The 42,900-nt window shown below is 61.0% G+C and carries 36 protein-coding genes and 5 pseudogenes; 15 read left to right on the top strand and 26 right to left on the bottom strand.

Annotation, left to right across the window (positions count from 1 at the left end; genetic code table 11):
* Positions 1 to 1,330: 1,330 nt before the first annotated feature.
* From FHW96_RS26840 to FHW96_RS23460, 7 genes and pseudogenes are all read right to left on the bottom strand, one after another.
* Positions 1,331 to 1,632 (bottom strand): annotated as a pseudogene (locus FHW96_RS26840) (IS5/IS1182 family transposase); the annotation flags it as partial.
* A gap of 260 nt (positions 1,633 to 1,892) precedes the next feature.
* Entirely contained in the window at positions 1,893 to 2,333 is a 441-nt protein-coding gene (locus FHW96_RS23485) for a nuclear transport factor 2 family protein (protein WP_172342997.1), read from the bottom strand.
* Positions 2,334 to 2,395: 62 nt separating this feature from the next.
* Positions 2,396 to 3,767: pseudogene (locus FHW96_RS23480) on the bottom strand (NAD-dependent succinate-semialdehyde dehydrogenase).
* A gap of 48 nt (positions 3,768 to 3,815) precedes the next feature.
* Positions 3,816 to 4,589, bottom strand: a complete 774-nt coding sequence (locus FHW96_RS23475; protein ID WP_172342996.1) for an SDR family oxidoreductase — start codon at positions 4,587 to 4,589, stop codon at positions 3,816 to 3,818.
* 129 nt (positions 4,590 to 4,718) lie between these two features.
* On the bottom strand, positions 4,719 to 5,015 hold the full coding sequence (locus FHW96_RS23470) for a YciI family protein (RefSeq protein WP_172342995.1): 297 nt from the start codon (positions 5,013 to 5,015) through the stop codon (positions 4,719 to 4,721).
* A 22-nt stretch (positions 5,016 to 5,037) separates the two neighbouring features.
* The gene (locus tag FHW96_RS23465) at positions 5,038 to 5,844 is read right to left on the bottom strand and encodes an SDR family NAD(P)-dependent oxidoreductase (RefSeq protein ID WP_172342994.1); all 807 of its coding nucleotides are present in this window, start codon (positions 5,842 to 5,844) and stop codon (positions 5,038 to 5,040) included.
* Between the two features lie 178 nt (positions 5,845 to 6,022).
* Positions 6,023 to 6,982 carry an enoyl-CoA hydratase/isomerase family protein gene (locus FHW96_RS23460; RefSeq protein ID WP_216651032.1) on the bottom strand — a complete coding sequence of 320 codons (960 nt, stop codon included), beginning with the start codon at positions 6,980 to 6,982 and terminating at the stop codon, positions 6,023 to 6,025.
* Between the two features lie 161 nt (positions 6,983 to 7,143).
* Here FHW96_RS23460 and FHW96_RS23455 point away from each other — a divergent pair, with 161 nt between their 5' ends.
* Positions 7,144 to 8,199, top strand: coding sequence for an AraC family transcriptional regulator (locus tag FHW96_RS23455; RefSeq protein WP_216651031.1), 1,056 nt, complete (start codon positions 7,144 to 7,146; stop codon positions 8,197 to 8,199).
* Between the two features lie 38 nt (positions 8,200 to 8,237).
* Here the strand turns inward: FHW96_RS23455 and FHW96_RS23450 are convergent, their stop codons facing one another.
* The 5 genes from FHW96_RS23450 to FHW96_RS26835 form a co-directional block, all read right to left on the bottom strand.
* The gene (locus FHW96_RS23450; protein ID WP_172342993.1) at positions 8,238 to 9,239 is read right to left on the bottom strand and encodes an NADP-dependent oxidoreductase; all 1,002 of its coding nucleotides are present in this window, start codon (positions 9,237 to 9,239) and stop codon (positions 8,238 to 8,240) included.
* Between the two features lie 29 nt (positions 9,240 to 9,268).
* A complete protein-coding gene (locus FHW96_RS23445; RefSeq protein ID WP_172342992.1) occupies positions 9,269 to 10,132 on the bottom strand; it encodes an alpha/beta fold hydrolase in 864 nt (287 codons plus the stop codon).
* A 48-nt stretch (positions 10,133 to 10,180) separates the two neighbouring features.
* Positions 10,181 to 11,005: an oxidoreductase gene (locus tag FHW96_RS23440; RefSeq protein ID WP_172342991.1), complete on the bottom strand. Its 825-nt coding sequence runs from the start codon at positions 11,003 to 11,005 to the stop codon at positions 10,181 to 10,183.
* A gap of 96 nt (positions 11,006 to 11,101) precedes the next feature.
* Positions 11,102 to 12,196 carry an alkene reductase gene (locus FHW96_RS23435; RefSeq protein WP_172342990.1) on the bottom strand — a complete coding sequence of 365 codons (1,095 nt, stop codon included), beginning with the start codon at positions 12,194 to 12,196 and terminating at the stop codon, positions 11,102 to 11,104.
* Between the two features lie 55 nt (positions 12,197 to 12,251).
* A complete protein-coding gene (locus FHW96_RS26835; protein WP_371815795.1) occupies positions 12,252 to 12,518 on the bottom strand; it encodes an SDR family NAD(P)-dependent oxidoreductase in 267 nt (88 codons plus the stop codon).
* Positions 12,519 to 12,579: 61 nt separating this feature from the next.
* Here FHW96_RS26835 and FHW96_RS23425 point away from each other — a divergent pair, with 61 nt between their 5' ends.
* The 3 genes from FHW96_RS23425 (at position 12,580) to eat (ending at position 15,958) form a co-directional block, all read left to right on the top strand.
* On the top strand, positions 12,580 to 13,128 hold the full coding sequence (locus FHW96_RS23425) for a TetR/AcrR family transcriptional regulator (protein WP_172342989.1): 549 nt from the start codon (positions 12,580 to 12,582) through the stop codon (positions 13,126 to 13,128).
* A gap of 318 nt (positions 13,129 to 13,446) precedes the next feature.
* Complete coding sequence (locus tag FHW96_RS23420; RefSeq protein ID WP_172342988.1) at positions 13,447 to 14,367, top strand: TonB-dependent receptor; 921 nt, start codon at positions 13,447 to 13,449, stop codon at positions 14,365 to 14,367.
* A gap of 214 nt (positions 14,368 to 14,581) precedes the next feature.
* A complete protein-coding gene (gene eat / locus FHW96_RS23415) occupies positions 14,582 to 15,958 on the top strand; it encodes an ethanolamine permease (RefSeq protein WP_172342987.1) in 1,377 nt (458 codons plus the stop codon).
* A gap of 38 nt (positions 15,959 to 15,996) precedes the next feature.
* Here eat and FHW96_RS23410 read toward each other — a convergent pair whose 3' ends face one another.
* From FHW96_RS23410 to FHW96_RS23400, 3 genes are read right to left on the bottom strand one after another with little or no spacing between them, the layout of a single operon-like run.
* Positions 15,997 to 16,797 (bottom strand): ABC transporter ATP-binding protein, encoded by an 801-nt coding sequence (locus FHW96_RS23410; protein ID WP_172342986.1) that lies wholly within the window; start codon positions 16,795 to 16,797, stop codon positions 15,997 to 15,999.
* Between the two features lie 11 nt (positions 16,798 to 16,808).
* Positions 16,809 to 17,747: a nitrate ABC transporter permease gene (ntrB, locus tag FHW96_RS23405; protein WP_172342985.1), complete on the bottom strand. Its 939-nt coding sequence runs from the start codon at positions 17,745 to 17,747 to the stop codon at positions 16,809 to 16,811.
* 12 nt (positions 17,748 to 17,759) lie between these two features.
* Complete coding sequence (locus FHW96_RS23400; RefSeq protein ID WP_172342984.1) at positions 17,760 to 19,043, bottom strand: CmpA/NrtA family ABC transporter substrate-binding protein; 1,284 nt, start codon at positions 19,041 to 19,043, stop codon at positions 17,760 to 17,762.
* 13 nt (positions 19,044 to 19,056) lie between these two features.
* Here FHW96_RS23400 and FHW96_RS23395 point away from each other — a divergent pair, with 13 nt between their 5' ends.
* Positions 19,057 to 19,353 (top strand): hypothetical protein, encoded by a 297-nt coding sequence (locus FHW96_RS23395; RefSeq protein ID WP_172342983.1) that lies wholly within the window; start codon positions 19,057 to 19,059, stop codon positions 19,351 to 19,353.
* Positions 19,354 to 19,460: 107 nt separating this feature from the next.
* On the opposite strand, the gene FHW96_RS23390 is transcribed toward FHW96_RS23395, so the two are convergent.
* A complete protein-coding gene (locus tag FHW96_RS23390) occupies positions 19,461 to 19,949 on the bottom strand; it encodes a MarR family winged helix-turn-helix transcriptional regulator (RefSeq protein ID WP_172342982.1) in 489 nt (162 codons plus the stop codon).
* A gap of 95 nt (positions 19,950 to 20,044) precedes the next feature.
* On the opposite strand from FHW96_RS23390, the gene FHW96_RS23385 reads away from it, so the two are divergent.
* Positions 20,045 to 21,214, top strand: a complete 1,170-nt coding sequence (locus FHW96_RS23385) for an MFS transporter (protein WP_172342981.1) — start codon at positions 20,045 to 20,047, stop codon at positions 21,212 to 21,214.
* Positions 21,215 to 21,244: 30 nt separating this feature from the next.
* Here FHW96_RS23385 and eutC read toward each other — a convergent pair whose 3' ends face one another.
* The 4 genes and pseudogenes from eutC to FHW96_RS23365 form a co-directional block, all read right to left on the bottom strand.
* Entirely contained in the window at positions 21,245 to 21,997 is a 753-nt protein-coding gene (eutC, locus tag FHW96_RS23380; RefSeq protein WP_172342980.1) for an ethanolamine ammonia-lyase subunit EutC, read from the bottom strand.
* Entirely contained in the window at positions 21,990 to 23,390 is a 1,401-nt protein-coding gene (locus FHW96_RS23375) for an ethanolamine ammonia-lyase subunit EutB (protein WP_253951195.1), read from the bottom strand. The genes eutC and FHW96_RS23375 overlap by 8 nt, the downstream gene beginning before the upstream one ends.
* A 228-nt stretch (positions 23,391 to 23,618) precedes the next feature.
* Complete coding sequence (locus tag FHW96_RS26325; protein ID WP_253951194.1) at positions 23,619 to 23,759, bottom strand: hypothetical protein; 141 nt, start codon at positions 23,757 to 23,759, stop codon at positions 23,619 to 23,621.
* 449 nt (positions 23,760 to 24,208) lie between these two features.
* Positions 24,209 to 25,109 (bottom strand): annotated as a pseudogene (locus tag FHW96_RS23365) (IS3 family transposase); the annotation flags it as partial.
* Between the two features lie 81 nt (positions 25,110 to 25,190).
* Between FHW96_RS23365 and FHW96_RS26320 the strand changes: the two are divergent.
* From FHW96_RS26320 to FHW96_RS23350, 3 genes and pseudogenes are all read left to right on the top strand, one after another.
* A pseudogene (locus tag FHW96_RS26320) lies at positions 25,191 to 25,640 on the top strand (transposase); the annotation flags it as partial.
* Positions 25,631 to 25,903, top strand: coding sequence for a UrcA family protein (locus FHW96_RS23355; protein WP_253951193.1), 273 nt, complete (start codon positions 25,631 to 25,633; stop codon positions 25,901 to 25,903). The pseudogene FHW96_RS26320 and the gene FHW96_RS23355, both read left to right, overlap by 10 nt.
* An 89-nt stretch (positions 25,904 to 25,992) precedes the next feature.
* Positions 25,993 to 28,125 carry a discoidin domain-containing protein gene (locus FHW96_RS23350; protein ID WP_172342976.1) on the top strand — a complete coding sequence of 711 codons (2,133 nt, stop codon included), beginning with the start codon at positions 25,993 to 25,995 and terminating at the stop codon, positions 28,123 to 28,125.
* A gap of 121 nt (positions 28,126 to 28,246) precedes the next feature.
* Here the strand turns inward: FHW96_RS23350 and FHW96_RS23345 are convergent, their stop codons facing one another.
* Positions 28,247 to 28,720, bottom strand: coding sequence for an Lrp/AsnC family transcriptional regulator (locus FHW96_RS23345; protein WP_172342975.1), 474 nt, complete (start codon positions 28,718 to 28,720; stop codon positions 28,247 to 28,249).
* Positions 28,721 to 29,079: 359 nt separating this feature from the next.
* On the opposite strand from FHW96_RS23345, the gene FHW96_RS23340 reads away from it, so the two are divergent.
* The 4 genes from FHW96_RS23340 to FHW96_RS23325 all read left to right on the top strand — a co-directional run bounded on the left by FHW96_RS23340 (position 29,080) and on the right by FHW96_RS23325 (position 33,441).
* The gene (locus tag FHW96_RS23340; RefSeq protein ID WP_172342974.1) at positions 29,080 to 29,742 is read left to right on the top strand and encodes a haloacid dehalogenase type II; all 663 of its coding nucleotides are present in this window, start codon (positions 29,080 to 29,082) and stop codon (positions 29,740 to 29,742) included.
* 66 nt (positions 29,743 to 29,808) lie between these two features.
* The gene (locus FHW96_RS23335; protein WP_172342973.1) at positions 29,809 to 30,855 is read left to right on the top strand and encodes a phosphotransferase; all 1,047 of its coding nucleotides are present in this window, start codon (positions 29,809 to 29,811) and stop codon (positions 30,853 to 30,855) included.
* Complete coding sequence (locus tag FHW96_RS23330; RefSeq protein ID WP_172342972.1) at positions 30,855 to 32,177, top strand: aspartate aminotransferase family protein; 1,323 nt, start codon at positions 30,855 to 30,857, stop codon at positions 32,175 to 32,177. The genes FHW96_RS23335 and FHW96_RS23330 overlap by 1 nt, the downstream gene beginning before the upstream one ends.
* 58 nt (positions 32,178 to 32,235) lie before the next feature.
* The gene (locus tag FHW96_RS23325) at positions 32,236 to 33,441 is read left to right on the top strand and encodes a DUF1624 domain-containing protein (RefSeq protein ID WP_253951192.1); all 1,206 of its coding nucleotides are present in this window, start codon (positions 32,236 to 32,238) and stop codon (positions 33,439 to 33,441) included.
* Between the two features lie 32 nt (positions 33,442 to 33,473).
* Here FHW96_RS23325 and FHW96_RS23320 read toward each other — a convergent pair whose 3' ends face one another.
* Together FHW96_RS23320 and FHW96_RS23315 are read right to left on the bottom strand one after the other, a co-directional pair.
* Entirely contained in the window at positions 33,474 to 35,117 is a 1,644-nt protein-coding gene (locus FHW96_RS23320) for a tannase/feruloyl esterase family alpha/beta hydrolase (protein WP_172342971.1), read from the bottom strand.
* 169 nt (positions 35,118 to 35,286) lie between these two features.
* A complete protein-coding gene (locus FHW96_RS23315; RefSeq protein ID WP_253951191.1) occupies positions 35,287 to 36,795 on the bottom strand; it encodes a patatin-like phospholipase family protein in 1,509 nt (502 codons plus the stop codon).
* A gap of 427 nt (positions 36,796 to 37,222) precedes the next feature.
* Here FHW96_RS23315 and FHW96_RS23310 point away from each other — a divergent pair, with 427 nt between their 5' ends.
* Positions 37,223 to 38,698 carry an MFS transporter gene (locus FHW96_RS23310; RefSeq protein WP_253951190.1) on the top strand — a complete coding sequence of 492 codons (1,476 nt, stop codon included), beginning with the start codon at positions 37,223 to 37,225 and terminating at the stop codon, positions 38,696 to 38,698.
* Between the two features lie 360 nt (positions 38,699 to 39,058).
* On the opposite strand, the gene FHW96_RS26830 is transcribed toward FHW96_RS23310, so the two are convergent.
* From FHW96_RS26830 to FHW96_RS23295, 3 genes are all read right to left on the bottom strand, one after another.
* Entirely contained in the window at positions 39,059 to 39,412 is a 354-nt protein-coding gene (locus tag FHW96_RS26830) for an SDR family oxidoreductase (RefSeq protein ID WP_216651029.1), read from the bottom strand.
* Between the two features lie 300 nt (positions 39,413 to 39,712).
* A complete protein-coding gene (locus FHW96_RS23300) occupies positions 39,713 to 40,384 on the bottom strand; it encodes an alpha/beta hydrolase (protein ID WP_253951189.1) in 672 nt (223 codons plus the stop codon).
* A 193-nt stretch (positions 40,385 to 40,577) separates the two neighbouring features.
* Positions 40,578 to 41,666, bottom strand: coding sequence for a cell wall metabolism sensor histidine kinase WalK (locus FHW96_RS23295; RefSeq protein WP_172342969.1), 1,089 nt, complete (start codon positions 41,664 to 41,666; stop codon positions 40,578 to 40,580).
* A gap of 129 nt (positions 41,667 to 41,795) precedes the next feature.
* On the opposite strand from FHW96_RS23295, the pseudogene FHW96_RS23290 reads away from it, so the two are divergent.
* A pseudogene (locus FHW96_RS23290) lies at positions 41,796 to 42,796 on the top strand (IS3 family transposase); the annotation flags it as partial.
* Between the last annotated feature and the right edge of the window lie 104 nt (positions 42,797 to 42,900).

Here is a 42,900-nt window from a genome sequence, read left to right as displayed (position 1 = left end):
GGGCTTCATCTGCATTCCTTCGTCATTACGACGAAGCCCCAATCCTCCTTAAATCACAACATCAAATCTGTGCCATGGGTGCTGACGGGGGACAGTCAAGTGGCCGGATATGGCCTGCCCAGACGAAGGATGGCACCATCGGGCTGTCGACCGTCAAAGCGCAGGGAAGGCGCCCGGCCATAGCCGCTGCGAGGACGGATTGCGGATAGGAGCCTTGCGGTACCGTTTGAACATCGGCTTTGACGCCGCTTCGAGAGTTGTTGAAGCGTGCGATCATCTGTTGGTTGGCTGCGGTTTCCTCCGGGCCTGTCTGATGGCGCCAAAGGTGCAGCAAGATTTGCTGGTTCGCCGGCTTCGCGTTGCAAGAGGCAGCAAGCAGTAACAGGCAGCTTGCCATGGCTCGAGCCAGCCGCATCAGGCAGGCCTTTTGACAGCGGCTTGGCTTACCATGCTAAACGAGCCCTCTAGAGCGAGGGTGAGATCGTTCAGCCGGGTCAGCATGATAAATTATCGCCGATCCGCAACTCAGGGACAAAGCGTATGCTTGGCGGTTCCATATGCTAATTCTTTGACATCCTTTGTGACGCATGAAAAACGCCTCTTCCGGCATGACGGGTCGGTCGGTCGGTCACGTCGACTTCGGTTGAGAAATAGCCTTCGTCGAAAGGCATCGAAATGGGATCATATATCGATCGGGGATAATGGCGCATAGCAGTTATGGCCTGTGGCGCAGAGGTTCGGCTAGGCTGGTAATCGTGGCTGCTCACGATTGGCTATCCTTCTACAGTATCCAAGCGCAGCCCAATGAGATCTGATAGCCTGAATGTAAGGATGTGCTGAGCTGCTTTTTTGCATGTTTGTGTTCCAAAAAAGTCACATCTGCTTCGAGACCGTACTGGTCAAAGGTTTTGTTAGATGGACGGTTGACCATCACCGGGTCCCTGGATTCGTGGCTGGGGCGTCGCTGCCGATCTGCAACCACGCTATCTGTCTAATGCCAAGCTGTCGTGCGCGTCAATTAAAAGTGCCGACGTCGACAATGTCTTTGCTTGTCCGTCATTGAAACATTTGGCGCAAAGTTGGAGGTGCGGTAACGGAGCGCGCGCCTTGTCTGGGCGAGGGTTTTTAGCAGGCTGCAAAAAAATGGCGTGGCAGAGCTCGTCATTGGTCCCGCATTTGCCGTTTCCAGCCTATGCCGCCAGTCATTCTCTCTGGTGGCCTTGCTAAGGCGGGTCGTGTTTGGCTGACTCGGGCGCTGTGAGGCGCAAGCCTAGGCCCCAGAGCTAGGCCCCGTCAGTCAGCGTGGAGGACCATATCCGACGCGCTGCTGCCCGTGATGGCGCGTCGTGCGCATGGCGATGGCCGAACGCTGGTTGGTGGTGTTCTGGGCGACGTGAGGGGTGACATCCATCTCGCGCAGCTCCGCGACGAAGGCGGCGGTGTCATAGTTCTTGTTCGCCCCCAGCGTGATCCGGTGGTGCCCCTCTATGAGTTCCAGCATGGTCGGCGCCGCGCTGCGCAGTTGCCGATGGCATGGGTGAATTCTGTATCCACCACTGGGCCATTGCGGTTTTCGATGAGGACAAGTTTCGCTGCCTGGCCGCGCGCCTTCTTGAACAGCCGCGCGTCAGGGATGTGTGGGTGGCATCTCACTTCCTCCCACTTCGGATTATCCAGCCTTAAAAACCGACTGATCGTGTCGATACTCTTGAATATCAGAGGTGAGGACCGCTTTGCTGCTGTAATATCCAAATGTGGCTTTGCCGGCCGGGGCGACAGAAACGCAAACCGCTTGATTCGATCAGCAGATAGAGGCCGTCCCGGTCGCTCAGATGGTAAGCTCGTCTTTGGGCATCGCATGCGACACCGGGGCTGGGTCGGCCGACATATGCTTACGCCGTCCCGGCATCCGAGGCTTCCGCTATCCGGCGCGCGGCTTCTGCGCCCAGCTTGGCTACGACATCCACCGGACGCAGCATCACGATCAGGTCCACCATCTTCCCCGCCGAATCGAAACGCACCAGATCGATGCCGAACAGCGTGTCCGCGCCAACGCGGGCGGTGAACTCCAGGGCGGTGCCCTCCGGGCCATCGAACCGACGGAGGTACTGGAAATCCTCGAAGATGCTGAACACCAACCGGAGTACGCCCACCAGCGCTTCCTTGCCGCGATAAGGGGCGAACTGGGCCGGATTGTGATAGGTCACATCGTCCACGACCAGCGCAGGCAGCGCATCCCAGTCGCGCTGGGTTACGATACGGTGCCACTCTTGGACAGCTTGTTCGGTGGTTGCATCAGTTGCCGCAGCAGGAGGCGAAATCTTGTTGGTCATGTCGGAAATCCTCGTTTTTGGATCAAGGTTGAGGGCGGGTAGACGAGCTCCGGCCCTCCGTTTCAGCCGTTGGCCACTACGACCAGCTTGCGGTTCACGAACTCCATGATCCCGGCCGTGCCGAGTTCTCGCCCGAAGCCGGAGCGCTTGATGCCGCCGAAGGGCAATTCGGGGCGCGAAGTTGTCGGTGTGTTGATGAACACCATCCCGGTCTCGATCCGCGAGGCGCGCGCGCGGGCGCGGGCGATGTTCTGCGCATAGATTGTGCCGCCGAGGCCGAATGGAATTGTTCGCCAGCGCCACGACCTCGTCGTCGTCCTCCACCACGAACAACTGGGCGACCGGACCGAAGAATTCTTGATAGAAGGCAGGATTGCTCGGCGAGACATCCGTCAGCACGGTCGGCTCGTAGAAAAAGCCCGGACGATCGGGGCGTTTCCCGCCGGTCAGCACCTTGGCGCCGTGGCGCACTGCTTCCTCGACCTGCGCGGCAAGACCTTCCAGACCTTCCCGGGAGGCAAGCGGCCCGAGCAGCGTTTGCGGATCCAGCGGATCGCCCATCGGCGCACCGGCCATTGCGCCAACAAACGCTTCCGTAAAGGCCTCGGCAATCCCGCGCTGGACGATGAAGCGCTTGGCCCCGGTGCAAATCTGCCCGGCATTGCCGAGGCGTCCGAAGATCCCGCCCTGTACCGCCGCTGCCAGATCGGCATCGTCGAGCACGACGAACACGTCGCTGCCGCCGAGTTCCATCGTCGCCTTCTTCAGCATTTCACCGGCACGTGCCGCGACCTTGCTGCCGGCGCCTTCCGAACCGGTGAGAGCAACGCCCTGGACACGGTCGTCGCCGATGAGTTCGGCGACCTTCGCCGCGGAGATGTAGAGGTTGGTCACGGCGCCTTCCGGCGCACCCGCCTGACGGACCAGATCCTCAAACAGCGCAGCGCACTGGGGCACGATGCTGGCGTGCTTGTAAAGCACCGGATTGCCCACCGCGATCGCCGGGGCGACGACGCGCACCAGCTGGTAGATGGGAAAATTCCACGGCTCGACCGCGACCAGCACGCCGACCGGATGAAACTCCACCCAGCCTTCGCCGACGTCGCTGGCGACGGGTTCGGGCGCGAGGATCGTCTCGGCATGGTCGGCATAATAGCGCGCAATGCCGGCACACAGATCGGCTTCCATCTGCCCCTGGGCAAGCGGCTTGCCCATTTCCTCGGCCATGGTCCGTGCGAGCAGGTCGCGATTGGCCGAGAGGACATCGGCGAGACGCCCCAGCACTGCGAGGCGTCGCCCGCGCTCTTCTCGGCTCCACGGAGACTGGAACAGGGCGTGCGCCGTTGCCAGGGCTGTTTCGACGTCGGCGTCCGAATGTTCGGCGAAGGTCCGTATTGTCTGCTCGGTGAACGGATTGAGGGTACGATACGCCATGTGCTTACCTTTCGACTGGGGAACGCGAGGGGGGGAAGCCGCGCCGGTTCAGCGACGGTAGCGCTCGGCGGGCTCGGCGTTGCTGAAGCCTTGCGCCAGGTTCATCCGGGCATGCTCGAACGCCGTCCAGCTTTCGGCATCGGGCACCGGCGGGATGGTGACGAGCTCGCGGCGATCGAAGCCGATCAGCGCGGCGTCGACGAGATCCTCGACATCCATCACGTCGGGCACCTTGCTGATATCGCCGCCCATCCGGTCGTAGATCTCGGTGCGCGTGGCGGCCGGCAGCACCGCCTGGACATAGATGCCCTTGTCGCCGACCTCGGCGTTGAGGCTCTGGGACATCGTCATCACATAGGATTTGGTCGCGGCGTAGATGCCGTGCGAATATTCGGGGAGGAGCGCCAGCGCCGAGGCGATGTTGACGATCGATCCGCTGCCGCGCGCCAGCATGCCGCCGAGCACCGCGGCGGTGAGGAGCGTCGGTGCCAGCGCGTTGAGCCGTAGCAGCGATTCGAGCGCAGCCGGATCGGCATGCGCCATACCGCCGGCCAGGCCGGCGCCGGCATTGTTGACGAGGATGTCGATCGGCGGATCGGCGCGCAGGCGGTCGGCCACGCGCTCCAGCTGCGCCGCATCGGTGAGGTCGGCGACAAGGACTTCGACTGGCACGTCATGCGCCGTTCGCAGTTCGTCGGCGAGTGCATTGAGGCGGTCGGCCGCGCGTGCAACGAGGACCAGGCCATGGCCGCGCGCAGCAAGGCGGCGGGCATAGATGGTACCGATGCCGCTGGAAGCGCCGGTGATAAGAGCAATTGTCATGATAGAGTACCTTGTTGTAGGCAGGATAGGGATCGGCCGGGTGCAGGCCCGCTATCCCGGAAGAGGCGCACCGCTTCCGGGAAGGTTAAGATGAAGTACGGGAGGATCCTTTCGGAGCCGGTCGAACCGTCAGCCGCGCGAGCGCATTTGCATCATCGGGAAATGTTCGTAGTGACCGACTCCGGCCTTTACGATCGGATCCTCGGCGGTTAGCGCCGCGATGTCGGCATCGTCTTCGATTTCCCAAATCGCGACGCCATAGGGGCCTGCGGGATCGGCGACGGGGCCGTGGGCGACGATATGGCCGGTCTTGCGCAGCGCGGTCTGCCAGTCGCCATGCTGCTGGAACAGCGCCTGTTCCGCCTCGGTGATGGTGGGGAGGAAGTCCGCGCGCGGCGGGATCCACTTGGTCAGATAAGCTTTCATTGGGACACTCCTTAAAGAGGGGTCAGGCCGCGGTGGCGACGCTCTTGAGGATCGAGCTTTCAAACATCTTCGGCGCGTAGCTCTGAAGGAAGAGGAACATACCGGTCATCTTACCAACAGGATTGCTGAACTTCGGATCCTTCGTGTCGATCAGCTTGCCGATCGCCTTGATCACGGCATCCGGCTGCTCAGCGGCATCAATGCCCTTCTGGGTCGCGACGTTCGCCTTGCGACGATATTCGTCGTAATCGGCGATGTCGCCGGCGACGGCCTTCACCGCGTTGGCGCCGAGGTTGGTCTTGAACCACACCGGCTCGACCATGCTGACTTTGATGTTAAAGTTGTGCAGTTCGAAGCGCAGCGACTTGAAATAGCCTTCCACGGCGTGCTTTGACGCGGTGTAGAAGGAGAGGTTGGGCGGCCCGATCAACGCCACGATCGAACTGACCGTGATGATCTGGCCCGAGCGCTGGCGGCGCAGATAGGGCAGCACGGCGTTGGTGGCCTTTACGGTGCCCCAGAAATTGGTCTCGAACTGCTGACGGGCGGCTTCGATCGGGGTTTCCTCAGCCAAGCCGGTCAGCATATACCCGGCATTGTTCACCAGCACGTCCAGCTTGTTTACGGTGGCGAACAGCTCCTTCGCGAACGCGTCGATGGAAGCGTCGTCACCGATGTCCAGACGCAACAGCTTGAACGGAAAACGGCCAGCATAACGCTCCGGCTCGCGGCTGGTGCCGATCACAGTGTGGCCTTGGTGGTGCAGCGTGTTTGCGAGCATCAGGCCAAAGCCCGAGGACGCGCCGGTAATCAGGATGGTCTTCTTCATTGCATTGGCTCCTGGCGCTAAACGCGCCGATCGATGGGATGTCCCCTATTTGCACGCGTCCCCCGGCCTTCGCACTAGCCGATCACGTCAACGTGAATGCTGAAGGCGCCAATCTTTCCTGTGGCGTTTGCTGCGGTCCGGGGCGGCTTGCGTTCGCGCGGAAACCGCCCGGTTTCCGTTACTTCCGGCCGCTCTCCTGAATTTGTCGATTCCCCTCGCCGACATAATATCCCATGCGGGTTTCGACGTTCATCGGGCCGGCATCCTGAATGACCTTGCCGAACACACCCATGCGCTGTTGGAGTCCGGGCCAGGTCACCGACTTCGTGAACTGGTGATAGGCTTCCAGCCGCTCTGCCTCGGTAGGAAGCGCGATGGCGTTGATGTGCTTCTTTGTCTCGATCAGGGCCGTCTTGTCGAACGTCGCCAACCGCATTGCCTGCTTTGCCACGAACTCGTCCAGTTCGGCATCGGGAAGCGTGCGGGTGACCCAACCGAAGCGTTCCGCGGTGCTCGCGTCATAATCGTCCGCGCTGAGGAACGCCTCCAGAGCGCGATCACGCCCCGCAAGCCGCACGAGATGATCGGGGCCGCCGCCGCCGGGGAACAGGCCGATCCCTACTTCGGGCTGGTTGAATATCGCTTTTTCCTTGCTGGCGTAGCGCAGATCGAATGCGAGCATGAGTTCGTCACCGCCGCCCTGGGCTCGGCCCCGGATCGATGCGACGGTCAGAAACGGTGCCTTTTCGATGTTGGAGATCAACTCCACCCAAAGCGGCTTGCCCGTCGCGCTCACCTGCCTGATGAAGCCGGGAAACTGGCCCATGTCGAAATGGTTGTAGAAGAAGCCGTCGACCGCGCTGGTGAACAGCACCACTTTCACGCGGTCGTCTTTCGAGAGATCCAGCACTGCCTGGTTCAGCGCCACCAAAGTTTCAGGAACGATGAAGTTCAACGGCGGGTTGGCATAGGATATCTCGCGAACCTCCGGCGAGATGGTCTTCACCGTGATGATGGTCTTTGCGGCCGGCGTAGCAGCAGAAGTCGCCTGTAGGGCCGGGGCGGACGCCTGCGCCGGCGTGCCGCCGTATAACAGCACAGTGGAAAGCAGCAGGGCTGCACGGATAGGCATTCTCATAGCAATCTCCTGAAGGTTGAGCCTTCGGATATGCAACTCGTGCCGCAAGGAAACATTGGCGGATCACGTCAATCTTCATGCTGAACGCGCCATTGCGACATCAATGAAATTTGGCGCGATTCGTTATTGAAGTGGCGTCTTGTGCCAAATAAACCCATTGCATGGCTGCTTCTCAGAAATCCGTCGTCCGCAGGTCCAATTCGATGCTCGACTATGCGATCTGGCCGGGCTGGCGTCTGTTGATGCACGATGCCGGACTGGAAACGGCCCCGGTATTGCGACGCGCCGACCTGCCGGGAGACCTGTTCGCTCGCGATCATCTAAAGATCAGCCCACAGGCATTCTTCGACTTGTGGATGGCGATCGAGGCGGAAGCCCGATCTCTGGACGCGGATTTGCCTGCACCGTTGCGGATCGCCCAGGTGATGACCAGCGACTGGTTCGATCCCGAGTTGTTCGTTACACTGTGCAGTGCCAATCTGGGCGCGGCTCTCGAGCGACTGGGCAAATACGTACGCCTCATCGCGCCGATGAGGATCCAATTGGATCGCGTGGGTGCACGCACAGTCGTGACAATCAATTTCCTCGATCAGACCATGGTTCCCCCCGCCGTGTTCCTCGCCTTCAAGCTGGTCTTTTTCGTGCAGCTTGGTCGGCTTGCAACGCGCACGCCGATGATACCGCTCAACGTCAATTTTCCTGAATCGGCCGATATCCCTGATGCTGACGCTGCTCTCTATAAACAGTTCTTCGGCGTGCCTGTGGGCCGCGGGGCACAGGCACAACCTGTGTTCTCGACAGAAGATATGGATCGACCTTTCCTCACCGAGAACCACAAGATCTGGGCGTTCTTCGAGCCGTCGCTGCGCCAGCGCCTATCCGACCTCGACCGCACGGCAAACATGGTGGAACGGTTCCGCAGTGCATTAATCGAGGCGCTACCGGCCGGAGGCGTGGCGATGCATTCGGTCGCAAAGCGGCTCGGCGTTGGCACGCGCACCCTGCAACGCAGGTTGCAAGAGGAGGGGACCTCATTCCAACTCACCCTGGATGCCGTGCGCGCGGCGCTGGCGGACCACTATCTGCGCAGGACAGCGATGACGAGCGCGGAAATCGCGTTGCTGCTTGGCTTCGAAGACGCTAATTCGTTCCTGCGCGCATTCCGGATTTGGACGGGAACGACACCACAGGCATTGCGCCGCGAAGCCATAGCATGAGTCACAGGGAGGCGTTTATCCGCTGACGCTGGGCTCCGTTACAAAACCTTGACAACAACTTTTCCTTTGGCCCGCACGGTTTCGACATAGGCAAGGGCTTCCTCCGTCTGCGCGAAGGGGAAGACCTTGTCGACGACAGTGCGTATCACACCGTCATCGATCAACTTGGTGATTTGCGCCAGTTGCGACCCTTCCGCGCGCATGAACAGGAACGCATAATCGACGTCACGGCGCTTTGCCGCTTTCACGATGCTCCGGCTCAACATCCGCATCACGAAACGCAGAAACGGGTTCAGCCCAAGGGACTTGGCAAAGGGAACGTCCGGCGGACCGGAGATGGAGATCAGCTTGCCGCCCTGTCCCAGTATTTTCAATGATTTGGCCAGTGTCGCCGCATCCTGGCTGTTGAGCACCAGGTCGTAGCCGGACAGCAATTGTTCAAAATCCTGCGTCTTGTAATCGATCACCACATCCGCGCCGAGGCTCTTGACCAGTTCGGAATTGACCGCGCTGGTGGTGGTGGCGACGGTCGCGCCGAGATGCTTGGCAAGCTGGATGGCAAAGGTGCCGACACCGCCCGAACCGGCCTGGATAAACACCTTCTGGCCGGGCTTAACATTGCCTACCTCGACCAGAGCCTGCCAGGCGGTCAGGCCCACAAGCGGGATCGACGCAGCCTCTTCCATCGACAGGCTTGCTGGCTTCAGCGCAAGGTCCGCGGCGTCCACCGCGATCATTTCGGCAAAGGTGCCGGCTCTGCCGTCGCGCGGGCGCGCATAGACCTCGTCGCCTGCCTTGAACTGCCGCACATTGGAACCCGTGCGGATCACCGTTCCGGCCAGATCATGCCCCAGAATGAAGGGCGGGCGATAGGGTAGGAAGAGCTTGAATTCGCCATTGCGGATCTTGGAATCGAGAAGGTTGATCGCGGCGGCATGGATGCGAACAAGAACATCGTCGGCGCCGATATCGGGATCAGGCATGCCGCACAGACGCACCGGGCCATTCTTCTTGTACTTGTCGACGACAAAGGCTTTCACGTGCGGTCTCCGGCGTTTGAATGTGTCAGTCAATCGGCGAGAAAAGCCAAGGCTTTCGAGACGAACTTGCCATGGTATTGGAAGATGCCGCCATGGCCGGCATCAGGGTAGATCACCAGTTCGGCATTGGGAATGCGCTGGGCCAGGTCGAGGCTGTTCGCGGTGGGCACCATGATGTCGTTGTCTCCGTTGGCGACGAGGACCGGAATAGTGATGCGCGAGAGATCTTGCGGGACCTGCCGTCCCCAGGCCTTGATCGCGGCAAGTTGGCGCAAGAAAGCGCGCGGGCTCGGACCTTTGTCTCTATCTGCCTTGCGTTCTTGCAATCGGGCGAGGAAGTCCTTGGCCGCGCGGCGGCCATGGGCGGTGCCCGTGAAGAACAAATAGGTCTTTGGATCGCGCGCGCTCAGCACACCCTTAATGATCAGCGGCCAGGAGATAGCGCCGACACGGTCAATGCCCGCGCCACCGGCAGGGCCGGTGCCGGTGAGGATCAGCTTGCGTACCAGAGTGGGCGCGTTCAGCACGACATCCTGGGCCACGAAGCCCCCCAGCGAAAAGCCAAGCAGATCGACCTTGGCAAAGCCAAGCGCGGCGATGACGGCCTGAACGTCGCGCGCCATTTCACCGACCGTCACCGGGGCCGACCCGCCTGAAAGACCAATCCCGCGATAGTCGAGCGCGATCACGTGGCGCGAGGCGGCAAGTCCATCGACAATCCGGGGGTCGAAATTGTCCAGCACGGCCCCCCAGTGATTGAGCAGCACCAGCGGCGTCTCCCCGCGCGGGCCTAGTTCGCGGTAGGCGAACCGGATCTTGCCCACCGTCACGAAGCGGGTGGGCGCGTCGCGATAGGAGCTTGACGATATGTTGGCGTTGGGTGCGTTGGTCATGATGGGCCTGCTTTGCCCGCGCGCGGGCCGGTGGAAAGAACGGGTCTCTCAGGCGATATTGAACTGCTTGCGCAGGGTGCGATCGAAAAGTGCGCGCGGCAAAAAGCGCCGGGCAAAGGCTGTCTGTCTTGCCTCCTTGCCCGAAGGATAGCGCAATTGCGGCTTGCGCGCCTGTGCCGCGGCGACAATGGTTCCCGCTACTGCCTCCGCTGTGTCGCCGCTCGCCATGGCCGCGTTGAACGCGGCCTGATAGCGGGCAAAGGTCTCGGCGTAGTCCGCGACGGGCCGGTCGCCGCGCGGCGAATTGTCTTCGATGGACGTCTTCGTTGCCCATGGTTCGATCACGGCGACGCGAACGCCGAAAGGTCGCACTTCATGGTCGAGCGATTCCGAGTAGCCTTCGATCGCGTGCTTGCTGGCCGTGTAATGAGCGCCGAAGGGGCCGGGAATCAGCCCCACGACCGAGCCGATATTCAGAATCCGCCCACTGCCTTGGCGGCGCATGATCGGAAGGACCGCGTTTGTCACTCGGACAACGCCCAGATAATTGGTGTCGAACAAGGCGCGCACCTGCTCGATCGAACTCTCCTCTGCCGCGCCGGAAATTGCATAACCTGCGTTGTTGACCAGAAGGTCGATGCGGCCCAGTTCGGTCTGTGCCAACTCGACGGCGGCGGCAACCGAAGCGTCCGATGTCACGTCGCACGCGATCATTCGAATGCCATTACGAATCTCGCCCGGCGCCGCCTTGCGACTGGTGCCGATCACCCGGTAGCCTGCATGGCTGAGCGCCAATGCCGCCGCTTTGCCGATGCCGCTGGAGGCGCCGGTCACGAATGCTGTTTTCGATGCTTTGGATGCGGAGGTCGCCATGGGCATGTTCTCGATCTGGCGTGCGGCATCGGCCGCACGGTGGTTGACGGTGGGGGGGCGGATCGGGGACCGTGCCGCAGCACGGCCCCCGCTGGCTCAGGTGCCGGGCGCTTGGGTGAGGCGGGGATAATCCGTGTAACCTGCGGCGCCACCGCCATAGAGCGTCGTGGGATCGATCTCGGCTAGCGGCGCGCTGCTGCGCAGCCGTTCCACGAAATCCGGGTTGGCGATGAACGGACGTCCAAAAGCGATCAGGTCGGCCTTGCCCTCAGACAGGTGTGCGGTCGCAAGGCCCAGATCATAGCCATTGTTGGCAATGTAAGTCTTGGAGAAGCGGCGGCGCAGCGACCCGTAATCAAAGGGAGCGATGTCGCGCGGCCCACCCGTTGCGCCTTCGACGACATGGATATAGGCGATGCCGAGCGCTTCAAGCTGATCGACGATATAATCATACTGCGCTTGGGGATCGCTGCAGGCGATGCCATTGGCGGGCGACACCGGTGAAATCCGGATGCCAGTGCGATCAGGCCCGATTTCCTGTGCCACCGCAGCCGTGACTTCCAGCATCAGCCGTGCGCGGTTTTCCACCGAGCCACCATAGGCATCGGTGCGGATATTGGCGCCGTCCTTGGCGAACTGTTCGAGCAGATAGCCATTGGCGCCGTGAACCTCGACCCCGTCGAAACCCGCCGCGATCGCGTTGGAAGCGGCCTGACGGAAGTCGTCGACGATGCCAGCCAGTTCATCGATCTCCAGCGCGCGTGGCTGGGAAACATCGACAAAGGCATTGTTTACGAAGGTTTTGGTATCGGCACGGATGGCTGAAGGTGCGACGGGCTGGCCGCCATCGGGCTGGAGGTCGACATGGCTGACCCGGCCGACATGCCAGAGCTGGAGGACCATGCGGCCACCCTTTGCGTGCACCGCAGCGGTCACCTTGCGCCAGCCTTCGATCTGATCGCGGGTGTAGATGCCGGGCGTGTCCTGATAGCCTTGCGCTTGCTGCGATACCTGGGTTGCCTCGGCGATGACCAGTCCGGCCGAAGCGCGCTGGGCGTAATATTCGGCGGTCAGGTCACCGGGCACCAGACCAGGACCGGCACGGTTGCGGGTGAGCGGCGCCATCACGATCCGGTTCGAAAGCTGGATGGCGCCGAGAGTGTAGGGTTCGAAAAGCATATTGCTGGTCATGAAGCACCTGTGATGTGGTCGTTTTTGCGACAAAGGCTTGGGAATGACGTGGTGCTCAGGCGTGCGTGCGATAGCGCTTGGCGGGCAGGGCGTTGACGATGTTGCCGATCATGACCCCGGTTTCCTGGCGCAGGCGTGAGGCAAGGGCCTCCATCCGCGCCGCGTCGCGCGCCACCAGCACGAGGTCATGCCCGCGGCGGGCAAACCGTTCGGCATAGGTGGCGCCAATGCCGGTGGAGGCGCCAGTGATAAGAGCTGCAGGAATTTGCGTCATCGGATTGCTCTTTCTGTCGGGGGGTCTTATATTCATGATCATCGTCATGATTGCTTAAATATGATGATGATCATCTAAATGTCAACGGTGCGCGCGGAGAAATTTGAACATGAAGGTCAGCCGAGAGCAGATGGCGGAAAACCGACGCCGGATTCTGGATGTCGCCAGCGCCTTGTTTAAGGAAAAGGGTTTTGAGGCGGTCAGCGTCGCAGAGGTGATGAAGGCGGCAGGCCTAACCCATGGTGGCTTTTACGGGCATTTCCGATCGAAGGACGATCTGGTTGCGCAGGCGCTTGGGCACGCGCTCGCAGCGGACAGTTTCGAGGACGGCGCGTTCAGCGACTTTGTCCGGGCCTATCTGGCCCCCCGACACCGGGATAATCCGGGCGGCGGTTGCCCGACGGCCGGCCTCGCTGCTGCCATTCGCCACCAGACGCCTGCTGCGAAAGCCGCTATGACAGAAGGGTTGCGCACGCAAATCGAGCGCATCGAACAGGCGCTTCCGGCTTTGCCCGTTGCCGACAAGCGCAGCGCTGCAATCGGAAGCTGGGCAGCGATGGTCGGGGCGGTCATTCTGGCGCGGGCGGTCGATGACCCACAACTGTCGGACGAAGTGCTTGCGCAAACGCGCGCATGGATCGACGCTGCGGTCGGTTAAATAGGGGCCTGCCGCCGATATCAGAACCGGCTCGACGCTGGTCCGCTGGCTTTTGAGTCCTTGGGCCGCGGCTGGGGCAACTTCGGCGCCTCTGAATTCATTCCTCGCCTATCGGGAGCAATGCGAGGTTGAGGAGGGGCTGCGTCGGCGGATTTGAGGTCGCTATGGGTACAAGGAAATGGCTATCGTTCGTGAATGGTCGTCGTCATGCGTGGGCGTCTTATTTGATGAATATGAGACAAACTTCCAAGATCGAATATAAAATATTGAATAATATGCATTATTTTTAATTTTCTGGCTTTCAAATTCCACTATAATGTGGTTTCCCTGTCCAAGGCTGTGTTCGGACAGGCTTCCTATGCCGTCACGCCCAAGATTAAGGCCACCGTCGGGGGACGCTATTCGTGGGATTCGGTGACTCGCACCGGATCGAACGATCTGCGCTGCGATATCGCCGTGATACCCTCGTTTCTCTATGGCGCATTGGGCTGTGCCGGTACGCCGCCGGTGCAGAATACGCCCGCCAATGGTCGGCAAACGGCCTCCAAGTTCACCTATCGTCTGGGGCTGGACTGGGACGTCACGCCGCAGAACATGCTCTATGCCAAATTCGATACCGGCTATAAGCCGGGCGGCTTCAGCACCGATCCCACCAATCCGAACAACCAGTTTGGCCCGGAAACGGTACAGTCGTTTGAATTCGGATCGAAAAACCGGTTCTTCGATGGGCGGCTGACCTTCAATGCCGATGTGTTCTATCAGGTGCTCGACGGATTTCAGGCCACATTGCCGCGCAGTCTGGGGGCCGGAACGATCAATGCGGGCAAGACCAACACTTATGGCGCCGAAATCTTCGCCCGCGCGGCGCTGACCTCCTCCACCCGTATCGACATCAGCAACAACCGCCTGCCCAATGCGCCCGATGTGGTTCTTGCCGGGGGTATCGATCAGGACATTCCTTTGGGCCATGGCAAGGTGACGCTGCGGCTCGATGGGCGCTATTCGTCGCAGGTCTATTTCGATTTCGTCAACCGGGCCGACACGCGCGCACCCGCGGTTGCGGTCGGCAATTTCACCATCGGTTATGAACAGGGGCCATGGCGGGTTCAGGCCTTTGCCAAGAATTTCACTGATGCTCTGGTTTATGCGCGCATCAACCGCACCAGCCTGATCACCGCCCAGACATGGCAGTTTCAGGCGCCCCGCACTCTGGGCGTACATTGCACCTATCGCTTTTGAATCCATTGCGGGTGCGATGGCTTTTCGCCCCCGCCTTTATCGGAAAGGCTTGCGGCCTTTGCATGGACCATGGTCAGGCGCGCCCTCGCGCCGTCAGATTGCCTCTGGAATGGGCAATGGGGGGATTCTGCCCATTGCGGACCTCATTCAATACGTGCGTGATGCAACCTTGCACGGAGGCGGTCGTCAATTCCGCTGAGCATGGGGTCTGATCATGAATCAACAAGGGGATGTGACGCTTGCGAAGAGTTTGGGCGGCTTTCAATTGTGGGGCATTGCCGTTGGACTGGTGATCTCGGGTGAATATTTCGGCTGGAGCTATGGCTGGGCAACAGCTGGAACGCTTGGGTTTCTGGTTACGACGATCTTCATCGCGGCCATGTATGCGGCCTTCATTTTCAGCTTCACCGAACTGACCACGGCCATTCCGCATTCGGGCGGTCCCTTTGCCTATAGCCGTGAGGCGTTCGGTCCCTTGGCCGGGACGGTTGCAGGCATGGCCACGCTGATCGAATTCGTCTTTGCGCCGCCCGCCATTGCGCTGGCGATCGGCGCCTATCTCAATGTACAATTCCCCGCGCTTCCCCCCAAACTGGCCGCGCTGGGGGCCTATATTCTCTTCATGGCGCTCAATATTGTCGGCGTGCGGATCGCGGCAACCTTTGAGCTGATCATTACCTTGCTGGCCGTGGGGGAATTGCTGGTGTTCATGGGCGTGGTCGCGCCGGCCTTCGAATGGCGCAATTTTGCCGCCGCAGGATGGGGCGGGCATGGCAGCTTTGCCATCACTTCGCTGTTTGGCATTGTGGCCGCGGCGCCGTTTGCTATCTGGTTTTTTCTGGCGATCGAAGGCGTGGCCATGGCGGCGGAAGAAGCGCGCGATCCGCATCGGACCATTCCGATTGCCTATATCACCGGCATCGTCACGCTCACGCTGCTGGCCTTTGGCGTCATGCTCTTTGCTGGCGGATCGGGCGATTGGCGCAGCCTGTCCAATCTGAATGATCCTTTGCCGCAGGCGATGATCCGGGTTGTCGGGCAATCGAGTTCGTGGCTGCATATGCTGGTGTGGCTGGGTCTGTTCGGGCTCATCGCCTCGTTTCACGGCATCATCATGGGCTATTCGCGCCAAATCTTCGCCTTGGGGCGGGCAGGCTATCTGCCCCGCTATTTCGCGCGGCTTCATCCGCGTTTCCGCACGCCGCATATTGCGGTTCTGGCGGGCGGATTTGTGGGCATTGCCGCCATCTTCAGCGACAATCTGATCACTATCGCCGGGGCATCGCTCACCGCCAGCATCGTGACTGTGGCAGCATTCGGGGCGCTGACGATCTATATCATGAGCCTGGCCAGCCTGTTTCGCCTGCGCCGTAGCCATCCCGCCATGGAGCGCCCCTATCGCGCGCCTTTATACCCGTTTCTGCCCGCCATCGCCTTGATATTGGCGTTGATTGCGACGACCTCGATGATCATCTTCAACCCGGTCATCTTCGCGATCTTTGTGGCAATCATGGGCGTGGGGGTTTCCGGCTCGGTCTGGTTCCGCCACCGCCATGCCCGGATTTCCGTGGGATCTTCGCAGGCAGCCTGATGGCGCGCAAGACGCCATCAGGCTGCGAGGAGGCGGTTTCATGCCGCCTGCGCGGGGTTGCGATAGCGTTCGTGCAGGAAATGGATGATTTCGCTGCGCGCATGGGCGTAATTGGGCAGGTCGATGACCGATAGGCGATCACGCGGGCGGGGCAGGTCAACGGCAAGATCCTGGCCGATGCGGGCGGCCGGGCCGTTGGTCATCATCACCACGCGGTCGGACAAGAGCACCGCCTCGTCCACATCATGGGTGATCATCAGCACGGTGTTGTTGAGCCGCGCCTGAAGTTCCATCACCACATCCTGCAAGGCGGCACGGGTCAGCGCGTCGAGCGCGCCAAACGGCTCGTCCATCAGCAACACGCGCGGTTGCATGGCAATGGCGCGGGCAATGCCGACGCGCTGCTTCATGCCGCCGCTGATCTCGCCGGGGCGCTTTTTGGCCGCATGGCCCATCTGCACCAGTTCCAGATTATGCTGGACCCAATCCTTCTGCTCGGCCTTGCTTTTGCCGTTGGCGGTCTTGGACACGGCCAAGGCGACATTCTCCTCCACCGTCAGCCAAGGCAGCAGCGAGTGGTCCTGAAACACCACCGCGCGATCCGGGCCGGGGCGGTCGATGACATCGCCATCAAGGAAGATCACCCCCCGCGTCGGCCTGTTCAGCCCGGCCACGGCATTGAGCAGAGTGGATTTGCCGCAACCCGAATGACCGATCAGCGCGACGAACTGGCCCTTTTCGATGTTCAGGTCGATGCGGTCGAGCGCGCAGAACAGGCCGTTCTTGGTGGGGAATTCGACGGTCACGCCTTCGAGAGCGAGATAAGAACGTTGCTTCATGATAGTGATCCTTATCCGTTGCGGGCGATCAGGCGGCCAATGGCGCCAACGATGCGATCAAGCGCGAAACCGACCATGCCGATCCAGACCAGCGCGACGATCGTGTCCGAAAGGAGCGAGCTGTTATAGCTGTCCCAGATGAAGAAGCCGATGCCGGTGCCGCCCTGAACCATCTCGGCCGCCACAATGGCCAGCCAGCTCATGCCCACGCCGATGCGCAGCCCGGTGAACATATGCGGCACGCAGGCGGGCAGGACGATGCGCACGAAATATTCCATCGGGTTGAGCGCCAGCACCTTGGCCACATTGCGATATTGCTGGGGGATGTTCTGAACGCCCACAGCGGTGTTCATGATGATCGGCCAGATCGCCGTGATGAAGATCAGGAAGATCGCGGAAGGTTGGGCCTGCTGGAAAATCGCAAGACTGATGGGCAGCCATGCCAGCGGCGGCACGGTGCGCAGCACCTGAAACAGCGGATCGAGCGCGCGGAAGGCATATTTGTTGGTGCCCACCAGCATGCCAAGAGCAACCCCGACAATCGCCGCCAGCGTATAGCCTTTCAGCACGCGGCCCAGAGATTTCATAATATGGGCGCCGATGCCCACATCGCCGCCATCCTGAATTTCGGGCATGATGCCGTGGAATTCGACGCCCTTGAGCGGATGCATGATCACTTCATGCGATTCCTCCCAGACCTTGGACGGGCTGGGCAGCGCGGAATCCGGGCCGCAGGCCAGCGTCCAGAAAGCCAGCAGGAACGCCAGCATGAAGGCCGTGGGCAGCACCGCCGAAGCAAATTTTTGCGCAGCGACCGCGGCAGGATGGGTGGGCTTGGGCATGGGTGGGAAAAACCTGCGGGCAATGGCCGTTTCGGGATAAGGCAGGATTACCGCTTCGCCCGTTGTCGAAACGGGTGGGGGGCTGGTTATGTCGGGCTTGCTGGCCATGGACTGTCTCCCTTAAACGCGCTTGATGGCGAGGCTCTTGAGATAGGCTTCCGGGTGGCCGGGATCGAAAGTCTTGCCGTCGAAGAACTTTTCCACGCCCCGGCTGTCCGAAGGCGGCACGGGAACCCCGCCCACCTTGGCGGCCGCCGCGCGCCAGATGTCGGCCCTGTTGACCTTTGCGATGGCCGCGCCCTTGTTCAGGTTCATCGGCAATTTGCCCCAGCGCTGCTCCTCGGTCAGGAACCACATGTCATGGCTCTTGAAGGGGAAGGAGGCGTTGTTGGCGAAGAACTTCATCTTGTATGGCGCGTTGCCCTGCGTGCGGCCATCGCCGAAATCGAAATTGCCCTGAAGGCGGCTTGCAATATCGCCCACCGGAACCTTGAGGTAGTCGCGGCCCGAGATCATCATGGCCAGACGGCTGATATTGGCGGGATTATCGGCCCATTTCTGGGCTTCGATGATCGCGGCGGTGATGGCGATGGCGGCGTTGGGATGGGCTGCCACCCAGTCGCTGCGCATCGAAAAGCTCTTTTCCGGGTGGTTCATCCACATTTGGCCGGTCGAAACGGCGGTATAGCCCAGCTTCTGATCCACCAATTGCGCGTTCCACGGTTCGCCCACGCAAAAGGCGTCCATCGTGTCGGCCTTCATGTTGGCCACCATCTGGGGCGGCGGCACGGTGATGAGGTCGATGTCCTTATCCGGGTCGATCCCGCCCGCGGCCAGCCAGTAACGGATCCATAGGTCATGCGTGCCGCCGGGGAAAGTCATGGCCATGGTGATCTTCTTGCCGCCCGCCTTCTTCTGGGCGATCACGCCCTTCATCTTGGCTGCGTTAAGGTCGGCCTTGGCGGCCATATAGGCCTTGTCCACGCTGATTGCCTGACCATTGACGTTCAGGCGGGCAAGGATGCTCATCGGCGTGGCCTTGGCCTGAACCCCCAGCGTCAGGAAATAGGCCATCGGGGTGAGCAGATGCGCGCCGTCAATGCCGCCGCCCCCGCCGCCCAGCACCAGATTGTCACGCGTCGCGCCCCAGCTTGCCTGCTTGGCCAGCGTCACATCGGGCATGCCATATTTGGCGAACAGGCCCAGTTCCTTGGCCACGATCAGCGGCGCTGCGTCGGTCAGCGCGATAAAGCCCAGCTTGGCGCCTTTGACTTCAGGCGGGCCTGCTGCGGCCATGGCCTTAGCGGCAAAAAGCGTTTCGCCGGCAGCGGCCGCGGCAAGACCGGCCCCGGTCTTGAGCAGGCGGCGGCGGCTGATAGTGGTGAAGTCGTCGTCTTTTGCCATTGTCCCGTTCCCCTTGTTTGCACGATCCAGTGTTTATTCAGCCAGTTTTGACGAGGCAGGGCATTGCGGGCGCAATTTATCGTCGCGGAAATCGCTGCTTGCGCAGGATCTCAGCGTCGAAAGAGCTAAAAACGCAAAAAACCGCCTCGATCTGATTTCCACTTTGGAAATAGATCGGGCGGCGCCATTGCCACAAAACTGCTGCTATTCCGTTTTTGGAAAGACCCGTCCTTGGGCCATTCCCGAAATGCGAGTGAAAATTAATTCTGTATTGGGCGATTCCGCAAGCATCTATTGCGGTGCAGCATAAGAATTACGCCATTTGGCGTACATATGCGCGGATGGTGGGGCGCGGTTGATGTCTGTCATTTGCAGGTTTTGTATTTACTTCAATTGCTTCCGCCGTGCCCCCCGCAATCATCCCTGCTGCCCCGTCAGCAGCTTTTCCAGCAAGCGCGAGAGCTGCTCCCTTTCCCCGTCATCCAAGACGGCCAGCGCCGCCTGCTGGTTGGCGACATGGGCGCCCACCGCCCGATCTATCAGCGCCAGCCCCTCGGCGGTCAGCGCGACCAGGGTGCCGCGCTTGTCGGCCGGATTGGGTCGGCGGGTCACAAGTCCTGCCTTTTCCAGCCGGTCGATCCGGTTGGTCATGCTGCCCGATGAAATCATGGCGGCCTCATAGAGGTCGGTCGGGGTCAGGGCATGGGGCGCGCCGCTGCGGCGCAGGGTGGCCAGCACGTCGAACTCGCCCGGTTGCAGGCCAAAACCGGCAAAGACCGGATTGAGCCGGTCGCGAGCGATGACCAGCGCGGCCTCTCCCAGCCGGCCCAGCAGCACCATGGCGTTCGTATCGAGATCGGGCCTTTCGCGGGCCCATTGGTCGGCGGCTTTGCTGGCACGGTCCATGGCGATCACCTATCTTGACGTCGAGATAAATATCTCTACATCGAGATATATCGAACCCATGCGCGCCCGGCAAGGCCCGCGCAAAGGAGCCCTTCATGACCCGTTCCCGCCCCGGCTGGATATTTCCGGCCGCGATCCTGCTTGTCGGGATCAATCTGCGTCCCTCCATGGCGGTTATCGGCCCGCTGCTCGACAGGCTGCAACAGGACACCGGCCTGTCGGACGCCGGGGCCGGCCTGCTCACGACACTGCCTGTCGCCTTGATTGGGGCGATCCTGCTGGGCGCGGGGCGGATGCGTGTTCTATTGGGCGAGAGGGGTGGGATCGCTTTGGGGTTGGCCCTCATTCTGATCAGTGATGCGGGGCGCGGCCTGTGGCCCGGCGCGCATGTCCTGCTGGCCACCGCCCTGTCCGGCGGCATCGGCATCGCCTTGGTTCAGGCGCTGATGCCTGCGGTCATCCGTCATCGTGGCGGGCGGCGCACAGCGGGTCTGATGGGGCTTTATTCGACAGCGATCATGGGCGGGGCGCTCATGTCCGGCATGGTCGGACCGTGGCTGGCGCAGGCATGGGGATGGCCGGTGGCGCTGGGCCTATGGGCGGGGCCTGCTCTGGCCGGATTGCTGGCATGGCGCGGCGTGGCGGAACCGAGGGCGGCGGCAATCTCGCGCGCGCCATCGAGGCTGCACCTTTCCCGTTCGCTGCGTGCCTGGCTGCTGCTGGCGTTCTTTGGATTGGGGACGGGCGCCTACACGCTGGTGCTGGCGTGGTTGCCGTCGTTTTACACGCGATTGGGCTGGTCCGCGCAAGGGGCGGGCGGGCTGTTGGGGGCGGTAACCTTTGCCGAAGTGATGGCGGGGCTGGCGGTGTCCTTTTGGATCGACTGCGCGCATGATCGGCGCCCGGCGCTTTTCTGTGCGATTGCCGCGCTCTTGCTGGGGATGCTGTGTCTGGCTCTGGCGCCGCTGGGGCTGGCATGGCCGGCGGCGGTGCTGGCCGGATTGGGCATCGGCGCGCTGTTCCCGCTCTCGCTGATCGTGGCGATGGACCATGGCGAAGGGTCGGACGAGGCTGCCGCCATCGCCGCTTTCGTGCAGGGCGGGGGATATGTTCTGGCCGCCTTGCTGCCGCTGCTGGCTGGGTTTTTGCGCCAGAATCTGGCCGATCTTGCCCCGGTCTGGTGGCTGATGGCGCTGCTCTGTCTCGTTCTGTGGCTGATCGCCGTGAGCCTGCGCCCGGGCGACCGTATTGGGCCTTCCGTCTGATCGATGTTATGCAGGCCTTTAATCTGTGCTTCAGTCGGGGCCTTCTTCCGCCGCCAAAGCCTCTCCGCCCGCCAGCGCCACCCCCGTGCATTGCGCCGCGCGCGCGCGTGACAGGATGCGGGCTATTTCGTCGGCTGCCTCGGCAATCGACCGGCCGTGGGGCGGGCGAATATTGGAAATGCAATTGCGCTCGCTGTCCAGCCTGCCGCGCCGGGGTGCCCAGGTGAGATAGGCGCTCAGACTGTCGGCGGCGGACAGGCCGGGCCTTTCGCCGATCAGCACCACGACCATCTGCGCGTCCATCGCCTCGCCGATCTCATCGCCCAGCGCCACGCGGGCCTGATGGGCAATTACCATCGGGCCGATCCGCCAGTCGTGCCTCAGTCGCTCGACCATCGCCATAGCCAGCGCCGCGCCATGGGCCATAGTGGCCGTGGCCGACAATCCATCGGCGATCACGATGGCCAGTTGCGCCTGATCCATTTGCAAACTTGCGGCATCCTCGGGCTGCAATTGCCGCCCCAGATCCGGGCGCAGCAGATAGGTCGCGCGGTCGGGCGCCGCGCTATGCACGCTGATGGAGGGCCAGCCCGCCAGCCCTTGCTCCACCGCGCCGGGGGCCAGCGCATCATGCACCGCATCGCGGGCCCGCGCATGCGCCAATTGAAATTCCAGCATCGCACCGGTCGGCACCGAAGATCCCACCCGTCCGATGGCAACGCGCGCATTGGTGAAAGCGCTTAGCCGCTGGCGCAGAGGCGTAATATCTGGGAGATCAGCCACAAAGTCCTCCCAGCGCCGGAACGCCCCGGACCGAGGCCATAAACGGATCGCCGCGCAGCAGTTTCCCGCCAGGATCGGTCAGGCCCATCCTTTCCAGCCATGCGGCAAATTCAGGCGCAGGCGCCAGACCCAGCACCGAGCGCAGATAGAGCGCATCGTGGAAACTGGTCGATTGATAGCCCAGCATCACATCGTCGGCGCCGGGCACGCCCATGATGAAGCTGACCCCGGCCACGCCCAGCATGGTGGCAATCGTGTCCATATCATCCTGATCAGCCTCGGCATGGTTGGTGTAGCAAATGTCCAGCCCCATCGGCAGGCCCAGCAATTTGCCGCAGAAATGATCCTCCAATGCGGCGCGCAGGATCTGTTTGCCGTCATAGAGATATTCCGGCCCGATAAAGCCCACCACCGAATTTACCAGCAAGGGCGAATAGCGCCGCGCCACCGCATAGGCCCGGCATTCCAGCGTCTGTTGATCCACGCCGTGATGCGCGTTCGATGACAGGCACGATCCCTGTCCGGTTTCGAAATACATCACATTCTGGCCCACTGTGCCGCGCGCCAGCGCCTGTGTTGCGGCATGGGCTTCGTCCAGCAGCGCCAGCGAAATGCCAAAGCCGCGATTGGCCGCCTGCGTCCCGGCAATCGACTGAAAGCATAGATCGACCGGCGCACCCGCCCCGATCAGCGCCAGCGTATTGGTCACATGCGTCAGCACGCAGGTCTGGGTCGGCATGTCCATCCCCATCCGCAGATCGTCGAGCAGTGTGAGCAGGCGGGCGATGGTGGGCAGATCGTCGGTGGCCGGATTGATGCCGATCACCGCATCGCCCGATCCCATCAGCAGGCCATCGAGAATGGAGGCCGCCACGCCTTGGGGATCGTCGGTGGGATGATTGGGCTGCAATCGTGTGGAAAGCCGCCCGCGCAGGCCGATCGTGTTGCGAAAGCGGGTGATGTTCTCGATCTTGCGCGCGGCGATGACCAGATCCTGATTGCGCATCAGCTTCGACACCGCTGCCGCCATTTCCGGCGTGATCCCGCCTGCGGCCGAGGCGAGGGCCGCCCCGTCGGTCGCATCGTCGAGCAGCCATTCGCGACAAGCCCCCACCGTCAGATGGGCAATCGCGGCGAAAGCGTCGCGGTCATGGCTGTCGATAATCAGCCTTGTCACCTCATCCTGTTCGTATGGCACCAGTTGATCTTCGAGAAAGAGCCCCAGCGGCAGGTCGGCCAGCAGCCAGCGCGCGGCCACCCGCTGTTGCGCACTGGCCGCCGCGATGCCGGCCAGTGCGTCGCCAGAGCGCGCCGGTGACGCGCAGGCCATGACTTCGGCCAGGTTGTCAAAGCTATAGCGCGTTCCGGCCAGATCAATGCGATAAGCGCTCAAACTGGATCTCCCTACATCGACCGGCAATATGGGACTTATCGAGAGGCAGGCCGCCAATCCGTAACGATAACATGCCGATGATGCCGGAATGGGTTCCCCTTGTCAGTCCCTGTTTTCCATTCAGCAGCATGGAGGTTTTCAGGCAAGATGTCGGCGGGCGCGCAATGCCCCGGCCCGCACCAGCTCCCCGGCCAGAACCAGCGCTTCCTCGCGCGAAACGGCCTTTGATCACCGGATCAGCAGTTGCAGCCCCCGCTCGGCCGCCGTCACGGCAATGACGGCAATGGCGCCGCTGATGAACATGCTCTCCACATCGAAATGGATGAGGCCGATGCGCGCAATCGCCGCCTCTTTGGGGCGCAGCGCCATGGGATCGGGCTATAGCCCAGCGCCTCGATCGCCTGCATCACCCTTTCGCGTGTTGCCTCCGCCACCTTGCCCAGCAGGGGCGGATTCAACCGGTCATCGCAACACCCCGGAAATTGGAAGTTGTGGTCATGGCGGGTCGACGCGCATCAGAGCGAAGCACACGAGAAAAATTGCGTTCACCTAGACGCCCGCCCGCTTGGCAGCGTGAGCATCAACGCCGCTTTTGGCAGGCGATTGCCCAAGGCCGATCAAGTGAGCAAGCCGCTGCCGATGCCGGTATTTCGACGCCGCTGGGTCCACGCTGGTTTCGGAGTTCGGGAGGTATGCCGCCAACACATCTAGCGCCCTTGGCGCCTGCACTTACCGGTAGATTTCTAACCTTTCACGAGCGGGAGGAGATCGCAATCGAACTCGCCCGAGGAACCGGGATTCGCGAAATCGTACTCGGCGAACGCTCGAGCTTGCGTCCGGCTTGCCCGCCAGCCCACGATCCGGCGGGCGTAGGTGTCGATTACGAAGGCCACGTAGACAAAGCCCGCCCATGTGGCCACGTAGGTATAATCTGAAACCCACAGCATGTTGGGTGCAGGAGCGTAAAACTGCCGGTTCACATGATCGAGCGGACACGGGACAGACTTGTCGCTCATCGTGGTACGAACCGGTTTGCCCCGGACCACCCCTTGGATGCCCAGTTCGCGCATCAGCCTGGCCACAGTCGACCGAGCAATGACAAAGCCCTCGCGCTGCATTTGCCGCCACACCTTGCGGATCCCGTAAACGCCAAAGTTCTCCGAAAATACCCGCAAAACTTCAGGCTTGAGCGCATGATCGCGCTTCCTGCGGGCCGACTGCCGCGCAGGATCACGACGTTGCGCTATGCGTTCCCAGTACGTGGATGGGGCGATCGGCAAAACTCGGCAGATCGGCCAAATATCTGACAGAATGGCCCATACTCATCGCGGTACTCATCGATGAAGGCGATCATTTGCGAAACGGGCGCCAAGGTTCTTGGGCTCGCTCCGCCTGGGCGAAATATGCCGATGCCTTACGCAGGATCTCGTTGGCCTGCCTAAGCTCACGGTTCTCACGCTCCAAAGCCTTCAGGCGATCTGCCATCTCCGTCGCCATGCCAGCGCGCTTACCGCCGTCGACTTCCGCCTTCTTCACCCATTCATACAGCGTGGGCGGGGCGCAACCGATCTTCTCGGCAATCGAAACCACCGTGGCCCAGCGCGAGGGGTAGTCCCGCTCGTGATCCAGTACCATCCGGATCGCTCGCTCCCGCACCTCGGGAGCAAATTTGTTCGTTTCTTGCTCATGATGACTCCTTCTACTCAAGAGTTGGAGCATCCGGCAAACGTGGGGCGGTTCAGTGGTGCTGATTTTCTGGACAGGGTGATAAGCTCAGCCTGACCTGAGGAATGGACTGGAATGAAGACGACGAGGAAGCGCTACAGCGCGGAGTTCAAGGCCAAGGTAGCGATGGAGGCGATCCGTGGCGATCTGACGCTGGCGGAATTGGCGGCCAAGCATGGCGTGCATCACACGATGATCGGCGCTTGGAAGCGGCAGGCGACGGATGGCATGGCCAGCCTGTTTGACGGTGGCGATCAGGCGGGCAAGGCTGCCAGCGAGGCCGAGATTGAGAAATTGCACGCCAAAATCGGCCAACTGTTTGTGGAGCGCGATTTTTGGGCACGAGCCTCCGGTCGATGAGTATGAGCCGGAGGCGGAAGATGGTCGAACCGGATAACCAGTACCTGTCGATCACGGCGCAATGCAGGCTGCTCTCAATCAGCCGTTCGGGCTATTATTACGCGCCGGTGCCAGAGAACGGCGCTGATGGCCGTGATCGACCAGGTGTTTATGGATTGCCCTTGGCTCACGGTAGCCTAAATCCGGCCGATCCTGCCGTGCAGCCTACGCCGGTTGCCGTGGCTTATGCTTATCTGAATCTGGGCTCGACCGCTGGGCAGGCCGCGCTGCATCGGCGGATCGCGCAGGCCGCCGCCCAAGCATGTCTGAATGCCGGTGACGGGCTCTGCGCTCCGCGCGCGGTGTATGAACAAAGAGCATGCCGCGCCCGCGCCATGTCGGGCGCGGAAATCAAGCGGGCCGCGCGCGGGCTGCCTGTGATCCATTGATCGAAGCTCCAAAACGCGGACCTGTTGCGGCCCAGCCCGGCTCATGCTGTTACGCCTGTTGATTACTGCTTTCGGACGCTTATTAGCGCATGCGCTTTCCGTTCCGAATCTGCCGTCGTCGCCTTCTGTCCGTCCTGTTTGGTCTTGCCTGTCTTGATCAGGCGCCGCTGCTCGGCAAGGACGTCCTGCCGGTTTCCCTCGTAGTCCATACAGAGGATACGTCGGGCCGTCGCTTCGATCCGACAGAAGCTCTGGGAGCCGGGATCGATGGCGGGATCGGTGGCGCGGCAGACCGTCTTTTGACCCGGCACAATGTCGCCGCAATGCGTAGTGCCCGGCTGACCCGGCTGACCTATCGGTTGCGCACCGAGTTGGGCATCGAGAACTGGCACTGGAACCCCGAGGGGCAATGGAGCGATCCCGCCCACCAGCAGGGCTACTGGACATCAAGCGACCGCGCAAAGAAGCCGATCCGTGTCTCATGGGGCTACAAACTCCCGCGTCGAGGCGACACGATCGATAATGCCAACGACAGCGATTACTCCCGCCTGACCGACGGCGACGAAACCAGCTTCTGGAAATCCAATCCCTATCTCGATGCCGCTTTCCTCAAGGATGGCCGACCGCATCAGCAATGGTTGCTGCTTCGCTTTGACAACCCCGCCGATATTGACGCTGTCCGGATCGCCTGGGGCACGCCTTATGCCACTGCCTACAAGGTCCAGTACTGGTCGAGCGACAATGACTATGGGCCGGGCGCGCACTGGATCACTTTCGACCATGGCGCCCTGACCGGCGGATCGGGGGGTGATGTCGTGCTGAAACTGGCCGAGCGCCCGGCCAGCGTGAAATATCTTCGGGTTCTGCTCGAGCAAGGATCGCACACCGCGCCGCCGGGAGCCAAGGACTGGCGCGACCGGGCCGGTTTTGCCGTGCGTGAGATCAGCGCCGGGCGGATCGGGCCGGATGGCATGCTGGTCGATCTGGTCCGCCATGCCGCCGACAAGACAGGGCAGACTTTTGCCCATGTTTCCTCCACCGATCCGTGGCACCGGGCCATCGATCGCGATCCGCGCCTTGAACAGCCCGGACTGGATCGGGTGTTTCACAGCGGCCTTGGCAACGGTCGACCGATCATGTTGCCGGTTGGCGTGCTTTATGACACGCCGGAGAATGCTGCGGCGGCGCTGCGCTATGTGCGTCGGCGGCGCTATCCGGTCACTCAGGTCGAACTTGGGGAAGAGCCAGACGGGCAGTTTGGCAACCCGGACGATTATGCCGCGCTCTACCTTGCATGGGTGGACCGGCTGCGCCCCATCGCCCCGGCCATCCGCTTCGGCGGCCCCAGTTCCCAAAGCGCGTTGAGTGAAACCTGGCTCAATTCCGACCCCGACCGCTCATGGAACCACCACTTCATCCGGGCTTTGCAGGAGCGTGGCCGCCTGTCTGACCTGCAATTCTACTCTTTCGAATTCTATCCCTTCGATGACATCTGCCACGATATTCCCGCCAAGCTTATCGAGGAAGATCGCCTGATGGATCGGCTGATGGCGCGATTGACGGCCGAGGGGGTGGGGCCGGAGATTCCCCGGATCATCACTGAATACGGCTTTTCCGCCTATTCCGGACGCGCCATGGCGGAAATGCCCAGCGCCCTGCTGATGGCCAACATCCTTGGCCAGTTCCTGAGCGAAGGGGGCAGCACAGCCTATCTGTTCGGCTATGGCCCGAACGTGCCGGTCAACCAGAATATGCCCTGTGCCGGTTATGGAAACATGGCCTTGCACATGGCGGACCGCGACGGACAAGCTGCTACGCCTTTACCCAGCTATCACACTGCCCGCCTGCTGACCGGCGATTGGCTGATGCCCAAAGGCATGCATCAATTTTTGCCGGTCGAGATCACGGGGGGCGCCGATCCGGCGGTTCGCATCTTTGCCGTTCGTCGCCCTGACGGACAGCTTGGCCTGCTGGCTATTAACCGCAGTCCGGATCGCACGATCGACCTGCATATCATGGCTCGGAACGCGAAAGGGGAGGCGCGTCCGATCACCGGTCGCGTGAATGTCAGCCTCTTCGGGCCTGACCAATATGCCTGGATCGATCAGGGACCGCTCAGCCGTCCTGCCCGTTCCGCCCCGCCGGTAAGCATGTCATCCCATATGCGCAATCTTGACATAGTTCTGAAGCCGCTGACACTGGCGGCTGTGATCGCGCCCTGATCAATGGCGCGGGTTTCGGAAATGCAGGCCGAAACCCGCGCCATTTCACGTGATCGGCAGATCCGCGCCTGATTATTTGCCGATGGAAAGCCGAGTACAGACATGCCGGTTGAAAAACCGTTCAAAAAAGCTCCTCTATCGGATAGCCTTCCCGAATGATCGGTGTGCCCAGCACAATATAGCTGGAAAACTTCCCTATTCCTGCGTCGCTTAACAGGAGTGATTCCATGATACCGTGATAGTGACTGACATTGCGAGCGACGATTTTTACCAGATAATCATAGCCACCGGTAACATGATGGCATTCGACGATTTCACGGATATTGCGGGCGCGCTGAAGGAAGCGTTCGAAATTGGCAACGCGGTGGCCTGTCAGTTTGATTTCGGTGAACACCGTTACATATTCGCCCAGCATTTCGAGCGCGATACGGGCCCCGTAAGACTTGATGTAGCCGAGGGTTTCCAGTTTTTTCACCCGCGACAGGCAGGGGCTGGTGGAAAGGCCGACCGCATCGGCCAGCGCGACATTGGTCACGCGGCCGTGTTCCTGAAGATAGGATAATATCTTGAAATCGATCTGATCGAGCTTTTCCATTTCATTCCCTAACGGACCGCCGACGCTATTGCGCCAGAAAATCGGCAGCGGCAAACGCAGTCAAATTTATGCTTGTCGTGGCCGCAGTTTCCACCGGGAAATGCGGCGGAAACGTCAGATAATCACAGCACCCGATTCAAAAATGCCAACTTTATGCCGCTTGGTATAACGGATCGAATCGCGCGGACGAATCCGCATCAGGCTGCATGCAGCTCTTGAGTTCGCAATGCTCCGGACCCGTTTCGTAGGAAGGCTGCGCGGCAGGATAAAATCCTTTCGGCCGCCGCGACAACGGCAGAACGCCATGCTGCCCCGGGTCTAATCTTGGCCTTGTAAGGAAAAGCAAGGTGCGATCTTTCATGTTCAGGCCCAAATACATCAGTTTCGACTGCTATGGCACCATGATCAACTTTATCATGGGGCCTACCGCGCGCACGATTTTTTCAGACCGGATCGACCCGGCCAGGATGGATGACTTCATCGATTCCTTCCGCGCCTATCGTCTGGACGAAGTATTGGGCGCGTGGAAACCGTTCTATGATGTCATTGCCAACGCGGTCGAGCGGGCCTGCGTCAAGCATGGCGTCCAATATGAGGCGCGCGATGTTCAGGCGCTCTATGACGCCGTGCCAACCTGGCAGCCTCATGCTGACGTGCCGGGACCGTTAAGCCGGATTGCGGAGAACTATCCGCTGGTCATCCTTTCCAACAGCATGGTGGATCTGATCCCGCACAGCGCGCGCAATATCGGCGTGCCTTTTCACGCCGTGCTGACGGCCGAGGAAGCTGGGGCCTACAAGCCGCTGATGCGGCCGTTTGAATATATGCTCGATCAATTGGGCTGCGCGCCCGAAGATATGATGCATGTTTCCTCAAGCCCGCGCTATGACCTGATGACCGCCTATGATCTGGGCTTTGGAGCGAAGGTCTTCGTGGATCGCGGGCACGAAGCGCCGACCGATCACTATGGCGTTACCCGCATCAGGGATTTCAGCGAACTCCCCGCCCTGCTTGGTCTTTGACAAGAGAAACGGTTGCGAGGCGCACCCGCCGCGTCGCAGCCCATTTCCATAAAACATAGGCAGAAGATGCTACTCGACCCCACGCTCACCACCCAGCCGCCGCAGCTTACCACGCAGGACGCGCAAGTCTTGGCCCGGCGTTTCTATGGCCGTGATCTGAAGGCCTCGGAGCTTTCCGGAGAGCGCGACCGCAATTTTAAAATGGTGGGACAGGAGGGCAGCCAGTATCTTCTGAAAGTTTCGAACCCCGCCGAAGCTCGCGATATTGTCAATCTTCAAACCTGCGTTCTCAATCATCTGGCGGGTAATGCCACGGGCTTGTCGGTGCCGCGCCCCGTGGCCGCGCTTGACGGATCCTACGAGATGCCGATCACGCTCGATGACGGGCGGGTCTCCATCTTGCGCATGCTGACGTTCCTGCCCGGATTGCAACTGGGGCAATCCAGACGGACAACGGCGCAGCGCCGGGCCCTTGGCCAAACCCTCGCCAGGCTGGACCAGGCGCTTGAAGGCTTTGTGCACCCTGCCGCGCAGCATGATATACTGTGGAATGTCGCGGCGGCCCACCGTTTGACCGGTATGATCGACAGTGTCGCTGATCCATCGGGACGCAAGCTGATGCAGCGCTTTATGGCGCAGTATCAAACCGAAACGCTGCCGCAACTCCATTCTCTGCGGGCGCAAGTCATTCACAATGACTATAATCTTGGGAATGTGCTGGTGAACCCGGCCCAAACCGACCAGATTGCCGCGATCATCGACTTTGGCGATGTCGTCCATGCCCCGCTGGTGGGGGAAATCGCGACGGCGGCCGCATATCAAATGGCCGACGGAGCCGATCCCCTGCTCAGCGCCGCCGAGATTATCGGAGGCTTTCACGAGGTGCTGGCGCTGCGCAAGGCAGAGCAGGCGGTCCTGCTCGACCTTATCACCGCGCGTTTCATGATTACCGTTTTGATCACCGAATGGCGCGCCGCCCGTTATCCGGAAAATCGCGAATATATCATGCGCAACAATGGCCTTGCCTGGGCCGGGTTGAACCATCTCGCGGGCTTTTCCCGCGATGAGGCAAGCCGACAATTGCTGCAATTCTGCCTGTCAGGAGACGAATAATGAGTGTTGTAGACCTGTCCTCCGTCAACGCCTTCATCCCCGGCCAGATCGAACTGGACCCTCATGAAGCGCACATGGTCGAGCAACGCGCGCGCCTGCTGGGCCCGGCCTATCGGCTGATGTATCAAAAGCCGCTCCATTTTGTGCGGGGCGAGGGCGTGTGGCTTTATGATGCCGATGGCCGCCGCTATCTCGACACCTATAACAATGTCGTCTCGTTGGGGCATTGCCATCCCGATGTGGTGGAGGCGATCACCAGGCAGGTCGCCACGCTTTGCACGAACACGCGCTATCTGCATGAAACCATTCTCGAACTTGCCGAAGGTCTGTTGTCGACAGTGCATTCTGATCTGTCGCACATGATGCTGACCTGCTCAGGCAGCGAAGCGAATGATCTGGCCTATCGCATCGCCAAGGTGCGCACGGGCGGCACGGGGGTGATCATCACCGAGACGGCCTATCACGGCATTACCGATGCCGTTTCGCAATTCTCCCCGACCCTGGGCACAGCGGTTCCTCTGGGCGCCCATGTCCGCACCGTGGCGGCGCCCGCCGCCTATCGCAGCGGCCCCGATGTGGCCGAGCGCTTCACCCGCGACGTGGAAGCCGCCATTGCCGATCTTAAGCGCCATGGCATCCAGCCTGCGATGCTGATCGTGGATTCGATCTTCACCAGCGACGGTATCCTGTCCGAAGAGCCCGGCTTCCTGAAGAGCGCCGTCGAGGCGATCCGCAAGGCGGGCGGCATTTTTGTTGCCGACGAGGTTCAACCCGGCTTTGGCCGCACCGGCAGCCATATGTGGGGTTTTCAGCGGCATGGTGTTGATCCCGACATTGTCACGCTGGGCAAGCCGATGGGCAACGGACAGCCTATTGCGGGGCTGCTGACGCGCCACGATGTCGTTGAAAAATTCGGCACTAACTCCCGCTATTTCAACACCTTTGCGGGCAATGCCGTGTCATGCGCGGCCGCTGCCGCCGTGCTGAAGGTCATCCGGCGCGACCGGATCATGGACAATGCCCGTGAGGTCGGCGCCTATCTGCTCGAACGGGTATCTGCGCTGCGTTCGCGCCACGATTGTCTGGGCCATGTTCGCGGGGCGGGTCTGTTCGTGGCGGCGGATATCGTTTCCGACCGTGAAACGCAGGCCAACGACCGGGCGCGCACTACCCGCATCGTTAATGCGATGCGCGACAATGGCGTTCTGATCAGCGCATGCGGCACGGATCACAATATCCTGAAAATCCGCCCTCCGCTGATCTTCAGCCGGGAAAATGTCGATCTGTTCGTCGACGTGCTGGACGAGGCACTGGCGGTTTGAACCGATGGTCATCTTTGGCACGACGTAAATATTCCGCCCAAAAGTAGAGGTGAAGCATATGGCGAGCAGCATTTCCGCCCTTTCGCGCTCTGTCAGCATGGATGCGCCCGAAAAAGCGGTGCCGGTCGCCGGTCTCCGGCTCGCCAATATTGATGCGCTGCGAGGTTTCGTGATGGTCCTCATGCTGCTGGACCATTTGCGCGAAACATGGTTCGTCAATTATGTCGTGACCGATCCGATCGACGCCAATACGATCCTGCCTATCATAGGTATTGCCCGCTTTGTGGTGAGCTTCTGCGCTCCGATCTTTGTGGCGCTGACGGGGCTTGGGGTCCATCTCTTCAGCATCAACCATACCGTCGAGGAAACCACCGTCTATCTTTTGAAGCGGGGCTTTCTGCTGATCGCCATTGAGTTGGCCTATCTCTCGCCGCTCTATTGGGGGATTGTGCCCCAGCCCACCTTCTGGCTGCAGGTGATCTGGTGCATCGGGCTGTGCATGATCGCGCTCTCTGCGTTGATGCGTCTCCCGCGCCCCGCGCTGATCGCTTTTGGCCTGATCGTGGTCTGTTTCCACAACCTGCTTGATCCGATCCGGCTGACGCAGGGCGATGCGCTGTTTCCGCTATGGGCGGTGCTGCACCAAAGAGATACGATTGGGCTGCCCTTCGGCTTTGTGGCCAAGACGACCTATCCTATCCTGCCTTGGCTCGGCGTCATTTCGCTGGGTTTTGGCATCGGCAACTGGTTTCGCCCGGATGTCGCGCCTGATCTGCGACAGCGGCGACTGCTGCTGCTCGGCTTTGGCATGATTGGCGGCTTTATTGCCCTGCGCCTGCTCAACATCTATGGCGACAGGCCATGGCATGTTGTCGATGGCGATGCGGTCCGCACCACCATCAGCTTCATCTCGATGACCAAATATCCGCCGTCTTTGCTGTTCCTGCTGCCTACGCTTGGCACCGGCGCGCTTTTGCTGGCCCTGTTCGAGCGGATCAACGCTTCGCGGCTGGTCGGTGCGCTTGCCGTGTTTGGCGGCGCCCCGATGTTCTTCTACCTGCTTCACCTTACGGTCCTGCGCATTTTCTATCACAGCGCTTTGGCGATCTGGGGGCCGAACAATGGCAAGGCCTATATGTTTGACAACTATGGTTGGGTGTTGGTCTGGTATGTGGCCCTGATCGTTCCGCTCTATATCCCGACCGCCTGGTATGCCCGCCTGAAGCGCCGCCGCCGCGACCTAGCCTGGCTCAGATATTTCTGAGGGCGGTTTTTCAGAGCGCGTTTCGGGTTCCGCTAGCTTTTCATGCAAGTGAAGCTGGCGGCGCTGTCCACCGAACCGGTTCCGCGATAGCGCGGCCAGAAACCAAATTCGCACATGGGCCGCGTGCGGTGGGGCCCCTTGTTGGCATCAACCGCAATGGGCCGATCGGGGGCGCGGCCCGTTTCCACCCAGCGGTCGATCTTATCAAGACTGTCAAACCGGGCGTTGAACAGGCCAAATCCATGGCCGAAGCCGGGTATCACATAGAAGCGCATGAAAGATTGGAGATTGATCTTGCCTTGGCGGGCGAGCTGTCGCTCGTAATAAGCCTCGCTGTTGTGCGGGGTGATGAAGTCATCAATAGTGCCATGCGTCAAAATGATCTTGCCGCCCTTGCGACGGAATGGCGTCAGGTCGACGTTTGTCACGTCCATGATCTGTCCTGACTGTTGCACACGCGCTTTCCACTCATCGGGCCTGAAGGCGAGCGGATCGAATTCCGGCTGACGGGTAATGACATATTTTATGGTGCCCGAACCGGCATTGTAGAGCAGCGGATCGGCCGAAGTCGGCGGATTGGCGGGAACGGGCCGTGAGCCCAGCGTCGAGGGGCCGTGGAACAAGGAACCTTCCAGCAGCGCCCAGCGCGGAAACACCTCGGAACCGGCAATCGGGAAGCCGGGGCGGAACGGAGAAGTGATTTTCTCCACTGTCGCAATCTGCGCATCGGAAAGACATGCGTCCCCAGTGTCTTTGCCATCGGCGCAGCGCAGTTCGGCCCGAACGGTCGCCATGTTGAACCGGCTGTTGCAGCCCTTCACATTGCTGATGATCCCGTCGTTGGCTCCGTCAAGGCTGTCGCAAGCGGCATAGACCGCGTCGGTCAGCAGTTTGGTCTTGGCAGGGTTCAGCCACCCTGCACCGCCGTTTTCGTAGAGGGCCTTGCCGACATTCCATGATCCCAGATGCAGCATGGTCACGTTATACGCCGGATAATTGGCCACCACGCCGTCATAATCGGCGGGATAACGCGCCGCGGCATCGAGCGCTTCGTGGCCGCCCTGCGACGCGCCGATGAAATAGAAGCGCTTTGGGGCGCTGCCGTATCGCGCCTTGATGATGGCCATGGCCGCATCATGGGTCTTTTTCACGGACTGTTGGCCGAAATTCAGCAATGCCTCGTCGTTAAGGGCGAAACTGCCGTCAAAGCCGGCTGTTCCCTTGTGCCCGCCGTCGCTGCCCAGAGTGACATAACCCTGCGCCAAGGGATTGCGCACCGAATCCGGCTGCAGCGCCGCACGGCCCAAACCCGTGACCAGCACACCGTCAAAACCGCCGCCGCCGAGCTGGACCGCTTTGCGGTTCCAGACAGTTGGAAGGTTGACCTCAAACTCCATCTTCGGCGCATCCGGGGACGCGGGCAGAATGAAGCCCTTCACCTCGCAGAATTCGCCATTGGTGTTCGATGAGTCCGGCAGAACAAGCCTCGCGGTGCTGACTGCCGCGCCAGAGCTTGGCAATCCGATTTTCGAAGCGGGGATCGACATGCCGGCCAGCCCCGCGCAGGCGTCGGAGGCGGTGAGGATGGATGGCGCAGCGGCATGGCAGGCCGTCACGGCAAAGACATTGACGCATGTCGTGACGGCCAAGCTTGCGAAAATTCGTTTGCTGCTCATTGCATCTCCCCCTCTTCCCGATGCACCACGCATTAGAGCGTCGGATGATCCCAGGTTGGATACGGCCTGACCCGTGTTTCCGCAAAGAAAGACCGCGATGAGAGCGCAACCGGTTCATGACTATGCCGCGCTCTCGCCGGTATTCCTGAAATTTCGCCTCAATGCATCATCACTGATGCTTTAATTCAGGCTTGGTCAGATTCCATTGCGCCAGATTGCCACGGCTGCGGCCGTAATCGATCAGGCAGGCCATATAATCGGGAGAAAATTGCAGTGGGTGATGCAGAGCGTCGACCTCGCTTTGCCATTGCCCGCAGTTCCGCCCAAGATAGACATGCGCCACCGGGCTTTCACCGGGTCGGCCATCGGGGCCCACGATGTTCTGGTTTGAAAGATAGGCCATCGACAGTTTGCCCGCCGCGGCCTCCACTTGTCCAACCGACAGATTATAAATCTGGGTTTCCAGCAGATCGTTGACGGTGCGCAGACCCAGTCCGATCAATTTCCATTTCGTGGTTGGGATCGCGGGATCGCCCGGCGTCCACGGCGGCGTATCCAGAAAAGTGTTGACGATCAGGGTCAGATCAGACCCATCGCTTCCCTTGGGAAGAAACACCCCGAAACGCGCGCCGCCGTCGATGAACATATGTTGGCGCGAGGCAATATCGGACGGCTTATCCTCGTCATCAAACTCGCGATAGCGTAGCGTCACCGGCATAGCCCCCACCGGCACGGATGACGAGGCCATCAGCGCGGAGACATAGGTGTTGCGCACCAAAGTCATGCGCGTTTGGCTGGCTTCTCCTTCGAAGGCCTTGAGCGCCAGTCCGGTCAGGTCGAGCGCGTAGCCATTTCCGTCGTCCACATCGGTGACTCCGACCAAAAGCACACGGCCACGACAGGCTTCGGTTGCAAGCTGAGTGATGGTATTGGGGCTAATCATCCTGAACAGGCGTTTGCGCAAAGGAGTAAGCTGGGCGCGGGCGCCGTCGGTTATCAGCGAAAGGTCGCCCAAGGAGCCGGGTTTGAGGATTTCACCTTCTCGTCCAATACTATAAGCCAGAGCAAGATCTTCAAGATTGCTGCGGCCTTTGGCCAGGGGCGGCTGGTTGCCCGCGCCCGGCAAACTGTGCAAAGGCAGCGCTTTGGGGTTGATCCAGCTATAATCCCGGTCCTTTGCCACAGGCTGGCGCGCCAGAAATACAAAAGTTGATTGCAGAGAGCCTGTACTCACCCCGGTCACCACTTCGGGTTCAGGCGGCAATTGCCCCTTGTCCTGCAAGCCGAGGAACAGGCCCGCGCCAAATGTACCATGCGGACCGCCGCCCGACAGCACTATGGCATAACCCTTGGCCAGCGGCTGTCCGGCATCGCCGGAAATGTCCTTTTGCAACAGATCTGCGCAAATTCCGGCATGCGTGCTCATGTCGCGATCGCGAGCGGTGATCACGGTTTGCGCGAAGGCGGACAGGCGGGCGCCTTGAGCAGCCTGTGGCGCAGGGGGCCCCGGAATACCAACAGGTCTTGCCGTGCCGCTTCCAGTTATTTGTTCGTTAAGGTTGGCGGGAATGCGCTTGGCCGAAATAGCGATATTCCCATTGAGCGCTGGGCGTTGATGTCCGCAGGCGGCGAGCAACGAGAACATGAAGGCGGTCAATAGAGGGCGAGAAAATTTCATGATACCTCCGCTTATTGGTATTTTACCATCGCAAAGCAAAGTATTCATTAAGGGTTGAATGCATTATTTTAACGACAATGGTCTTTTATATCGAATGACAAGTAAAGCAAGCTGTGCCTGCTTTGCCGGAGAGTAAAGTGGCCTCATTCGAAATGAGCCGAAATTGGCTGTCAAGGCGCCGTCGATCTGTCGTCACCCGGCCCAGTTCCAATTTTCAAGGTCAGTTCTATAGCTGACCACATGCCCATATGGAGACCCTTGCGGCTTTTCCTTGACCCGCGATGTGATTATCACCGTCCAAACGGGGGAGGTAAGGCCAATGGGACAGATGAAAAGCACGCTATCGGATCGACAGGCGGTATGGGCCTTTATTGCGGGTTGCATCGCAGTAACATTAGGCGTTTGCGCTCATTGGCCGATGTTTTCGATGGCACGGGCAATGAATTATCAACTGGCGGGCATGCCGATGGACAACGCCATGCTTTTCGGCATGGCGCTGATCGTTCTGGGGACAGGAGTGGCCGCCTATGGGCTGTTGCCGCGTGATGTGGCGGCGCAGCGTGAAAAGGCAGCCGACATTGTCGTGGCCGCGCCCGAGGATGCCCATCTGGGCCCTGCGCATTGGGGCCTGATGGGCGTGCTTACGCTGGCCCTGATCATCGATGTGATGAAACCGGCCTCGCTTGGCTTTACGGTGCCGGGCATGATCAGCGAATATGGCGTGCCTAAGAAGACCGTCTCTCTGGTGCCGTTTTTCGCGCTGGCGGGCACGGTGGTGGGATCGGTGCTTTGGGGGTGGATTGCCGATCTCTATGGACGCAAGGCATCGATCCTGCTCTCGGCGGTGATGTTTGTCGGCACTTCGATTTGCGGGGCCATGCCCAGCCTGGCCTGGAATATCGCCATGTGTTTCATGATGGGGGCTGCGGCGGGGGGCATGTTGCCGGTGACCTATGCGCTGCTGGCCGAAATGATGCCCAACCGGCATCGCGGCTGGAGTCTGGTGCTGGTGGGCGGATTGGGCGCGGTGGGCGGCTATTTCGCGGCCAGCGGCCTGTCGGCTTTGCTTCAGCCGGTCTTTGGCTGGCGGATCCTTTGGCTGGCCAATCTGCCGACGGGGCTCACTCTGGTCTTGCTGGGCGCCTTCATTCCGGAGTCGGCGAAATTCCTGCTGGCGCGTGATCGTGTGGAGGAGGCCGAAGCGGTGATGCGCCGGTTTGGGGCCAAGGCGCAGCGGGCGAATGCCGTGGCGGAAAACGGACCGGGCGGGGCCCATGCGCTCGTAGGTTTTCAGCTTTACGGCAAACTCACCGCGCTCAGCCTGTGCGCGCTGTCTTGGGGACTGATCAATTTTGGCCTCTTGCTCTGGCTTCCCGCAGATCTTGTGGCGAAAGGCTATTCGGTGGGCCTGTCCAGCCGCCTTCTGGCCGAGAGCGCCTTGATCGCCTTTCCGACAGTATTCATCGCCGCGCTGCTTTACAGCCGGTGGAGCACCAAGTGGTCACTGACATCGATGATCGTCTTGACTCTGCTCGGACTGGGGCTGGTCCTGCGGCTGGAACTGATGGGCAGCGGCAGCCCGGTCCTGCCTGTGGCCCTGCTGATTGTCGGCACGAACGGCATCATTGCCATTGTCTTGCCCTATACGGCCGAAAGTTTTCCTCTGCGGGTGCGGGCGCGCGCCACGGGCTGGGTGGCGGCTTGGACCAAGGGCGGCGGATTGCTGGCGCAGGGATTGACCATCAGCGGCATCATGCTTCCGATGCGCGTATCATCGCTGCTGGTGATGCTACCTACGTTGCTGTCGCTTTTTCTGGTAGCATGGTTCGGGCGGGAAACGCGCGGGCGCGATCTGCGTGATCTGGACGCTGCCCACGACCTGATCGGTGAGGCTTCCGCCTAGGCGCAGATCGCGGGCTTTCCCGGCTGGCCCTTGATCGCCGGCGGTATTGCGGCGGATTGATGCAAAGCCCGTGGACTGTCCTCCATCTGCATTCTTTGCCGCTTGGATGACGTCAGCGGTCTTAGCGTCTGATCCGCGCACGCCGCAAGATGCAGTCTTCGAGTGAATAATGGAGCCATATGTCATCACCGCCGACCACACAGGAGGCGGCGCCAGCAAGGGTTCAATGCTGCGCGCGGTGACGCGGCTTAAATCAGGGGTAAAGGTGATCCACCCGATACGCCAGCGCCGATAATCACCACGTCTGCTTGCGTCATTGTTTCATCCTTATGAGTCAAAGCTCCGCCCGACCGCCACACATCACCATGTCGGCCGAATCCGGCGAGGGAGCAATTCGGCCGACATGGTGTGTGCAAAGCTGCGCGCCGCCGCCTTGGAGGCGCTGAGCACAGCTCGCTCCGGTGCGCTAACCTGATTGAGCCATGAGGTGTTGAGGATGATCGAGCCGACTTCGCGCATGAGGGGCAGCGCGGTCTGCGCCGTGAAGAAGGTGCCCTTCACGTTAATGTGTATGATGCGGTCGCAGGTGGCTTCGTTGCATTTTTCCAAAGGGGTTTGCGATGGCCAGGCCGCATTGGCAAACAGAATACCGAGGTGGCCAAATGCCGCGCCCGCAGCGTCACGCATCCGGTGCAGGTCATCGAGATTGGACACATCCCCCCCCCCCCGCCGTGGGTCAGTTGGTGCGCTCGCTGGAGGATTGGGTGGGCTATCGGCTGTTCCGCCGCTCACGCTCGGGGGCGGAGCGCCTGACGCCGGTGGACGAGGCGCGTGAGGCTCTTGAGGATATCGCCAAGGGTCTTGATCTGCTCGAAGCAGGGCTTGACGAAACTGCGTGGTCGCCATCTGCCATCCGCGTCTGTTGCCCGCATCAGGCCCCAACCGCCGGCTGGATCGCCGAACAGGTGTTGGTGCATGACGCCACGCCGTATCCCGCCGCCGTGCCCCGGCCTATCATGCTCCCAGAAAACCGACCTGCCGCAGCCATGCCTCGCACAAAACAGGCCAGAGGGACACCGGCTGGTTTTTCGTATCAAGCGCGAAGCCGTGCGGCGCATCGGTGAATATATGCAGCTCTGTGGAACCTCCGGCGGCTTGCCATGCCGCGCGGAGTCTGAACGCATTGTCTATCGGCACAACCGGGTCGCTGTCCGAATAGACAATGAAGGCTGGCGGTGGCGAGGGCAAAAGCTGTGCGTCGGGCTGAAGCCTATCGTAGAAAGCCTGCTTTTCGATGGGCGGCAGCGGCGGTTTGTTAGGAATGATCGTGCGGCCCCTGGCATTGGTCGAAATCGGCGCATAGCCAATGATTGCCAAATCAGGGCGTGTCGGCGGGGACGGCTGCGGCCATTCCTCAGGATAGGCTGCAAACAGGCAGGCCGCGAGATGCCCGCCCGATGACAGGCCGACGACACCGAAGCCATCAGGGGCAAGGCCACTGGCCCGGATCAGGCGCATGGCCTCCATCGCATCGTCCAGCGGCGCCGCAACCCCATGTGCGGCGTTGGGAAAGCGATGCAGCAGGACGAAGGCATGAAAGCCAAGACCCGTCAGCCAGTGTGCTACCTGAATACCTTCGCGCCCGACCATGAGCGCGACATAGCCGCCGCCGCCCAGCACCAGCATCGCGCGCCCGTTCGGCCGGGCGGGGCGAAAGCCAAGCAGCACAGGCTGCTCAACCCCGGTTACGACCGCGATCTCGGGCGCGCAGGCCGGATCCTCAAACGTCACCGCAGGCGTTGCGGCCCTCAAGGGCCAGACCAAGTCAGCATTCAGCATGTTTGACCTCAAATGTGGCGCGCGCAGCTTAGGGCGACATTCAGGTATTTTGCAATCCATTGGGCGGCGCAACGGCTCCGCTCAGCGTGACGGTGGCGGCCAGTCCCTCGCGCGTGTTCGCCAGCGCAACGCTGCCCCCGAAAGTCGAGGCCTGCGCGCGCGCGATGGTGAGGCCGATGCCGGTGCCGCCGGTCTGCCGTGATCGGCTGGCTTCGCCGCGCACAAAGGGCAGGAACATGCGTTCCAGATCATCGGGCGGGATGCCTGTTCCCTTGTCTCGGATCACGATTTTGACCATTCGCTCTTCGTGAATGCATTCGAGCAAGGCCGACCCGTCATAGCGCAAGGCATTGTCGGTGAGATTTTGCAGACAGCGGGCCAGTGCGCTGGGTTTGACCCTGACGCAAACTTTGTCGACCCGGCCAAGGCTTGCTGCTTTTCCTTCCTCCTGCGCATCCTCGACGATGCTGGCCAGCAGCGAGTCGAGGTCGAGCCAGGCCCAGTCATCGGCGGATTCACGCGATTGGGCGAGGGCCAGCCCATCGCCGACCATACGCTCCATCGCGGCCACATCGGCGATGATCTTGGACTGCTCGATCGATGCAGGCATCGCTTCGGCCCGCAGGCGCAGGCGGGTAAGGGGGGGCTGAAGATCGTGGCTGATGGCCGCCAGCATGTCATTGCGTTCCAGCATCATCGTGCGGATGCGCTGCTGCATGGCGTTGAAGGCATCGTAAGTGTCGCTGACATCGCGCGGTGCATCGGCAGAAATGGGCGCGGCATTGATGTCCTCGGCAAAGCGGCGCGTGGCGTCCTTCAGGCGCCGCATGAAATTCAGCATCATCCGGGCGGCAAAACTGGCGATGATGAGACTGGCCAAAGTGGTGATAGCCAGCGCGGAAGGCGCGAAGGCCAGACCGCCGCCATGCCGCGCCGACAGCACGGGAAGGCCAAAGATGAAAGGCCGCCCGCTGGGTGCGCGCATCACCACCAGCCAGCAATCGGGCAGGTCCTTGAAGAAGCCCCGCGCGCCGGACGCCTGCACCGCATGATAATCGCCAATGCAGTCGGCCACCTTGCCGTGCAGCCCGATAGCGACGCTGGCCGAGGGCAGTCTCTGGCGCAGCATGTCCGTCAGGTGATCGTCGGGGCCGACATCGGGGGGCAGGTGGCGCAGTGATCTGATCCCAGAAAACTGGATCGCTTGGAGTTAGAGTTTTTCGTCGTAATCTCCCTTGGCTGGGAGGAGCGAAGAACCATGAAGGCATCCAGATTCTCAGACGCCCAGAAGGCGTTCATTCTGAAGCAGGGAGCGGACGGTGTTCCGGTGGCGGATATCTGCCGCAAGGCAGGGATCAGCCAGGCGACCTACTTCAACTGGAAGAAGAAGTACGACGGCATGCTGCCGCCGGACATGCGGCGACTTAAGCAGCTCGAGGACGAGAATTCGAAGCTGCGCAAGCTGGTGGCGGACCTCTCCCTGGACAAGGAGATGCTGCAGGACGTCATCCGCCGAAAGCTGTGAGGCCTGCTCGCAAACGCGAGCTGGTGAACGGATTTCGCAGTGACTGGGGCGTGTCGATCCGCCGGGCTTGCCGGGTTCTGGAGATGGACACCTCGACGTACCACTACAAATCCCGTCGCCGCGAGCAGGCCGGCATCGAAGCCCGCATTCGTGAGATCTGCGAGACGCGCGTCCGCTATGGCTATCGCCGCGTCCACGTTCTTCTTCGCCGTGAAGGCTGGGAGATCAACATGAAGCGAACGCACAGGATTTACAACGAGTTGGGCCTGCAGCTTCACAACAAGACGCCCAAACGCAGGGTGAAGGCGAAGTTGAGGGAAGACCGCTGCGCGGCCTCCCGCGTGAATGATGTTTGGGCCATGGACTTCGTCCATGACCAGTTGGCCACGGGTCGGAAGATCCGAGTCCTGACCGTGGTCGACACGTTCTCCCGGTTCTCGCCAGTGCTCGATCCTCGGTTCAGCTATCGCGGGGAGGATGTCGTCCAGACACTTCAGGCGACCTGCGCCGTGGTTGGTTATCCAAAGACGATCCGGGTCGATCAAGGCTCCGAATTCATCAGCCGTGATCTCGACCTATGGGCCTACGCCAACGGGGTGACGCTGGACTTCTCCCGGCCTGGCAAACCAACGGACAATGCCTACATCGAGGCGTTCAATGGGCGCTTCCGGGCTGAGTGTCTGAACACCCACTGGTTCCTGACACTTGCAGATGCCCGCGAAAAGTTGGAGGAGTAGCGCAGATACTACAATCCTGCTTCATTACACCCACCTGTCTATGTAGCTGAAGGGAATAGGCTTTGCTGGTCGGGATGTGATCCCGTGGGGTATTTTGGGTT

Origin of the sequence: Novosphingobium sp. SG751A, assembly GCF_013149295.1 — a bacterium.
In the GTDB taxonomy this organism is placed as follows: Bacteria; Pseudomonadota; Alphaproteobacteria; order Sphingomonadales; family Sphingomonadaceae; genus Novosphingobium.
This window is presented reverse-complemented; position numbering and strand designations above follow the sequence as displayed.

Bases quoted from the DNA above. Each gene is read 5' to 3' on its own strand.
- FHW96_RS23485 (WP_172342997.1), bottom strand. From the start codon at position 2,333: ATGACCAACAAGATTTCGCCTCCTGCTGCGGCAACTGATGCAACCACC.
- FHW96_RS23475 (WP_172342996.1), bottom strand. From the start codon at position 4,589: ATGACAATTGCTCTTATCACCGGCGCTTCCAGCGGCATCGGTACCATC.
- FHW96_RS23470 (WP_172342995.1), bottom strand. From the start codon at position 5,015: ATGAAAGCTTATCTGACCAAGTGGATCCCGCCGCGCGCGGACTTCCTC.
- FHW96_RS23465 (WP_172342994.1), bottom strand. From the start codon at position 5,844: ATGAAGAAGACCATCCTGATTACCGGCGCGTCCTCGGGCTTTGGCCTG.
- FHW96_RS23460 (WP_216651032.1), bottom strand. From the start codon at position 6,982: ATGAGAATGCCTATCCGTGCAGCCCTGCTGCTTTCCACTGTGCTGTTA.
- FHW96_RS23455 (WP_216651031.1), top strand. From the start codon at position 7,144: ATGGCTGCTTCTCAGAAATCCGTCGTCCGCAGGTCCAATTCGATGCTC.
- FHW96_RS23445 (WP_172342992.1), bottom strand. From the start codon at position 10,132: ATGACCAACGCACCCAACGCCAACATATCGTCAAGCTCCTATCGCGAC.
- FHW96_RS23440 (WP_172342991.1), bottom strand. From the start codon at position 11,005: ATGGCGACCTCCGCATCCAAAGCATCGAAAACAGCATTCGTGACCGGC.
- FHW96_RS23435 (WP_172342990.1), bottom strand. From the start codon at position 12,196: ATGACCAGCAATATGCTTTTCGAACCCTACACTCTCGGCGCCATCCAG.
- FHW96_RS26835 (WP_371815795.1), bottom strand. From the start codon at position 12,518: ATGACGATGATCATGAATATAAGACCCCCCGACAGAAAGAGCAATCCG.
- FHW96_RS23425 (WP_172342989.1), top strand. From the start codon at position 12,580: ATGAAGGTCAGCCGAGAGCAGATGGCGGAAAACCGACGCCGGATTCTG.
- eat (WP_172342987.1), top strand. From the start codon at position 14,582: ATGAATCAACAAGGGGATGTGACGCTTGCGAAGAGTTTGGGCGGCTTT.
- FHW96_RS23410 (WP_172342986.1), bottom strand. From the start codon at position 16,797: ATGAAGCAACGTTCTTATCTCGCTCTCGAAGGCGTGACCGTCGAATTC.
- ntrB (WP_172342985.1), bottom strand. From the start codon at position 17,747: ATGGCCAGCAAGCCCGACATAACCAGCCCCCCACCCGTTTCGACAACG.
- FHW96_RS23400 (WP_172342984.1), bottom strand. From the start codon at position 19,043: ATGGCAAAAGACGACGACTTCACCACTATCAGCCGCCGCCGCCTGCTC.
- FHW96_RS23390 (WP_172342982.1), bottom strand. From the start codon at position 19,949: ATGGACCGTGCCAGCAAAGCCGCCGACCAATGGGCCCGCGAAAGGCCC.
- FHW96_RS23385 (WP_172342981.1), top strand. From the start codon at position 20,045: ATGACCCGTTCCCGCCCCGGCTGGATATTTCCGGCCGCGATCCTGCTT.
- FHW96_RS26325 (WP_253951194.1), bottom strand. From the start codon at position 23,759: ATGGCGCTGCGCCCCAAAGAGGCGGCGATTGCGCGCATCGGCCTCATC.
- FHW96_RS23350 (WP_172342976.1), top strand. From the start codon at position 25,993: ATGCGCTTTCCGTTCCGAATCTGCCGTCGTCGCCTTCTGTCCGTCCTG.
- FHW96_RS23345 (WP_172342975.1), bottom strand. From the start codon at position 28,720: ATGGAAAAGCTCGATCAGATCGATTTCAAGATATTATCCTATCTTCAG.
- FHW96_RS23340 (WP_172342974.1), top strand. From the start codon at position 29,080: ATGTTCAGGCCCAAATACATCAGTTTCGACTGCTATGGCACCATGATC.
- FHW96_RS23335 (WP_172342973.1), top strand. From the start codon at position 29,809: ATGCTACTCGACCCCACGCTCACCACCCAGCCGCCGCAGCTTACCACG.
- FHW96_RS23330 (WP_172342972.1), top strand. From the start codon at position 30,855: ATGAGTGTTGTAGACCTGTCCTCCGTCAACGCCTTCATCCCCGGCCAG.
- FHW96_RS23325 (WP_253951192.1), top strand. From the start codon at position 32,236: ATGGCGAGCAGCATTTCCGCCCTTTCGCGCTCTGTCAGCATGGATGCG.
- FHW96_RS23320 (WP_172342971.1), bottom strand. From the start codon at position 35,117: ATGAGCAGCAAACGAATTTTCGCAAGCTTGGCCGTCACGACATGCGTC.
- FHW96_RS23315 (WP_253951191.1), bottom strand. From the start codon at position 36,795: ATGAAATTTTCTCGCCCTCTATTGACCGCCTTCATGTTCTCGTTGCTC.
- FHW96_RS23310 (WP_253951190.1), top strand. From the start codon at position 37,223: ATGGCACGGGCAATGAATTATCAACTGGCGGGCATGCCGATGGACAAC.
- FHW96_RS23300 (WP_253951189.1), bottom strand. From the start codon at position 40,384: ATGCTGGTGCTGGGCGGCGGCGGCTATGTCGCGCTCATGGTCGGGCGC.
- FHW96_RS23295 (WP_172342969.1), bottom strand. From the start codon at position 41,666: ATGCTGCGCCAGAGACTGCCCTCGGCCAGCGTCGCTATCGGGCTGCAC.